Raw genomic sequence first — 57264 nt, 5'->3', positions numbered from 1 at the left:
CCGCCGCGCCGCTCTTACTGAAGTTCGCTGAAGCGTTCGGTTGCTCGGGTGTGTCCGGCGACGATGATCGTGTCGTTCGCTTCTACGATGGTTTCAGGAGTGGCGTAGGTGAAACCTTCGCCGGGGCGTTTGATGGCGACGACGGTGATGCCATAGCGGGACCGGACGGCGCTGTTGGCCAGGGGGAGGCCGATGATGTCAGCGGGCGGAGTGGTTTTGACCATGGCGAAGTCGTCCTCGAATTCGATGTAGTCGAGCATACGGCCGCGCACCAGGTGGGCGACGCGCTGGCCCATGTCGTGTTCGGGGTAGACGACGTGGTGGACGCCGAGCTGGGTGAGGATGCGTCCGTGCGCTTCGCTGGTGGCCTTGGCCCAGACGTTCTCGATGCCGAAGGAGATCAGCAGGGAGGCAGTGAGGATGCTGGCTTCCAGGTCGGTCCCGATGGCTACGACGGCTCGTTCGAACTCGTGGACACCCAGCTGGCGCAGGGCGTCCTCCTTGGTGGAGTCGGCCCGCACTACATGGGTGAGGGAGCCGGAGAGGGCCTGGACGACTTCGGCGTTCTCGTCGATGCCGAGGACTTCGGTTTCCTCGTCGACGAGTTCCAGGGCCAGGGCTCGGCCGAAGCGGCCCAGGCCGATGACGACGACGGAGCTCTGCGGGCCGGTTCGCCGTTTCTTGGGGCTGGTCTTCCTAGCCAATGACAGGTCGCTCCTCTGGAAGGTCGTACAGGCGGACGCGCTGGCGCAGGGCGAGCGCGGAGGCGACGGTGATGGGGCCGAGCCGGCCGATGAACATCAACGCGATCAGCAGCAGCTGCAAGCCGGAAGGCAGGTCCGCGGTGATGCCGGTGGACAGTCCGACGGTGGCGAAGGCGGAGGTGACCTCGAACAGTGACTGGTCCAGGCTGTAGTCGGTGAACACCATGAAGACCACGGTGGAGACGGCGACGGCGGCCACGCTCAGGAGCACCACGGTCAGGGCCTGACGCTGGAGGTCACCGTGCAGGCGGCGGTGGAAGATGTTGACCGCGCCCTCGCCGCGGATCTCGGCGTGAATGACGAAGAACAGCACGGCGAAGGTGGTGACCTTGATACCGCCGGCGGTGCCGGCGCTGGCGCCGCCGATGAACATCAGCACGTCGGTGCCCAGCCAACTGGCGGGGTTCATCTGGGATGTGTCGATGCTGTTGAACCCGGCGGTACGCGGCATGACGCCCTGGAAGAAGCCGGCCAACAGCTTCCCGGGGACGTTCAGAGCGCCCAGGGTGGCGGGGTTGGACCACTCGATGCCCGTGATGAAGGCGCTGCCGCCGAGCAGGAAGATGCCGGAGGCCCACAGCACGATCTTGGTGTGGAGGGACCAGGCCCACGGCCGGTGCCAGCGGCGGCGCAGCTCGAACAGGACGGGGAAGCCCAGTCCGCCGGCGATGACCGCCAGCGCGATGGGCAGGCAGATCCATGGATCGGTGACGAAGCCGATCAGGCTGTCGGAGTAGAGGGCGAAACCGGCGTTGTTGAACGCCGAGACGGCGTGGAAGACGCCCAGCCACAGCGCCCGCGGCCAGGACTCGTCGTAGGCGGTGGCGAACCGCAGGGTGAGTACCAGTGCAGTGATCGCCTCCAGCAGCAGGCTGACCTTGGCCACACCGGTCACGACCGAGCGGACATCGCCCAGCTCCAGGGTCTTGGTCTCCGCGGCGGCCGTCAGGCGCGCTCTGAGGCCGATGCGGTTGGATACCAGCAGAACCAGCAGGGAGGCGAAGGTCATGATTCCGAAGCCGCCCACCTGGATGAGCGCCAGGATCACCGCCTGCCCGAATCCACTCCAGTAGCCGGGGGTGTCCACCACGGCGAGGCCGGTCACACACACCGCGGAGGTGGAGGTGAACAACGCCTCCAGCGCACCCGCAGCGCCCGGCCCCGCCTTGGCCGCCGGCAGCATCAGCAGACCGGTCCCGGCCACGACGGCCGTGGCGAAGCCGGCCACGACCGCTTGCGCCGGATGCCGAAGACGCGGCCACCGCCGACTCACCACAACACGTCCGCTTCACGGACAGGCACCACGATTGTTCGCACCGGGAGACCATAGACAACGGCCGAACCGTCCTCGGCATCGGACCCTGCCGACTGCCCTCTGCCGTGTCTGAGCTTGCGCCATGCGCCCTCGAGCACGCACCCGTCCGCGCGTCCTCGCCGCTCTTCGGCCGTTCTCCAGGGCTGGCGGCCTGGGCCTGAGTACCCGATGCCAAGAAGGTCAGCGGCGTGACCTCTCTGCTTGCCAGCGCTCCACCAGGGCAGGCAGCTCACGGAACATGAAGCCGTAGAAGTCACGCATCTCCGCCAGGCGCCGGGCGGCGGGGGTGTCGGCAACGGCGGCGGCGATGCCCTGGTCGGCGGCCTCGAACATGGCCTGCACCATGCCGTTCTGGGCCGACATCAAGATGGCCCAGGCGCCGTCGCGCAGCCGGTAGTGCTCGCGACGGCTGCCGGAAGCTGGCACCCTTTCGATCAGTCCGACGGTGGACAGCATCTTGATGGCCCCCGATACCGATCCGGAGCTGATGCCCAGCCCCTCAGCCAGCTCCGGAGCGGTGACACTGTCGGTGTCGGCGAACAACAGAGCCGCCAGCACCCGGGCGGTCGCCTTCTGCAGACCCCCCCTGGGCCAGCCACATCATGAGCGAGGTCGAGTCGGTCGCCGACCGCGTGGCCATCATCCGCGACGGCCGCCTGGTCACCACCGACACCGTCGCCGGACTGCGCACCCGCTCACTCCTGCAGGTGCGGATCGACTTCGCCGCACCGGTCACCGCCGAGGAGTTCGCCGCCCTGCCCGGCGTCACCGACCTCGCCGTGACCGGCACGGAGCACGGCGCCATGCTCACCTGCCGCCTGGACGGCAGCCCCGACGCACTGGTCAAGGCCGCCGCCCGGCACACCGTCACCGGGCTGCGCGCCGACAACCAGGACCTGGAAGAGCTGTTTCACGCGTACTACACCGGCGAGCACTTCACCGCCGACGCTCAAGCCGACCGCGTCGCCTGATCTCCTGCTCCCGCCACTCCTCCGAAGGACGTGACATGACGGCCGTTCGAGACAACGCCCTCTCCCGCGCCACCCTGCCCGGCACCTCCGGCCCCTCCCGCGCATTCAGCCGCTCGGCTTACACCAAGACCCTGTTCGACAACCGGCGCATCCTCGCCGTCTGGGCACTGGCCACCGGCCTGCTGGCGATGGCATACGCCGGCTTCTATCCACAGCTCACTGCGGATGCCTCCGACAGCGTGCCCGAGGCGATGCGCGGGTTCGGTTTCGATGACCTGACCTCGGCCGCCGGGTACCTGCAAGGCGCGGTGTTCGGGTTACTGGTGCCATTGCTGGTCACCTTCTACGGGGCCGCCACGGGCGCCCGGATGATCTCGGCCGATGAGGAGTCGGGCTACCTGGACCTGCTGCTGGCCCACCCGGTCAGCCGCACCCGGCTGCTCCTGCACCGCATCGCCGCGCTGGCGACCGGAGCCGTGCTGATCGCCGCCGTGGTGCTGGGCGCCCTGCTGGCCGTCCGCACCAGCGCGGAACTGGACTCGATCTCCGCGGCGGGCTTCACCGCCCAGGCCGTCAACCTGGCGCTCCTGGCGCTGGTGTTCGGGGCGCTGGCCACGGGAATCGGCGCGGCCACCGGCAAGGGCCGGGCCACCGTGTTCGGCGTCACTGCCGGAACAGGCGTACTGGCATACGCGTTCCATGGCTTCGCGCCGCAGATCGGTGCCGACTGGCTGCGCCATCTCACGCCGTTCCACTACTACATCGGCGGCGAACCGCTGAAAAACGGCTTCCAGCTCGCTGACGCGGGCGTTCTGACCGCCACCAGCGCCGTGCTCATCGGGCTGGGAGCCTGGCGATTCGACCGCCGCGACATCGGTCGCTGAAAAGCCGCTCTCCCCTGTCGGCTGGAGCACGCGTACGACCCCGCCGGCATGCATGCGGCCGCTCCAACTCATCGCCACACGCTTCACGCCACCGCCATCGGCGCCCACCTGCCGGACCGGCCCGCAAGAGCCTGCGAAATCGCCGTGCCACCATCGACGCCTGTCGCACAGCGAGAAGGTGTCCGATACACGGATCAAACCGTCCGGATAACGGTCTGATCTCGCTCGCTGGCGATTCCCGAAAACACTTACGGTTACGTGATCTGCGTCACTCATGAACCCGTGAAGATCGTGGTACAACAGCGCAACTCCGCAGGTGGCACCACCCCTCGCCGCACGGTGGAGCGTCGGCTCACAGGCCGGCAGTACGACCAGGGTGATCACGGTCCGAGTCCGCGGACCGCGCGCTCCCGGAGTCGCCGATCGGACAACGGCGTTCGCTCACGTACCGCACATTCTCCCGGCCCAGCCTTCCCTGCGCCGGTACCGCGCCATCGAGGTAACCATCGTGTCACTCGACTCCCTCACCACGTCCGTCGACGAAGCCGTCAGCGGATTCTTCGAGCCCATAGCCACCTGGCTCGGAGAAGTCGTCTTCTACGCCGTCCCGGTCGCCGGTACGGACCTGCCCCTCATCGTGGCGTGGCTGGTGGTCGCCGGTCTGGTCTTCACCGCCTGGTTCGGGCTGATCCAGGTCCGCAAGTTCAAGCTCGCCATCGACGTCGTGCGCGGGAAGTACGACGAGAAGGGGTCGGCCGGCGAGGTCAACCACTTCCAGGCCCTGACCGCCGCCGTCTCCGGCACGGTCGGCCTCGGCAACATCGCCGGTGTGGCCGTCGCCGTCTCCATCGGCGGCCCCGGTGCCACGTTCTGGATGATCCTGTGCGGCCTGCTCGGCATGGCCACCAAGTTCGTCGAGGTCACCCTCGGCGTGAAGTACCGCGAGGTGCACGCCGACGGCACCGTCTCCGGCGGCCCGATGCACTACCTGCCCAAGGGCCTGGCCGAGCGCTTCGGCAAGAACGGCAAGACCCTCGGCAAGGTGCTCGCGGTCCTCGCCTCCGCCATGGTGCTGTTCTTCGGCCTCTTCGGCGGCAACCTCTTCCAGGTCAACCAGTCCTACGCCCAGCTGGTCTCCGTCACCGGCGGCGAGGACGGCGCGATGGGCTCCTCCGCGGGCGCCCTGTTCTTCGGCATCCTGGTCGCGGCCCTCGTCGGCATCGTGCTGCTGGGCGGCATCCGCTCCATCGCCAACGTCACCAGCAGGCTCGTCCCGGCCATGGCGGGCATCTACATCGTCGCCTGCCTGGTCGTCATCCTGGTCAACGTCACGGCCGTCCCGGACGCCGTCGGCACCATCATCGAGGGCGCCTTCAACCCCGAGGGTGTCGCCGGCGGTGTGCTCGGCGCGCTGATCATCGGCTTCAAGCGGGCGGCGTTCTCCAACGAGGCCGGTCTGGGCTCCGCCCCGATCGCCCACTCCGCGGTGAAGACCAAGCACCCCGCGAGCGAGGGCCTGGTCGCCCTGCTGGAGCCGTTCATCGACACCGTCGTCATCTGCACGATGACCGCGCTGACCATCGTCATCGCCAACCCGGCCAGCTGGGCCGACGCCCGCGCGGGTGAGGACATCGGCGGCGTCACGATCACCTCCGACGCCTTCGAGACGGTCCTGCCCTGGTTCCCGTACATCCTCACCGTCGCGGTGCTGCTGTTCGCCCTCTCCACGGTGCTGACCTGGGGCTACTACGGCCTCAAGGCGTGGACGTACCTCTTCGGCCGCAGCCGGGCCAGCGAGCTGGCGTACAAGGTCGTCTACACCGTCTTCGCCGTCGCGGGCTCGCTGCTCACCCTGCAGACGCTGATCGACCTGGCCGACGCCGTGCTCTTCACGCTCGCCGTCATCAACATCATCGGTCTCTACCTCCTCGCCCCCGTCGTCAAGCGCGAACTGAACTCCTTCCTGGAGTTCGTCCGCGCCCGCAACGCCGGTGAGCTCAGCGAGGACGACGACCAGGAGTCGGTGAAGACCACCGTCTGACCGCGCCCCCGCGGCCCGGCTCCTGAGCGGGCCCGTACACACCTCGCGCCTTGGTGTGCACGGGCCCGCTCGTCATGCCCGCGTGTCGGCCGCCCGGTCAGCCGACGTCACCGGCCCAGAACAGCAGGCAGGGGTACAAGGCGGTGCCCACTACCTCCGCCAGGAACACCAGCACGGTGTGGGCGGCGAGACAGCCGGGCCGCCCGGACCCGAGGTAGGCGCGGGCCGCCCTGCTGACTCGGGGCAGCGGGCGCGATTCGTCCGCCACCTGCCGTTTGATCGCCCTCCGCACCATGCGCCGCCCGGCGGCGGAGGTGACACCGAGCTGCACCCCGTGCACGTCACGCACGAGGAGGGCACGCCGCATGTCGCCGTACGACTGCGTCGTCCACAGCCGGACGCTGGTGATGCTGTTCAGGTCGACGGAGCGAACGCCGGTCAGGGTCCGCGCGGTGATCCTGCTCAGCGAGTGGCGTGCGCGGCGACGCTCCAGGCACAGCTCACCGGACAGCACCAGGGCGGGGTAGCCGACCACCAGCCCCAGTGCCGTGCACACCGGACTCCAGCCGGTGATGCCGCCGACGGCGAAAGGGAGAACGGCCAGCCCCACCGCCGTCCCAATGCCCGCGCGTGCCCGTCGCCGGACCTTGGCCGCGCCGGGCTGCTTCCGGGGCAGCGGTGCCGAACGGGTGCAGCGCATCTCAACGGCTCTCGGATCCTGGGGCCGGGCGCGCCGCGAGGCGGGCCCGGGGAACCGCCGTCGTCCGGTGCCGAGGGTCGGCGGCCCGGTCGATCGCCGTCTCGACCGCCGCGATCCGGTCCGCGAGCAGGCCGAGTGCGGCGACCGCGCGGGTCAGGGGGTCGTTCTCGGGGCCGCCGAGGGTATGCATGCGGACGTGCGCCGCCTTCACCTCGGCCCAGCGTCGGGCCTGTTCGTCCGTCAGCGTGCCGCGCAGCTCGGCCAGCTTGAGCAGGTTGGCCTCGGCGTCGGTGGTGAGGGTCTGGGCCTCGGCCGAGTAGTGGTCGTCGACCAGCGCGGACAGTTCGGCGTCGTTCATGACCGGCTGGACGCGCTGGGCGATCTTGTTGAAGTTGCGGTACGAGCCCTGGAGCCGGAAGGGCGGTTCGGTGCGGGTCGTGTCCGACCGGGCCGCCGAGGCGATGTACGCCGCGTTCACCGCCAGGACCGTCTCCCGGGCGGTGAGCAGGTGGCGCAGGACGGACAGGATCCTCTCCAGCTCGACGAGGGCGTACGGGTGCGCCAGGCGGTCGGCGCGGGCCGTCGGGTCCTTCCGCGCGAGGCGGAGCAGCAGATCCAGGTCGGTGCGGTCGCGGCCGGCGAGCGGGGCGAGGACCGGGTTGGCCGTCAGGGCGTTCTCGATGAAGCTGACGGCGAAGGCCTCCTCCTTGCCGGTCAGGACGTCACCGAGGTTCCACACGTCGGCGCGGTTGGCGAGCATGTCCGGCACCTGGAAGCGGCTGCCGGACTCGGTGTAGGGGTTGCCGGCCATGCAGACGGCGAACCGCTTGCCACGCAGGTCGTACGTGCGCGGCTCGCCGTCCCGCACGCCCTCGATACGGCGCGTGGCGTCGCACAGCGGGATGAACTTCTGCAGCAGCTCGGGCGAGGTGTGCTGGATGTCGTCGAGGTAGAGGAGGGTGTTACTGCCCGCCTCCAGCGCGAAGTTGATCTTCTCGACCTCGTGGCGGGCGGTGGCGTTGGGGGCCTCCGCCGGGTCGAGCGAGGTGACGGCGTGCCCGAGCGCCGGGCCGTCCACCTTGACGAGGATGAGGCCGAGGCGGTGGGCGACGTACTCCATGAGCGTCGTCTTGCCGTACCCCGGCGGCGAGATGAGCAGCAGCAGTCCGCCGGTGGCGGTGGGCCGGGACTCCCCCGTGGTGCCGAGCTGCTTGGCGAGGCTGTCGCCGACCAGGGGGAGGTAGACCTCGTCGATGAGCCCGTTCCGTACGAAGGAGGACATCACCCGCGGCCGGTGGTCGTCCAGACGGAGGCGGGCGCGCTCGGCGGCCACCAATTCCGTACGGCGGCGCTGGTAGGCGCGGTGGGCGGGGACCTCGTGGACGCGGAAGTGCCGGGTGCGCGCGAGAAGTTCGTCGACGCGGACGGTGAGCTTGCGGCCGGTGATGCGCGGGTGGGAGCCGAGCAGCCCTTCCACCGTCTCGGACAGTTCCGCGTCCGACTCGTAGCGGACCAGCTCCGGGCAGAGGACGGCCGCCACCGCCTCGGCCAGGTCGTCGGGTGCGACGTCCGCGCCGGTCGAGGTGGCGTACGAGGTCAGCCACGCCTCGACGAGCTGCTTGCGGGCGGACAGGTCGTCGAGCGCGGCGAGGTCGTCGTCGTAGGCGGACGTGCCCACCGTGCGGCGGAACTTGTCGAGCAGCGTGCGGGTGGCCGCGCCGAGGACGAAGCCGTCGGGCGGGGTGGTCAGCTCCTCGAAGAGGTACGCGGCTGCGGTGTCCGCGTGGTCGCCGCCGATGGCCTCCGCGAGTTCCGTCCGCAGGTCGGCGATCGCGGGCGCGAGACCGAACGTGTCCCGCGCCCGTGCCAGCGACCGCGCACGTCGGGTCCAGCTCTCGCGCTTCTCTTCCGTCGTCCCGTGCGCCCAGAAAAGCTGGGCCGCGGCACGGGCTCCCGGCTCGTGCCGCAGCAGCCCCGCGCCCTCGTGCAGGCGCACCAGCGCCCGCAGGACGAGCACGGCGTCGTGGTCGTGGACCCCGCGTTCGTAGCCCTCGTCGTACGCCGCCTGTGCCGCCTCCCCGACGAGCGCGGGCAGGTCGGCCCCGGCGAGGGCGGCCGGACCGTGCTCCTCCAGCATCCGGGCGGCGAGGTGTTCGGCGCGGTAGACCTCCGGTGACTCCGAGGGCAGCGGGCGGTCCCAGTACGGGCGGGTGGCCGCGAAGCCGGGGTCCGTGACCGGAGAGCGGTAGTCGGTGCCGGTCAGGGCGAAGGCGAGGGTGTCGCCGCGCGGGACCAGGGTCAGGTCGAGGGGCTGGGTGTTGACGGCGAAGCGGTGGGTGCCCAGGCGCAGGGTGCGGCCGTCGTCGGCGTACAGGTCGGTGCGGTCGCGCAGGCCGCGCAGCGCCTCCTGGCGGGCCGACCTGAGCCGGCCGTCCAGCTCCTCGGCCCTGACCCGGTCGCCGAGTTCGCGCAGTTCGTCGGCGATGCGGCGGACCTTGGCCGGCATCGGGTCGGAGGTGAAGTAGGTGGTGACGGCGTCCGTGTCGGCGAGCGCGCCGGCGCGGCGGGTGACCGTCCGCAGCACCCGGTCCGCCGACTCGGCCAGGCGCTCCGTGCGGCGGGCGCGGGCGTCGGCGAGGGTCTGCTTGCGGGCGGAGAACGCCTCGTGGATCGTGTCGCGCCGGTCCGCGAGCTCCCCGAGGAAGTCGTCGAACTCGGCGAACCGTGACTCCAGGTTCTCCAGTTGTACGAGCATGCGGGCGAGTTGCTCGTCGCAGGCGTCCGGGCTGTCGGCGGCCGCGAGTGCCCCGGTGACGGCCTGCCCGAGCAGCGTGAGCTCGGCGGCGAACTCCGCGCGCCCCTCGCGGTCGAGGAGCTCGCGACGGCGGCCGTCCAGGGTGGCGCGGGCCCGGTTGACGCCGCCGAGGACCTCGGCGATCCGCTCCAGGACGGACGTACGGACCGTGGCGTCGCCGATGTCGAGCCCGGTGACGGCGTTGGTCACCGTGCGCAGTCCGTCGGCGAGTTCGTCGAGGCGGGCGGTGAGCGGCGCGGCCTCGGCGACCGTCGCGATCGCCCCGGCGTCGGCGACGAGCCGTTCGACGTCGGCCCGGTGGTCGGCGAAGGCGTCCTCGCGGGCCAGGTGGGCGACGGCCCGCTGCCCGAAGGAGGCGAGGTCGGTCTCGGTGGCGGCGGCCAGCTCGTCGATGCGGGCGGTGTCGGCGTACCGCAGGTCCTTGAGGGTGAGCAGATGGCCCTGGGCGTGCCGGAGTTCGGTGAGGCCGTCCACCCAGGCGGCGGCACCGCGCGGGGCCTCGCCGCGCAGCCGCCGGGTGACCGCCGCGACGCGCTCGGCGGCTTCGGTGAGGGCGTCGGCGGCCCGGCGGGTGAGGTCCTGGACCGTTTCGAACTCGGACAGCACCTGTTCGGCCGTGTCCCGTAGCTGTGTGAGCGGCTGGGCCAGGTCGCCGAGCTCCGGCTCGCCCAGCCAGTGGTGGGAGTCGGCGGTCCGGACGCAGGCGGCCGCCAGCTCCCGGTAGACCTCGCTCGTCGGGGTCGTCTCCGTGGCCGCGCGCGCGAGCGACAGGCAGTCGGAGATGCCGCGCACCAGGTCGGCGTTGCCCACGCGGGCCAGCGGCCCGGAGCCGACGGGTTGGGCGGCGGCATGCGTGTCGGAGACGTACGGGGAGTTCCACTGCTGGACCGGGTGCACGCGCCGGGGTTCGTCGCCTTCGGCGTGCAGGACCATGAGGGTGCCGTCGTCGAGGAGGGCCCAGCCCCGGCAGGACAGCGGGGTGGCCACCTCCTTGCGGATGACGTTGTACGGCAGCAGCAGGCTGCGGCCCTCCGCGCGCGCGTGGAAGGCGTACAGGACGTCCTCGCCGTTCGGGGAGCGGACCGTGCGCTCGTACTCCAGGTCCGCGGTGTCGACCCCGTCGAACGTCTTGTGCTCGCCGGTCGCGAGGCAGTAGCCGCCGGGGAAGACGATGCCCTGGTCCCCGGGCAGGCGGCGGCAAGCCCGGCCGATGCCGTCGAGGCGGACGACAGCCTTGGTGAGGGTGTTGAAGACCAGGTGGCGGTGGTCGTCCTCCTTGTAGGGGCGGACGCGCAGCAGAACGAGGGCACCCACGCGCGCGTACGCGATGTCCGCGTCGGCGAGGGACTGGAGCGGCTCGTCGACCGGCTCGGCGTGAATGCCCTCACCGGTCTCGGTGTCGTCCTCGGTCTTGACCGTCAGGGTTCCGCCGACCGTGCTGACGAAGACCTCGCCCCCGACGGAGACGTGCGGGTGACGGCCGAGCACGTGGTGCTCGCGGGTGGTCCGCGTCCACGCGAAGTCGTGGGACGGCGGGGGGACGAGGTCGCGGTCGCCCCGCGCGTCCAGGAAGACCACCTCACCGTCGTCGGCGACCGCCCAGCGCAGGACACGGATGTCGCCGGCCTTCTCGCCGGTCCGGAAGACGGCCAGCAGCTTGCCGTCGGTCCTGCGGAGCTCCAGCAGGCGGGCCTGGCGGTAGTAGCGGTGGAGGGCCGCGAACTCTCGGACGAAGGCCGGGTCGTCGAGCAGGCCGGGGACGGCGTCGTCGGGCAGCCGGTTCAGGTCGCGGTCGTGCAGCGCGAAGACGTCACCGACACTCGTCGCGGACTCGGGGCCGGGGTGGGCACTGTGCCCGAAGAGCAGCACGTCGCCGACGGCGACGAGATCGCGGGGCACGCAGGCGTGCTCGGTGTGCAGCCGCTCCGTGCCGGCGAGTTCGAGCCGGGCGGAGCCGAACTCCTCGGTGCGGCGGGCATTGAGCGCCTCCGCGCGGCGGGCGAGTTCGGCGGCCTGCGCGGTCAGGCGGTCGCGCAGCACCTCGTACGTGCCGGTGTCCAGGCCGGTGGTCATGGGTTCCCTTCCAGGAAGTGGGGCTGGACGCGGTCCGGACCCGCCGTCCCCTGTGCGGCAGGTCCGGACCGCGAGCCGGTCAGGACGTGGCGCTGCCGTTGAGCGAGGCCAGTGATGCGTCGGCCAGGCCCAGCTCGCCCGCTCTGTCGAGCAGTTGCTTCAGCTGCCCGGTGCTGGCGCCGCCGTTGTGCATCAGTTTCATCAGCAGCGCGGAGACGGTCAGGTTCTGCACGTCGGCCGTGGAGACCGAGCCGAGGATGCGGCCGAGGTCGTCGGTGAAGCTGGCGGTGCCGTCCAGCCAGGGCCCCGCGAGCGCCTGGGCCGTCTCGGAGTGCTGCACGAACCCGTCGACGCCCTTGCCGAGGGAGATCGAGGAAACCAGCCGGTCGAGGAAGACCGACTCGCCGCCGACGATGCTGATGTCGGCGCTCTCCAGGCCGGTGGCGAGCACCGTCGCCTGGGCCTCGGCGACCTGCCGCTGCACGTCGAGCCCGGCGAGTCGGATGTCCTTCTCGGCCGCCAGCCGCAGCCGGTACTCCTCGTGACCGCGGGACGCGTCGTCGAGCGCGGCCATCGCTGCGGCCTTCTCGGTGAGACCGGCGGCCTCCGCCTTGAGCTTCTCGCCGATGGCGTCCGCCTCGGCGCGTGCCTTGGCCTTTGCGCCCTCGGCCTCCGCCAGCATGCGCGCCCGGTTCGCCTCGGCCTCCGCGCGGCCGGCCTTCTCGATGACCTCGGCCTCCTTGTCGCGGACCTGGACCGCCGCGAGTCCCTCGGCGGCGCTCTCGGCCTGGATGCCCTCGGCGAGCCGCACCTTGGCCTGCGCGTCGAGGTCGGCGCTCTTCAACCGGGCCTCGGCGAGGGTGAGTTCCTCGGCGGCGCGGTGGACGGCGGCCTGCTCGGCGGCCTCGGCGGCCTTGATGTCCTTGACGAGCCTCTCCTGCGCCTCGGCCTCGGCGGCGATGACGACCGCCTGGCGCTCCCGCTCGGCCTCCTCCACGGCGCGCAGCTTCTTGATGGACTCCTCCTGCTCGGCGACCGTACGGTCCACGGCGACCCGTTCGCGGACGACCTCGGCGATCTCCCGCTTCTCCGCCTCCACTTCCTTCTCGGCGGCGATCCGCGTCAGCTGGGTCTCCCGGTCGCGGGCGATGACCTCCAGGAGGCGGTCCTTCTCGATGCGCTCGTTCTCGACGGCGATGACCCGCTCGCGGTTCTTCGCGGCGACGGCGACCTCACGGGCCTGGTTCTCGCGCTGCACGCCGAGCTGCTCCTCGGTCCGCAGGAACGCGGACTGGGCCCGCAGCCGCTCCTCCTCGACGACCCGCGCGGTCTCGGCCTCCTCCCGCGCCCGTACGGTCTCGATCTCCCGCCGCTGCTTGATCTCGGCGTCGGCCTGACGGCGCTCCAGCTCCAGGACGGCCTCGCGGGCGTCGACGTTCTGCCGCGTGATCTCCTTCTCCTCGGTGCGCTGCGCCTCGTTGGTCCGCACGTGCTCGATCGCCGTCAGCTCGGTGATCTTGCGGATGCCCTGGGCGTCGAGGACGTTGGCCGGGTCGAGCTGGGTGACCGGCGTCTGCTCCAGGTAGTCGATCGCCGCGTCCTCGAGGTGGTAGCCGTTGAGGTCGACGCCGATGACTTCGATGATCCGGTACCGCAGCTCCTCGCGCTTGGTGTACAGGTCGGTGAAGTCCAGCTGCTTGCCGACGGTCTTCAGCGCCTCGGAGAACTTCGCGTGGAACAGCTCCTGCAGCGTGTTCCGGTCGCTGGCCCGGGCCGTGCCGACGGCCTGGGCGACCTTGATGACGTCCTCGACGGTCTTGTTGACCTTCACGAAGAACGAGATCCGGATGTCCGCGCGGATGTTGTCCCGGCAGATCAGCCCCTCCTTGCCGGCCCGCGTGATCTCGATGGTCTTCACCGAGATGTCCATCACCTCGGCCTTGTGCAGCACCGGCAGCACGACCTGCCCGGTGAAGGTCACGTCGACCTTGCGCATCTTGGAGACGATCAGCGCCTTGCCCTGCTCCACCTTGCGGAACAACCGGGCGACGAGGAACACGGCAAGTACGGCGAGGAGGCAGGCAGCGACGAGCGCGCCGATGCCGACGATCATGGCATCCATGACATACGTCCTTCAGGCATGAGTGAGTTGAGCAAGAGGAGTCGAGCGACAGCAGGAGAGGCGGGTAGCGATACGCGGCACCGGCACGCGGCTCAGGCGGCGCGGTCCCACGGTTGATGCACGGCGTCGTGGGCATCCTGGCAGCCCACCCCCGGCAGCGCGGCGACGCCCGTGCGAGCCGCGCCTGGCGGCACGGACGGGCCGGGTTCGTCGGGGAAGAGGCGGTGCAGCGGCCGTACGATCAGGCCGGTCGCGCCCCAGGCCACGAACAGCGCCGCCACGGGTACGACCAGACGCAACAGCCCGGTGACGGGTCCCGCGGGGGCGAACACCGCGAGCAGGACCTCTGCCCCGACGCTCAGGGACCAGGCGAACACCGTCAGCAGGGACAGGGCGACCGCCACGGGCACCCCGCCCATGCGCCACGCCCGCAGATCCACATCCGCGTCGAAGTCGGCGACGCCGACCACGCCCACGGCGGCAAGAAGCCAGAAGCAGACGGCCACGACGAGGGCCGCGGTCAGCAGGATGGTGGGCAGCCCCGCGGCGGCCATGAGGAATGTCTGCATCTCCCGGTTCCCCCCTCTCCGGCTGCGGCGCGCAGCGGTCGTGTCCGGCGGGTGCACGGCTCTCCTCCGGGTCCTGGTGCGGACACCTGCCGGTGTCCGGCACCGGAACCATCCGCCGTGCTCCCCGCGAGCCATGCTGCACGACCAGATCCCGCCCCCGCATTGCCGGTTCCCGGCAGTGTTCTTTACTGTCTGCATGCCGGTGGCCGTTAAGAAAGCGTCAGCGGTACGTACAGACATGCAGGAAGGCGGGGGGACGACATGACGGACCGGGAGGGGCCCGAGCAGTATCTCGAGGGCTACGACCGCATCCTGGCCGAGGTCGCGGCCACCGGCCGGCGCCTGACCCGGGACGAGATCTCCTCCCGTCGTGCCCTCGGCGAGCAGGCCGCGGAGGCCGGTCACGCACTGCGTGCCCTGGTGAGCACGCACCTCACCGCCGCCTGCACGGCCTGGCCCGGCACCGCCGGCTCGGCCGCGGCCGCGCTGGCCGCCGTACAGCAGGTCATCGACGCCTTCGCCGAGGGCTTCGAGCGCGCCCAGCGCCTCGCCGTGCGTCAGGAGGAGGCCGCCCGCCGCGAGTTCATCGACGACCTCCTGTACGGCCGCAGCGATCTCGGCCGCCTCGCCGAACGCGCCGAACGCTTCGGCCTGCGACTCTCCCACGCACACGCCGTCGCCGTCGCCGAGGGCCCGACCGCCTACGACGAGGGCGCCCCGGTGCTCCGCCAGGTGGAACGGTCCCTCATAGCCAGATTCGGCGACCGCAGCATCCTGCTCACCACCAAGGACGGCCGTCTGCTGTGCATCGCCCCCGGCCACCAGGACGAGGTACTCACCTACTTCGCCAAGCAGGCGCACGCCGCCACCGACGGCGGCCGGGTCGCCATCGGCCGCCCCCAGCCCGGCCCCGGCGGTGTCGTCCAGTCCTACGAAGAGGCGCTCAACGCCCTCGACCTCGCCGAGCGCCTCGCCTTCGACGACCCCGTGCTGCGCGCCGCCGACCTGCTGGTCTACCCCGTCCTCACCCGCGACCGCCAAGCCATGGCCGACCTCGTCCGCGGCACTCTGGGCCCTCTCACGACGGCCCGCGGCGGTGCCCAACCCCTCCTCGACACCCTCGCCGCCTACTTCGACTCCGGCTGCGTCGCCGCCGAGGCCGCCCGCCGCCTGTCCCTCAGCGTGCGTGCCCTGACGTACCGCCTGGATCGCATCCACCAACTCACCGGCGCCCATCCCTCCGACCCGGCCCACCGCTACATGCTGCAGACGGCGGTCATCGGCGCGCGGCTTTTGGACTGGCCCGCCAAGGATGTCTGATCTTGTCCTGCCGTTCTGAGCGGGCGTATCTCGAAGTTCGATCGAGAAGACTGCGGCCGTACTGGCCGACTCTCTCGGCTGAACGCCCGTCCACATGCACCCTGACGGCGGGCCGGATCGCCGAAGAGGCGCAGTTCTTCTCCTTCGGCACCAATGACCTCACCCAGACCACCTGGGGCTTCTCCCGCGACGACGTCGAGGCGGAGTTCTTCTCCGCCTACCTCGACCGGGGTGTCTTCCCCGTCTCCCCGTTCGAGACGCTCGACATCGACGGCGTGGGCCGCCTGGTCCGGATCGCCGTCGCCGAGGGCCGCGCCGCCCGGCCGGACCTGACGATCGGCGTATGCGGCGAACACGGCGGCGACCCCGGCTCGGTGCACTTCTTCCACACCGCCAGCCTGGACTACATCTTACGATCCGCCACCGGAACGATGAGGAGGTGTGGCATGTGACTTTCAGGGACATCGATGCAGGGGGTGTCACCACGGCCGTACGGGTGCGAGCCGAGGACGACGTGGGCGAGGAATCGCATGCGTACCTATGGGGCTGATCGCAAGGGAGGAGCCCATGAGGCGGAAGGGACCACCCGCTTCTCGCAGGTCCCGATTGCGCGGTGCGTGATCGCCGATCACTTCTCCGCGTCTGTTCCGAGTCCCTTCCGTCCCATTCCATGGAAGCAGCGCAGGCGCGTTCCCGCGAGGTCCGAAGGGGGCTTGCAGCTCGTCCGTCCGGCCCCTTCCGGCTCCAGCCACACGTGGTCAAGTTCCGGGCTGAGAGCCAGATAGCCACGCACGTCCGGGGTCGCGGAGTCTTGAATCGAGAGCCTTGCCGTGGCGGGAAGCCGTTCCCGACGCACGGCCCGCCGACGCCGGTACTCGTCCCCTTCGACTCCGATCTCCCCGCCGGCGGACCGCTCGGCGAATGCCCGGGCGGCGGTCGATCGAGTGACAGGGCGGTGCTGAGACCGCAGAGTCCGAGAGGCACGGACCTCCTTGTGTCGGCGGGCCCTGCGGACGGGCAGTGCCCGGGGATCGCGCCGCCATCAGTCGTGCGGCACCAGCATGACCGGGCAGCGGACGTGATGGATCAGGGCGTGGGCGACCGGACCGGTGTGCGAGCCGACCGCCGCATGCCTCCTGCGACGGCCCACCACCAGCAGGCCCGCCCCGCCCGCCGCGCGGACCAGGACATGAGCCGGGCGGCCCTCGTGCAGGTGCTCCCGGACGAACACGGTGGGGAACTTCTGTCGCCAGGGCTCCAGGAGTGCCTCGAGCTCCTGTTCCGCCTGATGCCGGATCGGGGCCCGCTCCTCGGCACCGGGGATGCCGTGCATGACCGGCACATGCCAGGCGTGCACGGCGCGCAGCGGCGCATGGCGCAGCTGCGCGGCATGGAAGGCGGACTCCAGTACGTCGTCGCACGGTCCGCCGATGTCGACGGCGACCGCGACGTCACGGTAGGGGGTGTCTGTCGACGGCTTCCCCGTGCCGTCCGGCAGGTGCTCGTCCTCCGCGGTCTCGTGGGCCCGTACGAGGACGATCGGGCGCTCGGCATGGGCCACGGTTGCCATGGCCACCGACCCGGCGGCGAATCCGCCGAGCGAGCTGAGCCCCTGGCTGCCGACGACCAGCAGCTCGGCGTTCTCCGCCTCGGCCAGCAGCGCGGGTCCGGGCCGCCTGCGCACCTGTTCGGCGGCGATGTACAGCTGTGGATACCGTTCGCTGATCCGGTCGACCGTGTCGCGAAGTATCCGGCGTGCGTAGTACTGCGGCGCACGCAGCTCGGGCAGGTTCGTTGCGGTGCCGTCCTCGGGCAGGCCCTCCCAGGCATGCACGAGCCGGAGCGGCAGTCCTCGGCGCAGGGCTTCCCTGGCCGCCCAGTGAGCCGCCGCGCGACTCTCGCTCGAGCCGTCCAGGCCGGCCACGACTGGCCTCTGCATGAGGTCACCTCCTGCGGTTCCTCCGTGCTCTCGTCGGTCCGGGGGTCCGGCCGACGGGTGTGTGTCCGTCCGCGCTGGGCCGGTCCCGTTCAGAAGTGGGGTACGACGGCCACGGGGCAGTCGGCATGGTGGATCAGGGCGTGGGTGACGGGGCCCGTACGCTGCGGAACCGGTCGCCCGGCAAGCCGGTGACCGACGACCACGAGTCCGGCTCCGGTCGCCGCCCTCAGCAGGGCGTGGGAGGGTTTGTCCTCCACGACCGTCTCCGAGACCTCGACGTCGGGGTACTTGTCGCGCCACGGCCGCAGCACGGCGGAGAGGAAGTCCAGCCACTCCTCGGCCCGCTCCGGCTCGCTCATGAGGCCGGTCTCGCCGGGCCCCAGGGTGAGCGGGCCAGGCGCCTGCCAGGCGTGCACAACGCGCAACCGTGCCCGGCGCAGAAGGGCGCCTTCGAAAGCGAACTCGAGGACCTCGTCGCACGGGTCGTCGACGTCTACACCGAGCACCACGTCCCGGTAGCCGGTGGCCACCGAGGAATCACCGTCGTCCGCCGGCAGGTGTTCGTCCTCCGCTTCCTCGCCGGCCCGCACGAGGACAACGGGGCACGTGGCCTCCGTCACCACGCCGAGGGCGACCGAGCCCACGAGGAAACCGGTGAATCCGCTCAGTCCGCGTGAGCCCAGTACCAGCAGGCCGGCGTCCTCGGCGGCCTTCAGCAGGGCCGCGGTCGCCGGTCCCTCGGTCTGCTCGTCGTGCACATGAACGGCTGGGCAGGTCGCGCGGACGCGCACCTCCGCCTGTCGCAGGACGCGCCGGGCCGCGTCCGTGACCTCGCCGGCCTCCTGGCGCGGGTGCCGGTTCCCGGCATGCAGCAGCCGCAGCGGGCGCTCGCGGCGGACGGCCTCGCGCGCTGCCCACTCGGCGGCAGCCAGGCTTTCGGCGGAGCCGTCGACACCGGCGACAACAGGCGGGAGCATGGCGTACACCTCCGGAAACCGGGCCTTCTTCCCGGTCTCAGCGTCGCGCCGATGCCGACGCGTGGACAGGGGCCGACAGGCCCTCTCCGCAAGCCGTCCGGGCTCCTGTCCGCCAATCCGAGCTCTCCCCGGAACGGGGTACGGCAACGCGGGAAGCGAGGAGCCGTTGCCGCGAAACTCCGCCCACCGCCGTCCCCGGACGACGGTCGGCCCTGCGGCATGAGGCGGAAGAGACCCGGCCGGTCGTCGTCTTCGAAAGCCGGAACACGGCGGGCGAGGGCGGCACCGTCCGCCCAGGCGGTCCGTACCTCCTTCGGTCGGGGCCTTCCGGCCCCTGGCGCGCCTGGCCGGGGGCGGCCACCGTAGGAGGCATGCGGACGCATGCGCGGATCGCCGTCGTCGGTGTCGGGAACGAGTTCCGGCGGGACGACGGTGTGGGGTGGGCGGTCGTCGCCCGGCTCCGGCAGCGGGCCGAGAGCCGGCCCCTGCCGCCCGGTACCGTGCTGGCCACCTGCGACGGCGACCCCGGGCGTCTGATCGGGCTGTGGGAGGGGGCCGGTCTCGCCGTCGTCGTGGACGCGGCACATGCGCATCCCGGCAGTCCTGGCCGGGTCCATCGCATCGAGCTCGACGCCGAGCGTCTCGACCGGCCGCCGACGACCAGTTCGCACGGGCTCGGACTCGGTGAGGCCGTCGAACTCGCCCGCGTGCTGGGCCGTCTGCCCGGGCATCTTGTCATCTACGCGGTGGAGGGTGCCGACAGTTCTCTGGGCACCGGTCTCTCGCCCGCCGTCGCCGGCGTCGTGAACCCCCTCGCCGATTCGGTCGAGGAGGAGATCGTCCGGCACCGCGTCGCTGCGGCCCGGGGGGAGCGATGAGCGTACGGCGCTTCCAGGTGTACGGGACCGTGCAGGGCGTCGGTTTCCGGCCCTTCGTGTACCGCACCGCGAAGGCGCTCGGCCTGGACGGCTGGGTGGCGAACGTGGACGGACACGTGGAAGGTGAGGTGGCCGGTGACCCGGACGCCATCGACGAGTTCGCCGCCCGCCTCGCCACCGGGGGCCCAGTGCTGGCCCGGGTCCGGCGCGTCCGCCTGACCGAGGGACACTCCCCCATGGGCCAAGGCTTCTGCGTACGAGCCGGGCCGGCCCGCCTCACCAGAACAACACCCCGTGAGATTCCACCCGATGCCGCGATCTGCGCCACGTGTCTGCGAGAGCTGTACGACCCCGCGGACCGGCGCCATCGCTACCCGTTCATCAACTGCACCGACTGCGGGCCGCGCGCCACCATCATCGAGGACCACCATGCGCATGTGGCGGCGGTCGCGGCCGAGCACGCGGTGCGCGGCCCCTTCCTCGGCGTGGCGTACGACGGGCTGGGCCTCGGGGACGACGGCACCCTGTGGGGCGGGGAGATCCTCGTCGCCGATCTGTGCGGCTACCGCCGTGTGGGCAGGTTCGCGACCTCGCCCCTGCCCGGCGGCGACGCGGCGGTACGCCACCCCTCCCGCACGGCGCTCGGCCATCTCCTGGACTCCGAGCCACTGGGCGCACCGCGCCCCCGTCCCCGGCTGTATCAAGGCCTCACCAACCGCCTTGATCCGGCCGGGGTCCGTGCCGTGCGCGCGATGGTGGCCCGCGGGATCAACTGCCCGCGAGCCTCCAGCGCGGGACGGCTGTTCGACACGGTCGCCTCCCTGCTCGGCCTCGCGGACACCGTCTGCTACGAGGGCGAGGCGGCCGTGCTTCTGGAGGCCGCGGCGGGCACCGTGTCCGCGGTGCCCCTGGCCCACCGGATCGTGCGGACGGACGGTCTGTGGGTCTACGACTCGACGCCGACCGTGACCGATCTGCTGGACCGGCGGACGAGCGGCGAGTCCGTGGCGCAGCTGGCGGCCGCCTTCCACCTCGCGCTCGCCCGCGCCACCGCCGATCTCGTCGCACGAGCCGTCGAGGACGGCGCCCCGCGCACCGTCTGCCTGGGCGGCGGCTGCTTCGTCAACGCCCGTCTGCTGACGGAGGTACGGCGACTGCTGCGCGCCCAGGGGCTGCGAGTGCTGGTGGGCGGCGAGGCACCGGTCGGGGACGGCGGCATCAGTTACGGCCAGGCCGCGGTGGCCGCCGCCCGGCTGGCCGAGGAGGAGAGGTGACGCGTATGTGCCTGGGCATTCCCGGTGAGGTCCTGGAGGTCCACGACGACGCCGGACTGCGCATGGCCACCGTCGACTTCGGGGGCGTACGGCGGGAGGTCTGCCTCGACTACACGCCCGGGGCGGGCGTCGGGACGTACGTCGTCGTGCACGTCGGGTTCGCGATCACCGAGGTCGACGAGGCCGAGGCACAGCGCACGCTCGACGTCCTGCGGGCGATGGCGGACGCCGTCGAGACGGAACTGGGCGAACCACTGCCGTGAGGTCCGGCGTCGGGGCCGTCCGGCCCTGTGCCCTGCCCTACCGGCCTCTCGGGTCCGGAGCTCCCGAAGCGGATGCTGACACTGTCAACCTGCCGACAGCCGACGAAAGGCACGCGATGAGCGCCCTTCCTGCCTCCGGTGACGGCGAGCGGGTGCACGCCCTCCTCACCGACGGCACGACCATGTGCATACGGCCCGCAGGACCGGACGACCAGGAGGCCGTCCTCCGGCTGTACCGGGGTATGTCGGACGCGAACCTGCGCCTACGGTTCTTCACCGTCAGCCGGCGCTCCGGCGAGCAGGCCGCCGCCCGGATCGCCGAGCCCGCGCCCCCCGGCCACCGGGCGCTCGTCGCCACGCACGGCGGCCGGATCATCGGCATCACCGAGTACGAGACGTCCGGGGAGGGCGTCGGCACCGCGGAGATCGCCCTCGCGGTCGACGACGGCTGGCACCACCGCGGAGTGGGCACGCTGCTGCTGGAGCATCTGGTGTCCGCCGCCCGCGCGCACGGCATCAGGGCCTTCACGGCCGACGCGCTCGCCGAGAACCACGAGGTGCTCAAGGTCTTCGCCGACCTGGGCCTGCGGACCGCGCGCCACTTCGAGGGGCCGGAGGTCCACTGCACCATCCCGCTGGAGGAGACGGAGGACTACCTGACGTCCGTCGAAGGGCGCGGGCAGGCCGCGGACCTGGCCAGTCTGACACCGCTGTTGCGGCCCAGGTCCGCGGTCGTCGTCGGGGCGGGCCGCAGGCCGGGCTCGGTGGGCCGGGCGGTGCTGCGCAAGCTGTCCACCGGTGGGTTCACGGGCCGGCTCTTCGCGGTCAACCCGAACGTCTCGACGATCCTGGGCGTGCACGCCTACCCGTCCGTCGGCGCTCTGCCGCTGGTTCCCGATCTCGCGGTGATCGCCGTGCCGGCCGGCGACGTCCCGCAGGTCGCCGAGGAATGCGGGAAGCACGGCGTGCGGGCGCTGCTGGTGGTCTCCGCCGGACTCGATGCCCGGCAGGCCGCGGCTCTCCTGGCGGTCTGCCGCAGCCACGACATGCGGCTGGTCGGGCCCAACTGCCTGGGCCTGGCGAACACCGAGGAGACGGTGCGCCTGGACGCCACCTTCGCCGCCGCCCACCCCGAACCGGGCACCGCGGGAGTCGCCGTGCAGTCCGGCGGGGTCGGCATCGCCCTGCTCGGCGGGCTCGAGCGGCTCGGCATCGGCGTGTCCAGCTTCGTCTCGCTCGGCGACAAGTACGACGTCAGCGGCAACGACCTGCTGCAGTGGTGGGAGTCCGACGGCCGCACCGATCTGGCCCTGCTGCACCTGGAGTCCTTCGGCAACCCGCGCGCGTTCTCCCGTACGGCGCGCCGCGTCACCCGGCGCATGCCGATCCTGACCGTCGACGCCGGCCGCACCGAGGCGGGCCGGCGCGCCGCCGCCTCGCACACCGCGGCCGCCGCCACCACGACCATCACCCGGCGCGCACTGTTCGCCCAGGCCGGGATCACCGCCACGCGCACCGTCCCCGAACTTCTCGAAGCGGCGGCCCTGCTGCACTCCCAGCCGCTGCCCACGGGCGGTCGGGTCGCCGTGGTCACCAACGCCGGCGGTGTCGGCGTGCTCACGGCCGACGCCTGCGCGGAGGCCGGCCTCAGCCTTCCCCCGCTCGCTCCCGGCCTGGTCGACGACCTGCGCGGCGTGCTGCCGCCGGGCGCCTCGCCCGGCAACCCCGTCGACGCGACGGCCGCGGTCTCCGAGGAGCAGCTGCGCGCCTGTGTGGACCGCCTCGCGGCCCATGACGGCATCGACGCGGTACTGGTCACGCTGGTGCCGACCGCGGTCGCCGCGGCGACCGGCGACGTCCTGGTCACAGCCCTGACCCGTGCCCCCGGTCGTCGCTCCCGGACGGTCGCCGCGGTCCTCCTCGACCAGGAGGCGCCCGTACGGCTGCTGCCGTCGGACACCGGCCAGGTGCCCGCCTACGCGGATCCGCAGGCCGCCGCCCGCGCCCTCGGCCACGCCGTCGAGCGCGCCCGCCGGCTCGCCCGGCCGCCCGGCACCGTGCCCGATCTCGACGGCGTCGACACCCCGCGCGCCCATGCAGTCGTCGCCCGCTACCTGGAGCACACCCCGGACGGCGGCTGGCTCGATCCGCGCACCTGCGCCGAGCTCCTCGGCTGCTACGGCATTCCGCAACTGCCGTGGGTCTGGGCGCAGACGGAGGACGAGGCGGTGCTGGCCGCCCAGCGGCTGCGGGGACCCGGCGGGCTGGTCGTCCTCAAGGCGTACTGGCCCGGCCTGATCCACAAGACCATCGAGCACGCGATCCACCTCGACCTGCGCGGCGACGCGCAAGTGCGCGCCGCCTTCCGCGACTTCGACGTCCGCTTCGGCCACCTGATGACCGGTGCGGTGGTGCAGCCGCTCGCCCGGCGCGGCACCGAGTTGCTGGCCGGTGTGGTGCAGGACGAGGTGTTCGGGCCGCTGGTGCTGTTCGGGCTCGGCGGCACGGCCACCGAGGTCCTCGCGGACCAGGCCGCACGGCTGGCCCCACTCACCGACCACGACGTGCACGACCTGGTCACCTCCCCGCGCTGCGCCCCGCTGCTCTTCGGGGGCGACGGCACCGGTCCGGTGGATCTGCCAGGACTGGAGCAACTGCTGCTGCGTCTGTCCCAAATGGCGAGCGATCTGCCGCAGCTCGCGGAGGCCGACCTCAACCCGGTACTCGCCCGGCCCGAGAGCGTCACCACGCTCGACGCACGGGTCCGGCTGCTCCCTCGCCGGGCCCACGACCCCTATCTGCGCAGGCTCCGCTGAGCCCGCCCGGCTCCGCGTACTCCTGGCACTGCCGAGGAAAGGCAGAAGGCGATGAAACACAGCAAGGTCGGCACGGTCATGACGAGCGACGTCGTCCGCGTCGCCTACGGCACGCCGTTCAAGGAGGTGGCCCGGCTGCTCGCCGAGCACCGGATCAGCGGCCTGCCGGTGGTGGACGACGACGAGCAGGTCATCGGAGTGATCTCCGAGACCGACCTGATGGTCCGGCAGGCCGAGGCGGCCGGCCCTCCCGGGTCCCGTCGCCGCCTCCGCCGGCTGCGGATGACCTCGGATGCCCGGACCCGCCGTGCCAAGGCGCGGGCCCGGACGGCCGGACAGCTCATGTCCCACCCGGCCGTCACCGTCCACAGCGACGCGACCATCGCCGAGGCGGCCCGCGCCATGGCACACCACCGGGTGGAACGGCTGCCCGTCGTGGACGAGGAGGAGCGACTCGTCGGCATCGTCACCCGCCGTGACCTGCTCCAGGTCTTCCTGCGCCCCGACGCCGAGATCCGGAAGGCGATCGTGGACGAGGTGCTGGTACAGGCCCTGTGGCTGACGCCGCGGGCCGTCGGCGTGGACGTGCACGAAGGCGTGGTGACGCTGACCGGCCGGCTGGAGCGGCGCAGCGACGTCACCGCGGCCGTGCACATGTGCCGCGAGACGGACGGCGTGGTCGCGGTCGTCGACCACCTCACGTACCGCTTCGACGACTCCCGTCTGCGGCCCGAGGAACCGCACGTGCACGGCGTCACCGACGACTGGCTGCGCAAGCTGTGAGTGTGAGTGAGGAGGTGCGTCGGTCATGACGGGAACGGTCCTGATCGCCTACGGATCGAAGTACGGATCGACCGCGGACATCGCGCAACGCATCGCGGAAGTGCTGACCAAGGAGGGAATGACCGTGGACGTCCGCTCGGCGGCGGACGTCACCGACCTCGGCCGGTACGACGCGGTGGTCCTCGGAGCCGGTCTGTACGCCGGCCGCTGGCACCGCGACGCCCGCCGTTTCGCCCACCGGAACCGCCGAGCCCTGGCACGGCGTCCGGTGTGGCTTTTCAGCAGTGGGCCGCTGGACGCCTCCGCGTCCGAACGGGACATCCCGCCGGCACCCGGTGTCCGGCGCCTCGCCCGCCGCATCGGGGCGCGCGGCCATGTCACCTTCGGCGGACGCCTGGAGGGAGACGTCGAGGGGCGCGTGGCCCGCATGATCATCAAGTCCGGCAAGGGCGGCGACTTCCGTGACTTCGAGCAGATCGCCGCCTGGGCGACGACGGTGGCCCAGGACCTGATGAGCGACCCCTGACCGGTGCCCGACACACCCGCCCCCCCCCGAGACCCGCAGGTCGTCCATATACCTGGGGAGACCGTGATGCCTGACGCTCCGCGCATCGTGAGCGATGTGATGTCCCACAACGTCATCGCCGTCGGCCGTAACGCCCGCTTCAAGGAGATCGTGCAGCTGATCAACCAGTGGAAAGTGAGCGCTCTGCCGGTCCTGGCGGGCGAGGGCCGGGTGATCGGAGTGGTCTCGGAAGCGGATCTGCTGCTGAAGGAGGAACTACGGGACGCCGCAGGAGAGACGGACGGACGGACCGAACGGTCCAAGGCAGCCGCGTTGACCGCGGGGGAACTGATGAGCACTCCGGCCGTCACGGTGCATGCGGACGCCACGATCGCCGAGGCGGCCCGCATCATGGCGCGCCGCCGCGTCAAGCGGCTGCCGGTCGTCGACTCCGTGGGCATACTCGAAGGCGTGGTCAGCCGCAGTGATCTCCTCAAGGTGTTCCTGCGCCCGGACGAGGAGATCGCCGACGAGATCCGCCGCACCGTCGTCGCCCCGATACCGGCCGCCTCGCAGGTGACCGTCAGCGTGACCGAGGGAGTGGTGACCCTGGGCGGCGCGTTCCCCGACAGGACACTGGTGCCGTTGCTGGCACGGGCGGTGCGCGCGGTGGAGGGCGTCGTCGACACCCGCATCCGGCTGACACGCCCCTGACGTCCGGCGGGCCGCGCCGGGCCGCCCGGCACCCCTGGGACAGCACGGCCCGTGAGACTCAGATCCGTTGGGGCACGATCACCACCGGGCACTGGGCGTGGTGCAGCAGCGTGTGTCCCACGCGGCCCAGCTGAAGGCCGTAGTGGCGGTGCCTGCGCCGGGCCCCGATGATCACAAGGTCCGCTGCGGCGGTACGGTGCCGCAGCACCTTGCGCGCTGGTCCTTCGGCCGTGCTGCGATGCACTCGGACCTGGGGATGGTCGGCCACCGCGTCATGGAGCAGGATGTCGAGGTGGGCGGACGCCTGCTGTTCGTGCTGGTGAGCCGGTTCTCCGGCCAGCAGGGGGTGATCAGCGGTCTCGTGCGCGGGACAGCGCCAGGCGCGTACGACGTCGAGGGTGCACGCGCGCGCCTCGGCCTCGCGGAAGGCGAAGCGCACCGCGTCACCGCTCGTCTCGACCTCCCCCGCGCCGAGCGTGATGCGTTCATGCGTACCGGCCAGGCCGGCCTTGTCGCCACGGACCACGAACACCGGGCAGTGGGCACGGGCTGCCACGGCCAGGCCGACCGAGCCGAGCAGCAGCCCTTTCAGCTCTCCGCGGCCGCGGGATCCGGTGACCAGAGCCGAGGCGTTGTCGGCTTCGCGCAGCAGGGCGGAGACCGCTTCCTCCGCCAGTACCTCGCCGGTCACCTTCACCTCCGGATTGCACCGTCGGGCGCGCTCCGTCGCCGATCCGACGATGTTCTCCATCATCACGCGCTGAGGTGGACGCTCGAGGCTTCCTGGCGATGCGATTCCTTCATAGCGTTCCCACCTGGAGGCGTACACCAGCCGCAGCGGCCATCCCATCCCCTCCGGGCGGCCTCGTCCACCGCCCAGTCGACCGCCACGAGACTGGAATCCGATCCGTCGACGCCCACGACCAGGGGCAGCTCCATCGTCCCCACCGCCTTCCGTCGGGCTGCTGCGCGCCGCGCAGCGGAGGACTCCACCCTCACCGTCGCACCCCTCACCGGGCGGGACGAGGGTCGATCAGGCCCTCGTGGGTGACTTCCGGCCCATATTCGTCAGCACCGGAATCGATGGGCACCCGTGGGACGCCGAGCCGGGGCCTGATGGCCCATGGCCTCCGCGCCGGTGACAGCCGATGCTGGTATCAGCGCCCTCACGGCATGTGGAGGGAACCATGGCAGGAAGCACCGTGACCGCCGTCCTGGACCGGAACGGACTCGACGCACTGGTCGAGGAACTGACCGCACAGGGCCGTACGGTCGTCGGCCCGACCGTACGGGACGGTGCCGTGGTGCTGGCGGAGCTGGCCTCGGCCGACCAGTTGCCCTGGGGATGGCGGACCCGGGTGGAGGCCGGCCGCTACCGCCTCGTTCCCCGGGACAACGGCGCGGTCTTCGCCCACACCGCGGGCCCCCAGTCGTGGAAGGCGTTCCTGCACCCGCAGCGCGAGAAGCTCTGGAGCGCCGACCGCGGGCCCGACGGATCCCTGTCGATCGTCGAGGAGCGTGCCGATCCGGCCTCGTACGCCTTCCTCGGGGTGCGTCCCTGCGATCTGCGCGCCATCGCCGTACAGGACCGGGTCCTGACCGGCGGCCGTTTCGAGAACAGCGGTTACGCGGCGCGCCGCACGGGGGCCTTCCTGATCGCCGCCGAGTGCACCGAGCCGGGCGCGACCTGCTTCTGCGTGTCCATGGACAGCGGCCCGGCCGCCGACACGGGCTTCGACCTGGCGCTGACCGAGGTCGTGGACGATGCGGGTCACCGCTTCTTCGCCCGTGCCGGCAGCGCGGCCGGCACGAAGGTGCTGTCCGGTCTGCCGCACCGTCCGCCCGATCCGGGCACGGAGGCGGCGGCGCACGACGCGGTCGAGGCCGCCCGGGACCGTATGGGCCGCGCCATGCCACCGGTGAGCCTGCGCGACCTCATGGGCGAGAGCCTGGAGGCGAGCCGCTGGGACGATGTCGCCGCCCGCTGTCTGACCTGCGGCAACTGCACCATGGTGTGCCCCACCTGCTTCTGCACCACCACCGAGGACGTCACCGACCTCACCGGCGACCACGCCGAGCGGTGGCAGCGCTGGGACTCCTGCTTCGACCTCGACTTCTCGCACCTCCACGGCGGCCCGGTGCGCGCCACGCCGCGCAGCCGCTACCGGCAGTGGCTCACCCACAAGCTGTCCACCTGGTACGAGCAGTTCGGCAGCTCCGGCTGCGTGGGCTGCGGACGCTGCATCACCTGGTGCCCGGTCGGCATCGACATCACGGAGGAGGCCGCGGCCCTGCACGACGAACTGGCCGCCCGGCTGCGGCAGGACGAACAGAACGACGAGGGCGGCGGGGACGACCGGAAGGAGCCGGAGCGATGACCTCCACCACCACCCTGGCCGCGGCCCTCCCGGCGGAGCACCGGGCCCGGCTGATGCGGCAGGCCCGCGAGGTCTCCTTCCCGGCGGGCACCCGCCTGTTCGAGGAGGGCCGGCGCGCCGACCGGTTCTGGATCGTGCGGACCGGGACGGTCGTCCTCGACGTGCACGTCCCCGGCCGCCGGGCGCCCGTCGTCGAGTCCCTGGGCCACGGCGAACTCGTCGGCTGGTCCTGGCACTTCACGCCGTACGTGTGGCAGCTGGGCGCCGAGGCCACGAGTCCGGTTCGGGCCTGGGAGTTCGACGCGGCAGAGGTGCGGGACTTGTGCGCCGCCGACGCGGAGTTCGGCCGCGCCGTCGCCACCTGGGTCGGCCGCGTGGTCGCCCACCGGCTGCACGCGACCCGGATCCGGTTGCTCGACCTGTACGCTCCCTACGGCAGCGGCAGCTAGCCATGACCGATGTGCCCCTGCCGTACCGGGTGATCCGGGTGAACCGCGAGACGGCCGACACGGTGACCCTCGTCCTCGCGCCGACGGGCCCGGCGACGCTGGCGCCGTTCGCTCCCGGTCAGTTCGCCATGGTGTACGCCTTCGGGGTCGGTGAGATCCCCGTCTCGGTGTCCCGCATCGACCGCCACGCGCTCCGTCACACGATCCGCTCGGTCGGCGCGGTGTCGGCCGCGCTGTGCGCTCTCCGGCCGGGGAGCCGGGTCGGGCTGCGCGGGCCCTTCGGCACCGGCTGGGAGCTCGGCCGGGCGGCCGGGCAGGACCTCCTGGTCGTCGCGGGCGGCATCGGCCTGGCCCCGCTGCGGCCGTTGGTGCTGGACGCGCTCGCCGCCCGGCACCGCTACGGGCGGCTGAACCTGCTGGTCGGCGCCCGGTCCCCCGGCGACCTGCTCTACGCCCAGCAACTCCGCTTCTGGACGGCGCATCGCGGTCTGCGGCACTGCGCGGTGACCGTCGACCGCTCCGCCGACGGCTGGTGGGGCCACGTGGGCCTGGTCACCACGCTGCTGAACCACGCCGAATTCGCGCCGGACAGCACCACGGCGTATCTCTGCGGTCCCGAGGTGATGATCCGGGCGACCGCCCGCGACCTGGTGCACCGCGGACTGTCCGCACAGCACATCCGGGTCTCGCTGGAGCGCAACATGCGCTGCGCCACCGGCCACTGCGGCCACTGCCAGCTCGGCGGTGTCCTGCTGTGCCGCGACGGTCCGGTGATCGGCTGGGACCGGGCCGACCCCCTGTTGTCCGTGAGGGAGTTGTGACATGGACCGCCCCACGCTCGCGGTGTTCAAGCTGGCGTCCTGCGACGGCTGCCAGCTCACCCTGCTGGACTGCGAGGACGCGCTCCTGGCCCTCGCCGGACGGATCGAGATCGCCCACTTCATGGAGGCCTCCAGCACCGTCACGCCCGGCCCGTACGATCTCGCGCTCGTCGAGGGATCGGTCACCACACCGGCCGACGCGGAACGCGTCCGGGAGATCCGCGCGCAGTCCCGCTTCCTGGTCACCATCGGCGCCTGCGCCACCTCCGGGGGCACCGACCGCCGCCCGATGGCGGGTGCCGGTCGTGGTCACCGGGTTCGAGCCGCTCGACCTGCTGGAGGGCATCCTCATGGCGGTGACACAACTGGAGCGGGGCCGCTTCGAGGTCGAGAACCAGTACGTGCGCGCGGTACGCCGGCAGGGCAACACCGAGGCGCAGGACGCGGTCCGCACGGTCTTCCGGGTCACCGACCGGGCCTGGCGTGGTCTCGGGACGCTGCCCGCCGGCGGCCTGGAACTCACCGAAGCGTACGAGCGGTTCGACGCCGCGCACCGCTTCGACGTGGGCGGCCTGCGTCCCGCCGAGGACCCCGAGTGCATCGCCGGCGCCGTCCTCACCGGCGCCCGGCTGCCCACCGACTGCACGGCCTACGGCACCCGCTGCACCCCCCGCCGACCGCTCGGCGCGCCGATGGTCTCCGCCGAGGGCACCTGCGCCGCCTTCCATGCCGCCGGCCGCACGAAGGAGGCCTCACTGCCATGACGATGGAATGCCCGGCTCCTCATCACGAGGACGGGTGTCGTCCTCCTGGGCCACGGTGCCGGAGGGCGCCTGACCGCCGAACTCCTCGAGACCTTGGTCCTGCCGTCCCTGGCCGGCCAGGAGGGCCCACTGGAGGACGCCGCGCTGCTGCCCGGCCATCCCGACCTGGTGGTCAGCACCGACAGCTTCGTCGTCCACCCGCTGTTCTTCCCCGGCGGGGACATCGGCTCCCTGGCGGTGCACGGCACGGTCAACGACCTCGCGATGCGCGGCGCCTGGCCACTGGCCCTGTCCGTCGCCCTCATCGTCGAGGAGGGCCTGCCCCTGCCGGAACTCCGCTCGGTCCTCCAGTCTCTGGGCAAGGCCGCACGCGAGGCCGAAGTGCCCGTGATCACCGGTGACACCAAGGTCGTGGAGCGGGGCGCGGTGGACAAGGTGTTCGTCAACACCACGGGCATAGGGCGGCGGCACCCGGCGCTGCGTCTGTCCGCCGCCCTTGCCCGCCCGGGGGATGCCGTCCTGCTCTCCGGCCCGATCGGGCTGCACGGCATCACCGTGCTGTCCACGCGTGAGGGACTCGGCTTCAACACCGGCATCGCCTCCGACAGCCGTCCCCTGCACCGTCTCGTCCACGCCCTGGCCCCCTCGGCGCACACGTCCACACGTTGCGCGACCCGGCCCGTGGCGGCCTCACCGCGGCGCTCAACGAGATCGCCCGCGATGCGCGTACCGCCGTCGAGATCGACGAGAGCGCCCTGCCCGTGCCCGAGGCGGTCGCCTCCGCCTGCGACCTGCTCGGCCTCGATCCCCTGACCGTCGCCAACGAGGGCTGCCTGGTCGCCTTCGTCGGCTCCGCTGCGGCGGACCGGGCGCTGTCCGCCCTGCGCACGCTGCCCGAGGGACGGAGCGCGGCACGCATCGGAGAGGTACTGCCGCAGGGGCCCGGCGGCCGGGTGACCGTGCGCACCCTGGTCGGTGCCCGACGCGTGGTGGACATGCCGTTGGGGGAACAGCTTCCGCGTATCTGCTGATCCATCCGGCCGCTTCCGGTCACTTTCTCATTCGTGCTCACTCGGTCACTCGGTCACTCACTGTCGGCACATCATGCCGCTCTCAGACGGCACGCTCGGCGACGAGGCGGGCGCTGCCGTCGAGAGTGACGAGACGGGGATAGTCGTCCTCGTCCAGGCGGCAGCCGCCGAGTTCGGCGAGGGTCTCCACGAACTGCAGGAAGTCGAGTGAGTCGAGTTCCAGACGGTCGCGGAACTTGTCCGTCGGCCCGAGGGCCGTGAAGTCGGCGTCCGGCACGATCCGGGTGAGTGATGTCTTGACCAGGTCCAGTGCCTGTTCGTACGTCATAGCTCCTCCGGGTGCTGCAGCAGGCGGTTCAGCGTGGTGAGGTAGCGGGCGCCCACGGCGCCGTCCGAGGCGCGGTGGTCCGCGGCGAGGGTGGCGGTGACCATGGGGCGCACGCCCAGCAGGCCGTTCACCGCACACGGGCGGTCGGTGACCGCGCCGAACCCGACCAGGGCCACCTGAGGCGGATGGATCACCCCGAAGACCGTCTCGACGCCCTGCTCCCCGAGGCTGGTGACGGTGAGCGTGGCGCCGGTCAGCTCGCTGCCGCGCAGCCGTCCCGTGCGGGCACGGACCGCGAGGTCCTTCAGGGCCGCCATGAGCGCGGGAAGTCCGAGGGTGTCGGCACCGTGGAGCACCGGGGTGAGCAGACCGCCGCCGCGGAGGGAGACGGCCACCCCGAGGTGGACACCGTCGCCTGGCTCGAAGTGGCCGTCGGTCCAGAAGCCGTTCAGCTCGGGGACCTGGCGGGCGGCGAGGGCCGCGGCCTTCAGCAGCGGTGCCGCGGGCAGCAGGCGCTCGGCGACGGGGCAGGCGTTGTTGTGGGTGTGCAGCCAGGTCAGTGCCGTGTCCAGGTCGACGGTGGTGGAGAGGTAGTAGTGCGGGATCTCCCGCTTGGAGCGGGCCATCAGGGCGGCGATGGCCTTGCGCATGGCCGCGGTCCGGTCCTCGGCGGCAGATGTCGGGGACGCCGTCGCGGGCCGGGTGCGGAAGGGCTCCGGCCTCGGCAGCGCCGCGTGTGCCGCGGCGGCCGGTGCCCGGGTCGGCGAGGGCGGGGCCGCTGCCGCGGGTGGGCCGGGCGCGGGCAGGACCGTAGGACCGGTACGCGCAGCCGTGCGTACGTCCGCGGCGCGTACGGCGCCGAGTTCGCCGCTGCCTCGCACCTGGGCGAGGTCCACGTGCAGTTCGCCGGCCAGGCGGCGGGCGTACGGCGTGGCCCGTACCCGCGGGTGTGTCACGGTGGCCCGCTCGACGTCGCGGCGGGTGACGCGCCCGCCGCGTCCGGTGCCCCGTATCCCGGCCAGGTCGAGGTGCTTCTGTTCGGCGAGGTGCCGCACCAGCGGCCCGACCACGACGGCCTCGCGGGGCGGCGCGGTGCCCACGGGCAGCGGCCGGTGGGCGGGCGCCGGCTCGGCAGGCGGCTGCCGTCCGTCCGCCTCCGGTGCGCCGGAGACCCCCGCCTTCGTACCCGTCTCCGCCACCGCAACCGGTGCCGATGCCGGTGCCAGCGCCGGCGCGACGCCCGTCTCGATGACGGCGAGCGACGTCCCCACCGGCACCCGTGTGCCCGGCTCCACCAGGAGCCGGCCCACCGTCCCGTCCTCGAAGCACTCGACCTCGATGGCGGCCTTGTCCGTCTCGACGACGGCGATCGCATCCCCCTTGCGCACCTGATCGCCGACCGCCACGAGCCACTCCTGCAGCAGGCCCTCGTCCATGTCGGCGCCCAGGGACGGCATCGTGAACTCGGCCATCTCAGCTCACCCTCCCGTCACCGTCGCTCGGCGACCGGCCTCCGTCGGCGGCGCTCCACGTCGGCCCGGCCACTCGGCGTGCGGCCGCCACGATGCCGGCGGTCCCCGGCAGCGCGGCCTCCTCCAGCTGCCGGGCGTACGGAATGGGCACTTCCGCGCTGCACACCCGCTCGACGGGCGCGTCGAGGTCGTAGAAAGCCTGCTCGGTGATGCGGGCGGAGACCTCGGCGGCGAGGCTGCCGCTGCGCCAGGCCTCGTCGACCACGACCGCTCGATGGGTCCGGGCCACGGACTCCATGACCGTGGTGTCGTCGAGCGGGCGCAGGGTACGCAGGTCCACGACCTCCGCCGAGACGCCCGCCACGGCCAGTTCGTCCGCGGCGGCCAGTGTCTTCGGCAGTGAACCGCCGTACGTGATCAGTGTGATGTCCGTGCCGGCGCGGCGGACCACGGCCCGGTCCAGGCCCGGTATCCGGGCGTCCGGGTGGAGTTCGCCCGAGGCGTTGTACAGCGCTCCGTGCTCGAAGATCAGTACCGGGTCGGGGTCGGCGAGGGCGGCGGCCAGCATGTGGCGGGCGTCCTCGATGGTCGCCGGTGCCAGGACACGGATGCCGGGGATGTGCGCGTACCAGCCCTCCAGGCTGTGCGAGTGCTGGGCGGCGAGCTGCCGTCCGGCGCCCGTGGTCATGCGGATGACGAGCGGTACGGGCAGTTGCCCGCCGGACATGTGCAGCAGGGTGGCGGCGTTGTTCAGGATCTGGTCGAGGGCGAGCAGGCTGAAATTGACGGTCATGATCTCGACGATCGGCCGCATCCCGGCCAGCGCCGCCCCGATCCCCGCACCCACGAACGCGGACTCGGAGAGCGGGGTGTCACGGATGCGTTCCGGACCGAACTCCTCCAGCAGACCGAGACTGACGCCGAAGCAGCCCCCGTACCGGCCCACGTCCTCACCCATGAGGAACACGCGGTCGTCCGCGCGCAGGGCGTCCCGCAGGGCCTCGCGCAAGGCCTCCCGGTAGGTGGTCTTGTGCTCCGTGCCGTACTCCGTGCTCTGTTCCGTCTCGTGCTTCGCGGAGGCTTCGGCGGTCATGGCGTCCTCACTCCTTCGTCCCTCTCCTGCCGCGGCGGGTCGCTGGTGACGTGGTGCAGGAGGTGCTCGACGGGTTCGGCGGGAGCCCGGTCGGCGGCCTGGACCGCGTGCTCGATCTCCTCGGCGACACGGCCTTCCAGCTCCTCCCACCGCGCGTCGGACAGCTCCGCCGCCGCGCGCATCCGGTCGGCGAGGAGGCTGATCGGGTCCCGTTCCTTCCACCGTTCGATCTCCGCCTTGTCGCGGTAGCGGTCCGGGTCGTACATGGAGTGCGCGCGGAAGCGATAGGTCCGCATCTCCAGGAAGTGCGGCCCGGTACCGGCGCGGATGCCCTCGACCGCACGGCGTGCGGCGCTCTCCACCGCTTCGACGTCCATGCCGTCGACGGACCAGGCGACCATCCCGTACGAGGACGCGCGCATCGCCAGATCGGTCTGGGCCTGGGCCCGCTCCAGAGCGGTGCCCATCGCGTACAGGTTGTTCTCGCACACCAGCAGCAGCGGCAGCCCCCACAGGGCGGCCAGGTTGGCGGTCTCGTGGAACTCCCCCTCGGCGACCGCGCCGTCGCCGAAGAAGCAGCAGGTGACGCGGGAACGGCCGGTCATGCGGTCGGCGAGGGCGAGCCCGGCGGCGAGCGGCAGTCCGCCGCCGACGATCGCGTTGCCGCCGTAGAAGCGGCGCTCCGCGTCGAAGAGGTGCATGGAGCCGCCGCGGCCGTGGCTGCAGCCGGTGGCCTTGCCGAACATCTCGGCCATGACCGCGTCGGCGGGGATGCCGCGGGCGAGCGCGTGGCCGTGTTCGCGGTACGTCGACACGACCGCGTCCTCGTCGGTGAGCGCCTCGTTGACGCCGACGGCCACCGCCTCCTCGCCGATGTAGAGGTGGACGAAGCCCCGTATCCGCGCCGCGCTGTACAGCTCCACGCACCGCTCCTCGAACCGGCGGATGCGCAGCATGGCGTGGAGCAGGTCCTGGCGGTGCGCGGCCTGGCGGCCGGCTTTCGTCCTGCGGTCCGGCCCGTGCTGCCGGGCGGTGCGCGTGCTGCTCATGCCGGTCCCTCCAGAGTCGAGGTGTCGCCTTCGGGCAGGCCGAGTTCGCGGGCGCGCAGCAGCCTTCGCATGACCTTGCCGCTGCGGGTCTTGGGCAGGTGCTGGTCGAAGGTGATCTCGCGCGGGGCGACGGCGGGGCCGAGCCTGCGCCGGGCGAAGGCGATCAGTTCGCGCTTCAGTACGGGGCCGGGCTCGTGCCCGGGGTGCAGGGAGACGAAGGCCTTGATGATGGTGCCGGCGACGGGGTCCGGTTTGCCGATCACGCCGGCCTCCGCCACCGCCGGGTGCTCCATCAGCGCGCTCTCCACCTCGAACGGGCCGACGAGGTGGCCCGCCGACTTGATCACGTCGTCCGCGCGCCCCAGGAACCAGTACCAGCCGTCCGCGTCCCGGCGCACCACGTCACCGGTCAGGTACCAGCCACCGGCGAACGCCTCCGCGTAACGGGCCTTGTCGTGCAGATAGCCGCGGAACATCGACGGCCAGCCGGGCCGCAGCGCCAGCTCGCCCTCCGTGTCCGGCTCTTCCAGCACGTGCACGTGCCCGTCGGAGGTGACCTTCGCCCGGCCGTCCTCGCCCCGCTCCAGCACCGCCGCCGTCACCCCCGGCAGTGGGCGGCCCATCGAGCCGGGCCGGATCTCGCAGGCGGCGAAGTTCGCGATCATGATGGCGCCGGTCTCGGTCTGCCACCAGTTGTCGTGCACTGGCAGACCGAGCACCTCCTGCCCCCACACCACGGCCTCGGGGTTCAGCGGTTCACCGACCGAGGCGATGAACCGCAGGGCACTCAGGTCGTACTGGCGCGGCAGGTCGTGCGTGCCGCGGCGCGGGGTGGTGCGCATCAGCATGCGCAGCGCGGTGGGCGCGGTGTACCAGACGGTGACCCGCTGCTCCGCGAGGATGCGGTACCAGCGGCGCGCGTCGTAGTCGCCCTCGTCGACGACGACGGTCAGACCATGGGTGAGCGGCGCGATGATCCCGTACGACATGCCCGTGACCCAGCCCGGGTCGGCCGTGCACCAGAAGACGTCGCCGGGGTGCAGGTCGAGCGCGTACGCGGCGCTGACGTGGTGCGCCACGACGGCCTCGTGGACGTGGACCGCTCCCTTCGGCGTGGCGGTGGTCCCGCTGGTGAAGTGCAGCAGCGCCATGTCCTCGGGGGAGGTCGGCGGAATGGTGAACTCGTCGGACACCTCGGCCAGCAGCGCGGCACAGTCGTGGGTGCCGGGCAGGTCCGCCGCCCCCTCCCTCACGACAAGGACGTGCTCCAGGCCCGGCAGCTCCGCACGGTGCGGCGCCACCTTGCGGCGGTACAGCTCCGCCGTCGTGACCAGCACCCGGGCGTCACCGAGCCGCAGGCGCTGCCGCACGGGGTCGGGTCCGAAGGCCGGGAAGAGCGGGCACAGCACGCTCGTGTTCTTCAAGGTGCCCAGGACCACGGTGAACAGCTCGGGGCCGCGGCCGAGCAGGGTGAAGACCCGGTCGCCCCGGCCCACGCCCAGCGCCCGCAGCACGTTCGCGAACCGGGCCGTGCGGCGGGCCAGATCGGCGTACGTCACCGAGGTGACCCGCTCGTCACGGCCGACGCAGCGCAGGGCGACCGCGGCACCGTGCCCGTGGTCGACGTGCCGGTCCACGGCCTCGTACGCGATGTTCAGCCCCCGCCCGCCGGGCAGCCCCAGGAGCTGGCCACGGGCGTTCGACCAGGCGAACCACCGCTGCTCCCGTCCGTAGTCGGCCAGATTCGGCGGGACACGCGGTGCGGTGTCCTTGACGATGGTTTCCCACGGCATGACGCCTTCCTTCCGTCCGGTCCGCCCGGTCGTCCGGCTACTTCGACCATGCGCCCGCGCGCGGGGCGCGAGAAGGGGCCGGAAGACCCTTGCGGGAGGTCCGGCGGCACCTGCTCCCGTCCGCGGCCTGGCAGCGGCTGATGCGGCGGCGCCATGACCTCGATCACCGCGCGACCGTCTTCCTCCAGCTCGGCGCGGAGCCGGCGAACGCGCGTGCAACGCGGAGTGCGGTACTTGGGCGCGACCTTGCCGCCGCGGGTGCGCCAGGTATCTGAAACGGGGGGGCTGTGAAAACAGACTGCGGACCGCGCGCTGCTCGGGCCCGGGGCGATCAAGCCCGCCCGGGCCCGGAGTGGTGGTCGTGCCTGTGCATGGGCTCTCCCCTGCTCGAAGAGCTCGGGGAAGGGGCCTCGTCGTGATCCGCGGGGCGCAGGTCGTCGTGGCCGCCGTGCATGCCGCGCATCATGAAGAACATCATCAGCGGGCAGGCGGCAACGAGGGCGAGCCAGATGAGGCTGCCCAGCGGCGCGCCGACGGACAGGGCGCCGACGACGACGATCGCGGCGGCCAGTGCGTACATCCCGTGGTTGCGCTTGTCGTTCATCCTGTGCCTCCCTGCAGCGGAGGGCTGAGGCCGCGTTCGTGGACGGCCGACCGGTTTCAGGACTTGCTGAACGGACCGGCGTGCAGCGTGTTCAGGCGGCGCCGGTACTCGTCCTCGTCGATCTCCCCGCGGGCCAGCCGCCGGCGGAGGATGTCCTCCGGCGCAGGAGCGACGGGCGTGTGGGTGTGCTCCTGAGGGTGGTTGAGCGCGCGGACGAGCAGCACGACGGCTGCGATGATCACCACCCAGAACAGGATCATGCCGGCCGACATCGCGAACCAGCCCCATCCGCTGACGTCGTGGTCGTACCAGAACATCATCGCCACTCACCTGCTTCGACCGTTACCGGAGACCGGGATACGGACGGGCACCCGGGAGCTCTCGGCCTTGCATGTGCATCGTCCCGCTGCGGACCGTGACGGCAAGGGGTCCGGATGGGCCAGGACCGTGGGCCCTTCAGCCCTTACCCGGTAGGGGTCACCGGGCGCAGGCTGAAGGCTGGACCGACGAGGGAGGCGAGCGCTCATGGGCGCCCTCGATGTCGTGACCGTCCTGGCCGCCGTGCTGTTGGTCGCCGCGCTGAGCCGGTACTTCTTCGGCCCGCGCCGTGCCGGCGCCGCCCGGCTGGAGGGCGGGGTGCAGCGGGTGGAGGTGACGGTGCGGGGCGGCTACCGCCCCGATGTGATCAGGGTGCGTCAGGGCACGCCGGTGGAGCTGGTCTTCGACCGGCAGGAGGCCGGCGAGTGCACCTCCCGGGTGGTCTTCCCCGACCTGAAGGCCGGCGCGGGCCTGCCCGCCCACACCCGCACCACCGTGCGGCTGAACCCGGACCGGCCCGGCTCCTTCGGCTTCTCCTGCGGCATGAACATGGTCCACGGCACGCTGCTGGTCGAACCCGCGGACGGGTCCGCACCACCAGGCCCGGACGGCCACGCTGCCGCCGCACCTCCCGCCGCCCGCGCCCTGGCCGGCGGGCCGCCGCCGGGTGAGGAGCGGACGGCGGCCGAGGCGGAGGCCGCGGACGCCGCCGAGCGGCAGGCGGAGATCGAAGACCTGACCCGTCGGGTGCTGGTCGGCGCGGTGCTCACGGCGCCGGTGCTGTTCGCGGTGATGGCGCACGAGTTGTCCGGCGCCGCCTGGGTGCCGGCCTGGATGCTGAACCGCTGGCTGCAGCTGGCTTTGATCACGCCGGTGATGTTCTACACCGGGTGGCCGGTCCATGTGACGGGCTGGCTGACCTTGCGTCACCGGGCCGCCGACATGAACTCCCTGATCACCCTCGGCACGTCCGCCGCCTACGGCTACAGCCTGCTGGTCGTCCTCGCCCCCGGCCTGCTCCCCGAGGACGTGCGGGAGGTGTACTTCGAGGCCGTCGGCGTCATCCTGACCCTGATCCTGCTCGGGCGGCTGCTGGAGGCGAGGGCGAAAGCGGGCACCGGCGAGGCCATCCGTGCCCTGCTGGGCCTGCAGGCCCGCACCGCCCGCGTCGTACGGGACGGTACCGAGAGCGAGATCCCCCTTGGGGACGTCGTGGTCGGCGACGCGCTCGTCATCCGGCCGGGGGAGAAGATCCCTGTCGACGCCGAGGTTTTCTCCGGCTCCTCCGCGGTGGACGAGTCGATGGTCACCGGCGAGCCGATGCCCGTCGCCAAGCACACCGGGGACACGGTCATCGGGGCCACCGTCAACACCACCGGGTCGCTGCGGGTGCGGGCGGCCAGGGTCGGCGCGGACACGATGCTCGCCCAGATCATCCGCCTGGTGCAGCAGGCCCAGGCGTCCAAGGCCCCCATCCAGCGGCTCGCGGACGCGGTGTCGGCGTACTTCGTGCCCGCGGTCATCGCCGTCGCGATCGGCACCTTCGCCCTCTGGTTCACCCTGGGCCCGTCCCCCGCCCTCACCCTGGCGCTGGTCTCCGCGGTCGCGGTGCTGATCATCGCCTGCCCGTGTGCGCTGGGCCTGGCCACGCCGCTGTCGGTGATGGTCGGCACCGGCAAGGGCGCCCGTGCCGGCATCCTGATCCGCTCCGCGGAAGCCCTGGAGCGGGCGCACCAACTGGACACCGTGGTGCTGGACAAGACCGGCACCGTCACCGCGGGCAGGCCCGCTCTCACCGACGTCCGCCCGGTCGGCGGGGTCGACGAGACGGCGCTGCTGCGGCTGGTCGCCGGGGCCGAGGCCGACAGTGAACATCCGCTCGCGCGGGCCATCGTCGCCGGCGTCCGTGACCGCGGCCTTCGCCCTTCGACGGCGACGAGTTTCGGCTCGGTCACCGGCGCGGGCGTGCTGGCCACCGTGGACGGGCGTCCCGTCCTGGCCGGCACCGCCCGGCTGCTGGGCGACGCCGGTATCGACACCTCCGCCCTGGCCCCCGTCGCGGCCGCTCTGTCGGCCCAGGGCAAGACGCCCGTGATGGCCGCGGTGGACGGACATCCCGCCGGCGTGCTCGCCGTCGCCGACACCGTCAAGGACGACTCCGCCGCCGCCGTCGCCGCCCTGAAGCGGCTCGGCATCGACGTCGTCCTGCTCACCGGTGACAACGCCCGCACCGCCGCCGCGATCGCCGCCCAGGTGGGCATCGGCCGGGTGCTGGCCGAGGTGCTGCCCGAGCACAAGGCCGCCGAGATCCGCCGCCTGCAGGGCGGGGGCCGCACCGTCGGCATGGTCGGCGACGGCATCAACGACGCCCCCGCCCTGGCCGCCGCCGACGTGGGGTTTGCCATCGGCACCGGCACCGACGTGGCCATCGAGGCCGCCGACATCACCCTGATCTCCGGCTCGCTCGGCGGGGTCGTCACCGCGATCCGGCTGTCGCGGGCGACGATGCGCAACATCCGGCAGAACCTGTTCTTCGCCCTGGCCTACAACGCCGTCGGCGTCCCCCTCGCCGCCGGCGCCCTGTATCCCCTGTGGGGCATCCGGCTCAGTCCGGTCATCGCCGCCGCGGCCATGGCACTCAGCTCGCTGTCGGTCGTCACCAACGCCTCCCGGCTGCGCCACTGGCGCCCCCGGCCGCTGCCCGGCGCCGGGCCCGCCCCGGGGCGGGACGGTGGTCACCGACGGCGGCAGCACGGCCACCCCGGCGGGCCGGACACACCCCCACCCGGCCCCCAGGACGAGGGCGGCGCCACGGTGGTGGACCCGGTGTGCGGCATGCATGTGGACCAGGAGACCGCCGCTGAGCACCGGCACACCGAGAACGCCATCTACTCCTTCTGCTCCGCCCGCTGCGCCGCCGCCTTCGACACCGACCCCGACCGCTGCACCGGCCCCACGACCGGCGATCCGCCGCAGGGAGGCAAAGGGCGATGACCACCCCCACCATCCGACGCGACGCCCACAAGCCCGCCTCAGCATCCGGATACGCCGACCGCAAGGCCGACCACCTGGCCCGTCTGAGCAAGATCGATGGCCAGATCCGCGGGATTTCCCGCATGGTCACCGAGGACCGCTACTGCATCGACGTCCTCACCCAGATCAGCGCTGCCACCCGTGCCCTGCAGGAAGTCGCCGTCGGCCTCCTGGAGGACCACGTACGCGGCTGCGTCACCCGCGCCGCCCGCACCGGGCCCGTACACGCCGAGGAGAAGTTCACCGAACTCGCCGACACCCTGCGCCGCGTCCTGCGCCTGTGACCAGGCGTCAGGCGGCGGGGGTCACCGCGCCGGCCCGGCACGGCTGCCGCACCACCGGGCCCGCCCAGCGCGGCACCACGGCGCTTCCCGGGCGGGCCGGTGCGTTCTCCGGGGTTCGGTCAGGGCACCTGGCGGGCAGGGCGGGCGCCGGCGAGGCGCCCGCCCTTCCGGATGACGGCTACTTGCCGAGCATCTGGTTCATCTCGGTGATCTCGGCCGACTGCGAGCTGACGATCGACTTCGCCATCGTCATGCAGGGCCCGTAGGCGCCCTTGGCCTGCTCGGTGTGCGCCATCTCGATGGCGCCCTGGTGATGACGGATCATCATCTGCAGGAACGCCGTGTCGAAGGCCTCACCGGACAGGCCCATCATCTTCTGCATGTCGGCGTGCGACATCATGCCGGGCATCGCCAGGTGGTCCTTGCCCATGCCCGGCATGCCCTCCATGCCGGACGGGCTGTCGTCCGGGACCTGCTCGCCCCAGGACTCCAGCCAGCCGGACATGGTGGCGATCTCCGGCCCCTGCGCTTGCTTGATCTTTTCGGCCAGGTCCTTCACCTGCGGGGACTGTGCGCGCGACGCGGCCAGGTCGGCCATGGCCACGGCCTGCCGGTGGTGCGGGATCATCTGCTGGGTGAACGACACGTCCTGGGTGTTGTGGCTGCCGTGTGCGGCGGAGCCGGTGGCCGAGGGGTCGGCGGAGCCCATCGCCCCCGTGTCGTGGCCGGAGCGCCCCGACGAGGACGACGGAGACGGGGAGGAGGATTCGCTGCTACTGCCGCAGGCGGCCAGCGCCACCGCTGCGGTCGCGGCAGTGGCCAGCGCGGCGGCCCGGCGGATGAGGAAACGGCGAGATGCCATGAGACGTACAACTCCTTTGAGTACCCGCGCGGTGCGCGGGAGCGAATGCAGGCAGGCCGGAGCGCGCCACCCCTGGTGAAGGGGTGCCGTGTGGGCCTCTCTAGATCCGCAGAAGCTGCAACTCGGACAGGTCCGGCGGTGCCCGGCCGTCAGCCGTCCGGGCGGCCGGGCCGCGGCACGCGGCCGCCGCAGGCGCGACGTGGGCGACCAGGGCGGGCGGCAACGCGGGCGGGACGTAAGCGGTCGAGACTCCGCCCGCCGCGCACGTCCCGCCGGCATGATCCAGGACCATGCCATCGCTGCCCGCATCCGACAGGTGCCGGCAGTCCCCGCCGGCACCGGGGGCGAGCGTGGAGTGATGCCCTGCGGGCTCCACCGACATCATCACGTCGTGCCGACCCGCCGCCGGCATGCCGGCGGGTGACAGGGCATGCATCCCCAGCACCCCCGCCACCACGGCCAGGGCCAGCCACACCCAGCGCACAGCGCTCGTCTCCGAGCCGGTACGCGCGCGGGACATCATGGGCTCATCGTAGGGGGCCTGCCGCCCCCCGGGAGGGCAATTCCTGCCAAGTGCCCCATTCCGCACCGCCCCTCCTCCCCATCAGCGCGATCCCGTCGTCGGGCGCGTGGGCGATCGTGCTGCTGGACGGACCGCGCACGTCGGTCGTCGAGGCGATGGCAGGCTCGGTCACGCAGGGCAGGCAGGCAGGCCGCAACGAACTCCGTTCAGCTCGCGGCGGGGTCTCACCTGCTTACTTCGCCGCAGGGCCGCTGTGCGCATCGGTGAAATGGCATTCGACGCCGACCACGCCCTCGACGGCCCGTACCAGGCGCGCGGCCACCGGTGCCAGTGAGGTGTCCGGTATCTGTCCGGTGAGGGTGACGACGCCGTCCTCCACCTTCACCCTGATGGGCTCGATGGGCTCGGGGAAGAGATAGGCCACCACTTCACGCCGTACTTCCTCCTCGATGTCCTCGTCGGGTCGCAGGAAGACCTTCAGCAGGTCCACGCGGCTGACGACGCCCTGCAGAACGCCTTCCGCGTCGACGACCGGAAGCCGTTTGACATGGCTGCGTGCCATGACGCGGGCAGCCTGAGCGAGCGTGGCGTCGGCTCGGATGGTCACGGCCGGTGCAGTCATCAGTTCTCCGGCTGTGACAGCGCCCGCCTTGGCGAGGTCGGCCAGGCGGCGCAGTTGGGTGATGGGGGTCCCCCCGGTCGAGCGGAGCCGAGACTGGGAGAGGTCCGGATCGCTGTCGCGGAATTCTTCCTTGGGCAGCAGATCGGCCTCCGAGACGACTCCGACCACCCGCTTCTCCCCCTCCAGCACGGGCAGGGCGCTGACCTTCCACTGTTCGAGCGTCTTGACGATCTCCTTGAAGGTCGCCCCCCGCCGGACAGCGACGACGGTGCGCGTCATCACGTCACTGACGATGTGCGGACTGCTGTGCATGGCTTCCTCCTGGTCAGGACTGCCGCAGTCGGGTACGTGAACGAGCGCACGCAATGAGCCAGTCAACACCCGGCGCTGTTGCGCCCCTTTCCGCCGGCGGTGGATCGGCGTACGGGGAAGGCCGTGCTCCTTGCGCGAAGGGGGATCGGTGCCGCTGCACACGGTCGGTGGCCTGGTGCTGTCCATCAAGCACTCTCCGAAGGACACATGTCTTCACCACCATGCTCCGGCGACGGCGCGCACGCGACCATGGGCCTCCCGGCCTTTGCCGAGGACCGGGAGGCCCGACCAAGCGAAAGCAGGGACCGCCCCGGCAGCGCGACCGTGACAGCTGCCGACCAGTCACCGCCAGGACATGCTCTTGCGCGACCGCGCCGTTCGGCCGACCGCCACAAGTCAGCGTCCGGCATCGTGACAGGCGCTGCGTCTGGACGCCCAAGCCATGCGTCTCAGCGCTGACCGCGAAGTCAACCTCCGGTCGTTCGTCTTGGATATGACCATCCGAGAAACAGCCGACCGCAATAAATAGCCGACACTGATGACACCACCCGGGACAGTATCTTCGCCGAGAAGATCAGCGCCCGGGTGCGGTTCCGTCCGCAGTTCGAGACCGCGTTGGCCGTTGCCGGGGGCGGCCGGTTGCGTTCCCGCACACTCCCGGCCGCAGCCACGGTGCACCGACCCACCGTGGCCTCCCCGGCGGGCCGGTGCACCGTGACCGAACGGAGGGAGCCGCCACGGCGCCTCACCCGCCGTCCTGGGGCGGGGGCCTTCGTCCACTTCCATCGTCACGCCCCCATGGCATGACCGGGCCGGGCCGACCGGTCCACACACGGGGACGAAAGTACTGTTTACGGCACATCTTCCCTTTCGCCTGCTACTGCTCCCCGAGGGCGCTGAACCGACGCCGCCCCGCTCGCTTCGAAAGTCACCTGCCACAAGCCTCGGCATCGCCACCACACCGATGCCGCTTCGCGGCAACGCCTGTCCCGGTCGCGACAACGCCCGCTTCACCGGCGACGGTCTACAGGTCCGTGAGAAGAGCAACACTCGTTCGTACCAGGGCCGACTCCGCTCACTCCGAGGAGGCGCCGGTCAGCCGGCCCAACGGCCACGGCCCGGGCGCTTCCGGGCAACCGGACAATGTCAGCCCTCGAGGCTTCTCACGCGAGCAGTTCCGCGAGATCTCGTACGACGATGTCGGCACCGTGCCGCAGCAGTCGTTGCCCGGCTTCCGGACCCGGTTCGCGGGCCACGCCGACGACGAGGGCGAAGCCACCGTTCCGGCCCGCCTCCACGCCCGCGACCGCGTCCTCGACGACGGCGGCACGGCCGGCGGGCACGCCGAGCCTGCGGGCCGCATCGAGGAAGAGATCGGGCCGCGGCTTGCCCGGCAGGCCCAGCCGCGCCGCCTCCACCCCGTCGACCAGCACGTCGAAGAGGCCGAGGACGGCCGCCCGGTCGAGGAGTTCCCGGGCGTGGCGGGAGGCGGAGGCCGCCGCGCACCGGATGCCCGCCCGGCGCAGGGCGTGCACCAGCCGCACGGTGCCCGGATAGGCGTCCATGCCCTGCTCGCGCAGCCGCGCGGAGAAGAGCTCCTCCTTGGCCTCGGCGACGGCCCGCACCGTCTCGGGCGGTGGGTGCAGGCCGCGCGAGGCGAGGAAGGCGGCGGCGCCGTCGAGCCGGGACCGGCCGTCCACGTGCCGCAGGTAGTCGTCCCGGACGTCGAAGGGGCGGCGCTGTTCGGGTGCCGGGGGCGGATGCTCGGCCAGGTAGGAGTCGAAGGCGGTCTTCCACGCGGCGGCGTGCACCCGGGCCGAGTCCGTGATCACCCCGTCGGTGTCGAACACGACGGCCCGCAGGTTCCGCAGCACCGGAACGGGCATCGCGTCAGACCGGTCGTTCATGCGTGCTCTCCTCCGGCAGCAGACGGATGCGGCGGCCATTCCACTGGACTGCTGGGGCGTTCCCGCCGCCGACGCCTTCGTCCGTACGCACGGTGACTCCCCGCCGGGGCTCCACTTCCACGGTGTCACCGGCGGACCGCCGGCAGAAAGGCCTCTTCAGCCCTCGTCGGCCGCACCGCCGACGTCCGACCGCCCGCCCAGGGGCCGGACGGGAGCCGACGACGTGTCGTCCGGCTCTGGCTCGGGGGCCGCGCGGCCGCAAGTCTGGAGAGAGACGAGGGTTGGCACGCGCCCGGCCCCTTGCCGGGCCCCGCACTGCTGCCCCTGCTCAAGGGGAAGGCCACGGCCGGATCCGCCGCCGGGCCGCACTGCCCGGGCTCGGGCGACGGTCGCGTCGGAGGTGGAGGATGCCATGAACGGCGTCACCCGGAACGACCCGGTCCGCCGCAGGCCCGGCATGCGGGTCCCGTCGCCCGGACTGGAGCCGGCACTCTTGATCGTCACGGCGTCTGCCGTGGCCGTCGGCGGTGTCCTGTGGGCGGTGGGATCCGCCCGGTTCGCCGGCCTGTGCTGGGCCCTGGGTGCCCTCGCGGCCGTCGGTCCCGCGGTCGGCTGGGTGCTGGCCGCACTGCGCCGCGGGCAGGCGGGCGTGGACCTGATCGCTGTCCTGGCGCTGGTGGGGACACTGACGGTGCGCGAGTACCTGGCCGGAGCCCTCATCGCCCTGATGCTGGCCACCGGCCGCACCATCGAGGCCGCGGCACGGCGGCGGGCCTCGCACGACCTGACGGCGCTGCTGGAGCACGCACCGCGCACCGCCCGCCGACGCATCGGCACCGAAGTGCGCACGGTGCCGCTCGCCGAGGTGGCCGTCGGCGACCTGCTCGTCGTCGGAGCCGGCGAGGTCGTCCCGGTCGACGGCGAGGTGATCGGCGCCACCGCCGTTCTGGACGAATCTGTGCTCACCGGGGAGTCCGTGCCGGTGGAACGGGAGGACGGCCGACCGGTGCGCAGCGGTGTGGTCAACGCGGGCAGCTCCTTCGAGCTGCGGGCCACGGCGACCGAGCGGGACAGCACGTACGCCGGAATCGTACGGCTGGCCCGGCAGGCGGGCGCGGCGTCGGCGCCCGTCGTCCGGCTGGCCGACCGGTACGCGGCCTGGTTCCTGCCGCTGTCCGTCGCGGCCGCGGGGCTGGCCTGGCTGGTCAGCGGCTCGGCGGTGCGGGCGGTGGCGGTCCTCGTCGTCGCCACGCCGTGTCCGCTGCTGCTCGCGGCGCCAGTGGCGATCGTCTCCGGGCTGTCCCGGGCGTCCCGCCTGGGCGTGGTGGTCCGCGACGGCGGCGCCCTGGAAAACCTGGGCCGCGCCCGCACGCTGCTGCTCGACAAGACCGGCACCCTCACCGGCGGCCGCCCGCGCGTGCTGGAAGTGATCGCGGCCCCCGGCCGGCAGCCCGCCGAGGTACTGCGCCTGGCCGCCACCCTCGACCAGTACTCCCCGCACGTCCTGGCCCGGGCCATCGTCGACGCGGCCCGCGAGCGCGGCTCGAAGCCGTCCGCGGCCACGGACGTATCGGAGGAACCCGGCCGGGGAGCCCACGGCCTCGTGGCGGGCCACCGCATGACGATCGGCCGTCCGGACCCCGGCATGCCGATGCCCGACTGGGCCCGTGCGGCCGACAACCGTGCCGTGCTGGACGGTGCGGCCGTCGCCTGGCTCTGCGCCGACGGACGGCCCGTCGGCGCCGTGCTCCTGCGCGATCCGCTGCGTCAGGACGCTCCCCGGACCCTGCGCCGGCTGCGCGCGGCGGGCATCGAGCGGATCGTGATGCTCACCGGCGACCGGCCCGAGCCCGCCCGCGAGGTCGCCGCCGTCCTCGGAGTCGACGGGGTGTGCGCCGACCTCTCCCCCGCCGGCAAGGTGGCCGCCGTACGCGCGGAGCGGGACCGCGCGGTCACGGTGATGGTCGGCGACGGCGTCAACGACGCGCCCGCCCTCGCCGCCGCGGACGTCGGCGTGGCGATGGGAGCGCACGGTTCCACCGCCGCCTCCGAGGCCGCCGACATCGTCCTGACCACCGACCGGGTGGACCGCCTGGCCGACGCGGTGACCGTCGCCGTGCGCGCCCGGCGCATCGCCGTGCAGAGCGCGCTCGGCGGCATGCTGATGTCCCTGGTCGCCATGGCGGCGGCCGCGGTGGGGCTGCTGCCGCCGGCCGTCGGCGCCCTGCTGCAGGAAGCGATCGACGTCGCCGTCATCCTCAACGCGCTGCGCGCCCTGCGCACCGACCGGGCGGCCCGGCCGCCCCTGAAGCCCGCCGCCGAAGCCCTCGTCCACCGCTTCGCCGCCGAGCACGACGACCTGCAGGACGTCCTGGAAGCCATACGGGACGCCGCGGCCCGGCTGACCGAAGGTGCCGACGCGCAGGCCCTGGCGGCGGTACGCGAGGTGCACCGGCTGCTGGCCGAACGGCTGCTGCCACACGAGGACGCCGAGGAGCACCAGTTGTATCCGGCGCTGGCGTCCGCGCTCGGCGGCCCGGAGGCGACCGCCATGATGAGCCGCGCCCACGCCGAGATCGAACGGCTCGCCCGGCGGATCGCCACCCACCTGACGCTCGCCGGGGCCGGGGCCGAGGCCGACGGCGTGCCGGCGCCGGAACAGCTTGAGGACCTGCGGGCCTGCCTCTACGGGCTGCACACGGTACTGCGGCTGCACTTCACACAGGAGGAGGAGAGCTACTTCAGCCTGGCCCCGTGAGCTGGGGAGTTGCGAGAGGTCGCGGAGCGGGACGAGTGATGCCGTCCGAAGGGCCTCGCGCCGGATTCTCCAGCGGCGTCGCTGGGGACCGTTCGGCTCTGGCGCGGGCGCGGGGGTCGGGCGCAGGGTAAGGACGACGGACACATTCCCCGTACGCCCGTACGAAGGTGATCGCTATGGAAACCAAGCAGTGGACTGTGCAGATCTATCTCACCGAGGACGGGGACGAAACGCACGCACGTGCCGTACTCACCACCCGCGACACTTCGACCCTCACCGGCAGGGGCACGGCCCGGCGCAACCCCGTCGACCGGCCCATCCCCGAGATCGGCGACGAACTCGCCGCCAGCCGCGCACTGGAGGATCTCGCCATCCGGCTGCACGACGTGGCCGCCGACGACATCATCCAGCTGGCGGGGCCGGCCCGGACGTGACCGTACTGTTCCGCTCGTCCCATGGCGTAACGGGGTGTCGTCGCGGCCGGGCAGCCAGGGCGACCACATGTCCCGTCGGTCCGGCCCGGACCGACGGGCGGTGAGGACCGCTCGGCCCGCCCTCGTGTCCCGGTCAGCCCATGGGCCCGCGGGGCGGTCCACCCGATGCTGAAAACGAAGGCTTCTCGAAGGGAGGCCGCCGTGACCACCACTCAGGAACCGCCGGGACGGATCGTGTCGGACATCGGCACCGCCGTACGTATCCGGTGGGCCGGTCCCGGCGGCCATGACGGGGAGGAGCGCCTGTCACCGCCAGGAGATGTCCCGGCGGATCAGCGGCCGCGCTTCTTCTTCCTCAGCCGTCCGCCCTCCCGTCCGGCCTCCGGGTGCGGCTCGCGCCGCAGCATCCACACGGCCCGTGTCCGCGCGGACCGGGTCGGCCGGGTCTTCGTGCTCCGCACGGCACAGGGAAGGAGGCAGTCATGATTCCCATGATGCTGATCGGCGCGATAGTGCTGGGCGCCAGTCTGATATTCGGCTTCACCTCGTTCATCGTCGGCTTCATCCTCATGCTGGCGGGGGTCCTCGGACTCTTCGCCTTCATGGCCACGCCGGGCGCTGTGCTGCGTCCCGGTGAACGCGAGTTCGTCGAGGAACGGCACTACATGGGCAAGCACGACGACGAGGACTACCGCTACCACCGGTAGTGAACGTCACCCGACACCGACCGGAAGAACCAGCCGCATGAGTACACATGTGACCCTCGCGGCCCACCCACCCCGGGGTGGGCCGCTGCGCTCGGCCGACGCGTTCAGCGGGCCGACCGCCCGGCCAGGGCCACCTCGACGAGGAGGACGGTGGAGGCCACACCGAGGCACACGGCCCACTGCGACAGGTCGAGCGGCACGGTCCCGAAGACGGTCTGCGCCCAGGGAACCTGGACGGCGACGATCTGCACGGCCAGCACTCCGGCCAGGCACAGCCACAGAGTCCGATTGCGGAACTGGTACCGGCCCAGCGGAGGCCCGCCGTCCGCACGGGCGTTGAGCGCGTTGAAAAGCTGGAACAGCACGAAGGTGGTGAACGCCATTGTCACCGCGGTGTCCGTGCCGACGCGAGGCCGGGCCAGGGCCAGCAGGGTCAACGTACCGACGGCCATGACGGCGCCGGCCCGGCCGATGGCGAGCAGGCGGCGGGCGTTCAGGATGCGTTCGCCCGGATCGCGGGGCGGGCGGCGCATCACGTCGTCGCGGGCGGGATCGACGGCCAGGGCCATGGCGGGCGGCCCGTCCATGATGATGTTGATCCAGAGCAGCTGGGCCGCGGTGAGCGGAGCGGGCAGGCCGGCCAGTGAGGAGCCCAGCAGGGTCAGGATGGCGCCGGCGTTGGTGGCGAGCTGGAAGCGGACGAACTTGACGATGTTGCCGTAGATCGCGCGCCCTTCGCGCACCGCCCGGACGATGGTGGAGAAGTCGTCGTCGGTGAGGACCATGTCGGCGGCTTCCTTGGCCACGTCCGTGCCGGTGATGCCCATGGCCACGCCGATGTGGGCGGCCCGCAGCGCGGGGGCGTCGTTGACGCCGTCGCCGGTCATGGCGACGATGTGGCCCCGGCCCGACAGCGCCCGTACGATCGCGACCTTGTGCTCCGGAGCGACGCGCGCGAACACGCCTATCTCGTCGATGCGGGCGGCGAGCTGTTCCTCCGTCATACGGTCCAGCTCGGCACCGGCGACGACATCGCCCCGGATGCCTATTTCCCGTGCGACGGCCGCCGCGGTGTCCGCGTGGTCACCGGTGATCATCTTGACGGTCACCCCCGCCGTGCGGCACAGCGCCAGCGCCTGCCGGGCCTGCGGACGCGGCGGGTCGGCGAGCCCGGCGACCGCCGACAGCGTCAGTCCCGGCAGCGAGCCCGGTACGTACCCGGCCGGGGTGTCGTCCAGGTCGTCCAGGACGGCGGTGGCCGCGCCCAGGACCCGCAGGCCCGACCCGGCCAGGCGTCCGGTCACGGCGAGGACGTCGTTCCTGCCCCGGTCGTCGAGGCAGCGGACACCGTCCTCGGTGAGGACGTCGGCGCACAGGTCCAGCAGGACGTCCACCGCTCCCTTGACGTACACCCGGACCCGGCCGCCGGGTTCGCTGTGGAAGGTGGCCATGTACTTGGCGGCGGAATCGAAGGGGATCTCACCGACCCGGGGCCGCTCGGCCCGCAGCCGGTCCGCGTCCAGGCCGGCTTTGACCGCAAGCACCACCAGGGCGGCCTCGGTGGGATCTCCGACGAAGCCAATGTCGCCGCCGACACTTTGGTCGCCGTCATCGCCGCCGTTCAGGCGCGCGTCGTTGCACAGCGCGAAGGGCAGCAGCGCCTCCCGCAACGCACGATCGTCCCCAGCCTGCCGGGCTTCGACCGCACAGGACGCACGCGATGCACGGATGGCGCCCGTCGTCCCGTACCCCTCACCCGTCACGTCGTACAGCCGCCCGGCGACCCACACCGACCGCGCGGTCATCTGGTCCAGGGTGAGCGTGCCGGTCTTGTCGCTGCAGACGACCGTCGCCGAGCCGAGCGACTCCACCGCGGCCAGGCGTTTGACGACGGCTCCCCGGCGGGCCATGCGGTACACCCCGAGTGCCAGGGTCACGGCGAGCACGGCGGGCAGCCCCTCGGGGATCGCCGCCACGGCCAGGGCCACGGCCCGCAGCGCGATGTCCGGCAGCGACTCGCCGCGGACCAGCGCGACCAGGGCGTACGCCACGACCGCGATGCCACTCACCGCCGCCAGCCGCCGCCCCAGGCTGTCCAGCTGGATCTGGAGCGGGCTCGCCGGTTCCACCCCGGTACGCAGCGCCTCGGCGATGGTCCCGAGTTCGGTGCGCATGCCGGTGGCCGTGACGACCATCTCGGCACGGCCCCGGGTCAGGGCGGTGTTCATGAACAGCATGCTGGTGCGTTCGGCCAGCGGCACCGGGGCGGCCCCGTCGCGGTCGACCGGGGCCGTGCTCTTGGCGACGGGCTGGGACTCGCCCGTCAGCGCCGCCTCGGCCACCTCGACCGACTCCGCGACGACCAGCCGTCCGTCGGCCGGTACGCGGTCGCCCGCCTCCAGCAGCACCACGTCCCCCGGGACCAGAGCCTCCGCCTCGACGGCCTGCTCGACGCCGCCGCGGCGCACCCTCGTGGTGGGCACCAGCATCCGCCGCAGCGCCTCCAGGCTGCGTTCCGCCCGCCGCTCCTGCAGGTAGCCGAGGACGGCGTTGATCTGCAGCACCACGGTGATCACGACGGCGTCCTTGACATCGCCGAGCGCGCCCGCGACGACGGCGGCCAGCAGCAGGATGCCGATGAGCCAGTTACGGAACTGGTCCAAAAACTTCAGCCATTCCGGCCGCCGGGCCGGTTCGGCCATGCGGTTCGGTCCGTGGGCCGCGAGCCGTTCGGAGACCTGGCGCTCGGTCAGCCCGACGCCCGGGGCGACACCGAACCGGTCCGCCACGCGCTCCGGGGGCATCCGGCAGGCGTCGGGGAGCTCTACGGACCGCTGCCCCGCCGGCCGCTCCGTACGGGGACCCGTCGGCGCACCATCTGCCCCCCACAGGACCGGACCGCTCATGACGGCTCCTCTCCGGACACGTTCGGACGTACCGGCAGGTCCGCGGTGGGCGGCGGCGAGGCTCTCGGGCCGGTCGGTGGCAGAAGTCCTCGCGCGGCCGGACGCGCGGCCCGGCGGCCACGTCCCGCTCCTGCGGCCAGACTACGAGCCGGACGGGAACCGGCAAGGTGCCATCAGGCCCTTGCGCGCGCACGCCGGAACGGCCGAGGTTTCCTTCACCCGTCGAATCAGTGATGTGGACCTTCGGCGTCACGGGCACCCGGCCCGCCACCCTCCCGGCCTCCCCGTTCCGGACGGGACACCGGACGGTCACGCCATCGGCACTTGGGACTCCGTGTGCACGCACCGTCGGCCGCCGTCGCGGTGCTCCTGATGGTCCAGCAGATCGCGCGCAGCCGGTCGATCCCAGGGCGGCGTCCGGACCGCCACCGCCGTCCTTCACTGGAAGGCCGCATGAATTTCCTGCTCGCCGGCGCTGTGCGAGACGAGCAGAAGTTCGTCGCCCGGTTCCAGCCGCATCGACGGGTCGGGCACGGTGGGCGTGCCCGAACGTACGACCGTGGCCACGAGCGTGCCCTCGGGCAGTCCGATGTCGCCGAGCCGGCGGCCCGCCGCCTTCGACTGCTCGGTGATGGCGGTCTCGATGATGCCGACTCCGGCGGTGCTCAGCCGCAGCAGGGCGACGGTGTCCGTGGCCGATGTCGCCTCCTCGATGAGCGAGACGAGCGGGGCGGCCGCCGGGACGGCGACGTCCACACCCCAACGCCGGTCGAACAGCCAGGCGTTGTCGTCGTCGTTGACCCGCGCGACGACCCGCGGCACGGCGAAGCGCCGCTTGGCCAGGTAGCTGATGACCAGGTTGTCCTCGTCCCGGCCGGTGACCGCGACCAGCAGGTCGGCCCGGGCCGCGCCGGCCCGTTCCTGGACGGCGGCCTCCGCCGCGTCGCCCACGACGAGCCGGGCGTCGCACCGCCCGCGCAATGCGGCGAGACGCTCCTCGTCGGCGTCGACCAGGGTGACGTCGCTGCCCGAGGCCGCCAGTACGCGGGCGACCCGCGTGCCCAGCCTTCCCGCCCCGGCGATCAGCACGTTCACGTCCCCAGCTCCTTGTCCAGGAAGCCGCGCAGTGTGCGCAGCGCTGTGGCGGCGACGGCGAAGGTGACCATGTCGTCCGGTGCGGCGGTGGTGGTGTGCCGGGGCAGCAGGGACCGCCCGTGACGGGTCACCTCCACCACCCGTATCTCGCCCTCGACCTCGAACTCCGCCAGCTTCCGTCCGGCGAGCCAGCGGGGCAGGGCGGAGCGGACCAGCAGCGTCTCGCCGTTGCCGAAGCCGCCCTCGGACGCGAGGTCGCGGTGGAGCAGCAACTGGTGGATGCGGTGCACCGACCAGGTGACGGGGCAGACGGTCCGGATGCCGAGGCCCTCGTACAGGCTCGCGTGCCGTGGATCGTGCACGCCGGCGAGGACGATGGGAACGCGGAAGGTCTCCTTGGCGGTCCGGGCGATGACCAGGTTGCTGTTGTCACCGGACGTGACGGCGACCAGCGCGTCGCTGTGCGCGGTCCCCGCCTGTTCCAGCACGGTCCGGCTGAAGCCGTTGCCGACGCCGAACCGGCCGGTGAAGCCCGGCGGGAGGCGACGTCGGGCGGCCGGGGCGCGGTCGATCACCCGCACGTCGTGGCTCTCCCTCGCCAACTGGACGGCCAGGACGGAGCCGACCCGTCCGCATCCGGCGATGACGATCCTCATCGCACGTCTCCCTTCCCTCCCGGTCCCGATGCGCGCCGGCGCAGCCGCAGCTTGCGCGCCTCGTCGGCGGCCAGCGGCAGGACCCCGACGGCGGCGAGGAGCGCCCAGTCGCCGGCCGTCAGGGCGGCGGTGTTGAACACGCCCTGGAGCAGCGGGACGTAGCTGATCGCGGCCATCAGGGCGAGCCCGAAGAGCCCGGCGGCGATCAGCGGCGGATTGCCGAACAGGCCGACCGTGAGCACGCTTTCGCGCTCGGTGCGCACCGCCAGGGCGTTGAAGAACTGGCTGACCACGATGCCCGCCTGGACCAGCGTGATGGCCTCCCGATAGACAGGGTCGTCGGCGGTGAAGTCGGCGTACGGGATGCCCGAGGCGTGGATGTGCCAGAAGAACACCGCGCACACGCCCACCGCCTGGATGCCGCCGAGGAACAGGATCCGGCGCACCACGGCACGGGAGAAGAGGCGCTCGTGGCGGGGCCGCGGCGGCCGGTCCATGACACCGCTCTCGGGCGGCTCGGCTCCCAGGGCGAGGGCGGGCAGCACGTCCGAGCCCAGGTCGATCGCCAGGACCTGGACCGCGGTGATCGGGACCAGCGGGAACCCGGCGAAGGTGGCGGCGAGGATGGGCACCAGTTCCCCGATGTTGTGGCTGAACAGGTAGACGAGGAACTTGCGGATGTTCTGGTACACGGAACGGCCCAGCCGTACCGCCACGGCGACGGAGGCGAAGGAGTCGTCCAGCAGCACCATCTCCGCGGCCTCGCGCGCCACATCGGTGCCGGAGGCGCCCATGGCCACGCCGATGTCGGCGTGTTTGAGAGCCGGGGCGTCGTTGGCGCCGTCGCCCGTAACGGCGACGACCTCTCCCCGCCGCTGGAAGGCGGTGACGACCCGCATCTTGTGCTCGGGGCTGACACGGCACAGCAGCAGTTCCCCGGCGTCGGCGACGAGCCGGTCCAGCGCGGCGTCCGCCAGGGCGTCCAGCTTCGCTCCGGTCACCACCAGGGGCGTGGCCGTACGGACGATACCGACGCGACGGGCCACGGCCTCCGCCGTCAGGGGGTGGTCACCCGTGACCATGACGATGCGGATGCCCGCCCGCCGGCAGGCGTCGACGGCCGCGCGGACCTCCTGCCGGGGCGGGTCCATCATGCCGACGAGGCCGAGCAGCGTCAGGTCCGACTCGTCCCGGTCACGTTCGCCGGACGGTCCCGTCGCCTCCCGCCGGGCGACCGCGAGTACCCGCAAGCCCTGAGCGGCCATCCGGTCGGCCACAGCGCCGATCCGTGCACGCTGCGCCCCGCTCAGCTCCACGACCGCGCCCTCGCGCTCCAGCCGCAAGCAGCGGTCCAGCACCTCCATCGGCGCGCCCTTCACCCGCACCCGCCGGGTGCCGCCCTCCTCGTGCACCGTGCTCATCAGCTTGCGTACGGAGTCGAAGGGATGCTCTGCGACCCGGGGCGCCGCGGCCTCCTCCGCCGCCATGTCGAGGCCGGCCTTGACGGCGGCCACCAGCAGTGCCCCCTCGGTGGTGTCCCCCAGCACCCGCCACCGTCCACCGCCGGCGGGAGGCGGCAGGAGGCGCGCGTCGCAGCACAGCGCGGCCGAGCGGAGCAGCTCCCGGACCGGCTCCGGGTCACTGACCTGACCGGACGGTTCGTATCCCACTCCCGTGACGGTGTGCTCCTCGTCCCACCCCCAGATCCGTACGACCGTCATCTCGGCCTGGGTCAGCGTCCCGGTCTTGTCCGTGCACACGACCGTCGTCGACCCCAGCGCCTCGACGGCCACCAGTTTCTTGACCAGGGCCTGGTGACGGGCCATGCGCCGGACGCCCAGGGCCAGGGACACCGACAGGGTGGCCGGCAGGCCCTCGGGCACGAGCGCCACCATCACACCGAGCGCGAACACGAACGAGGACACGAAGCCCTGACCGGTGGGCAGCCGGACGGCGAACAGCACCAGGCCCACCGCCAGGGCGGTGCCTGCGACCCGGCGGGCCATCCACGCGACCTCGCGCTGCAGCGGGGTCTTCTGCCGGGGTGCCGCCGCCGTGAGGCGGAAGATCCGCCCGAACTCGGTGGCCTGGCCGGTGGCGAGAACGACCGCCCTCGTGGTCCCGGTGATCACGTCGGTGCCCATGAAGAGACGGTTGTGCGCCTGGAGGACTTCGCTCGTCGCGTCGGCCTCGGCCGTGCGGGGCACCGGCTCGCTCTCCCCGGTGACGGCCGCGTTGCTGACGGTCAGGTCGTGGGCCTCCACCACCCGGCAGTCCGCGGGCACGGTGTCCCCCGCCTCCAGCGCGACCACGTCGCCCGGCACCAGCTCACGGACCGGCACCTGATCGGGCCGTGCGTCGCGCAGCACCCGGCAGCGGTGCGGGACCATCGCCTGCAGGGTCTGGGCGGTGCGTTCCGCGGAGTACTCCTGGACGAAGCCGATGACGGCGTTCAGCACCACCACGCACACGATCGCCACGGCGAGCTGCGCGGTGCCCGGCTCGCGCGGGCGCTGCAGGGCGTAGGCGAGGAAGGTGATGCCCGAGGCCACGAGCAGGACGACCGCGAACAGGTCGGTGAACTGGGCCGCCAGTTGCCGCCACAGCGGCCGGCGGCGGACGGCGGGCAGTTCGTTGGGCCCCGCCACCGCCAGGCGGTCGCGGGCGGCGGCCGACGTCAATCCACGCGCAGAGGTGCGCAAGGCCGGGAAGACGTCCGCGGCGGCGAGGGCGTGCACCTCTGCCCCGGCGCCCGGCGGGGGCCGGCAGCCCGGCGACGGCGGACCAGGGGCGGCCCGCCCGGACGCGGATGCGGCCGGCCCCCGGCCGTCCGGTGACCGGAACGCCTTGACCGGCCCTGACGACTTCATGGTCGTGTCGCGTTCATTCTCGGCTCCCTGCGGTCGAACACGCCACGACGGCCGGGCACTGCCCAGTCCACCGTCGCCCCGCCGGTGGGCGTCCGGGGCCGAACGGCCCCATCCGGTGGCGAAGGTCCTCCGGTGACGCTGCGGGGAGGGCGACTGTGAAGGAACACAAGTCGTACTCCCGCGGCCGGGGCCCGTCACCGGGTACCGGCCGAACGGTCACGGGCACCAGAAACACCGAGCACCTCACGCCGCGCGCGGCCGGTGACGTGCCGCCACCGGCCCTGGGCCGGTCGGTCCGCCCACGGCAGACGGCAGTGCCCGAACGGCCCCTGCCGCGTCGGCCGCTACCGCCGGAAGGTGGAGATGACAGCCGGGAGGTGAGCACCATGCGGCCGAACTCACGCGTCCGGCGGTCGCTGTGGCGCTGGCGTCGCAACCCGCTGCGCCGCCGCGAGGACGTCGTCGAGGGCTG

At 72.4% G+C, this 57264-nt stretch carries 45 protein-coding genes and 5 pseudogenes (1 of these 50 cut by a window edge); 25 read left to right on the top strand and 25 right to left on the bottom strand.

Going from position 1 to position 57264, the window contains the following annotated elements:
- Positions 1-14: 14 nt before the first annotated feature.
- From IE242_RS22230 to IE242_RS22220, 3 genes are all read right to left on the bottom strand, one after another.
- A complete protein-coding gene (locus tag IE242_RS22230; protein WP_189861959.1) occupies positions 15-704 on the bottom strand; it encodes a potassium channel family protein in 690 nt (229 codons plus the stop codon).
- On the bottom strand, positions 697-2037 hold the full coding sequence (locus tag IE242_RS22225) for a TrkH family potassium uptake protein (RefSeq protein WP_189861957.1): 1341 nt from the start codon (positions 2035-2037) through the stop codon (positions 697-699). Before IE242_RS22225 ends, IE242_RS22230 begins: the two co-directional genes overlap by 8 nt.
- 222 nt (positions 2038-2259) lie before the next feature.
- Positions 2260-2658: a GbsR/MarR family transcriptional regulator gene (locus IE242_RS22220; RefSeq protein WP_189862177.1), complete on the bottom strand. Its 399-nt coding sequence runs from the start codon at positions 2656-2658 to the stop codon at positions 2260-2262.
- Between the two features lie 23 nt (positions 2659-2681).
- Here IE242_RS22220 and IE242_RS22215 point away from each other — a divergent pair, with 23 nt between their 5' ends.
- From IE242_RS22215 to IE242_RS22205, 3 genes are all read left to right on the top strand, one after another.
- The gene (locus IE242_RS22215) at positions 2682-3050 is read left to right on the top strand and encodes a hypothetical protein (RefSeq protein WP_189861955.1); all 369 of its coding nucleotides are present in this window, start codon (positions 2682-2684) and stop codon (positions 3048-3050) included.
- 35 nt (positions 3051-3085) lie between these two features.
- Positions 3086-3934 (top strand): efflux permease Rv1217c-related protein, encoded by an 849-nt coding sequence (locus IE242_RS22210; RefSeq protein ID WP_189861953.1) that lies wholly within the window; start codon positions 3086-3088, stop codon positions 3932-3934.
- A gap of 508 nt (positions 3935-4442) precedes the next feature.
- The gene (locus tag IE242_RS22205; RefSeq protein WP_189861951.1) at positions 4443-5975 is read left to right on the top strand and encodes an alanine/glycine:cation symporter family protein; all 1533 of its coding nucleotides are present in this window, start codon (positions 4443-4445) and stop codon (positions 5973-5975) included.
- Between the two features lie 97 nt (positions 5976-6072).
- Here the strand turns inward: IE242_RS22205 and IE242_RS22200 are convergent, their stop codons facing one another.
- The 4 genes from IE242_RS22200 to IE242_RS22185 form a co-directional block, all read right to left on the bottom strand.
- Complete coding sequence (locus IE242_RS22200) at positions 6073-6675, bottom strand: hypothetical protein (protein ID WP_229859271.1); 603 nt, start codon at positions 6673-6675, stop codon at positions 6073-6075.
- A 1-nt stretch (position 6676) separates the two neighbouring features.
- Positions 6677-11563, bottom strand: coding sequence for a DNA repair ATPase (locus IE242_RS22195; protein WP_189861949.1), 4887 nt, complete (start codon positions 11561-11563; stop codon positions 6677-6679).
- Between the two features lie 79 nt (positions 11564-11642).
- Positions 11643-13685, bottom strand: a complete 2043-nt coding sequence (locus IE242_RS22190; RefSeq protein ID WP_189861947.1) for a flotillin family protein — start codon at positions 13683-13685, stop codon at positions 11643-11645.
- 92 nt (positions 13686-13777) lie between these two features.
- Positions 13778-14254: a hypothetical protein gene (locus tag IE242_RS22185; protein WP_189861945.1), complete on the bottom strand. Its 477-nt coding sequence runs from the start codon at positions 14252-14254 to the stop codon at positions 13778-13780.
- Between the two features lie 261 nt (positions 14255-14515).
- Between IE242_RS22185 and IE242_RS22180 the strand changes: the two genes are divergently transcribed.
- Together IE242_RS22180 and IE242_RS22175 are read left to right on the top strand one after the other, a co-directional pair.
- Positions 14516-15574 (top strand): PucR family transcriptional regulator, encoded by a 1059-nt coding sequence (locus IE242_RS22180; RefSeq protein ID WP_189861943.1) that lies wholly within the window; start codon positions 14516-14518, stop codon positions 15572-15574.
- 101 nt (positions 15575-15675) lie between these two features.
- Positions 15676-15984 (top strand): annotated as a pseudogene (locus IE242_RS22175) (putative PEP-binding protein); the annotation flags it as partial.
- 632 nt (positions 15985-16616) lie between these two features.
- Here IE242_RS22175 and IE242_RS22170 read toward each other — a convergent pair.
- Together IE242_RS22170 and IE242_RS22165 are read right to left on the bottom strand one after the other, a co-directional pair.
- Positions 16617-17513, bottom strand: coding sequence for a universal stress protein (locus tag IE242_RS22170; RefSeq protein WP_189861942.1), 897 nt, complete (start codon positions 17511-17513; stop codon positions 16617-16619).
- 89 nt (positions 17514-17602) lie between these two features.
- On the bottom strand, positions 17603-18490 hold the full coding sequence (locus tag IE242_RS22165) for a universal stress protein (RefSeq protein ID WP_189861940.1): 888 nt from the start codon (positions 18488-18490) through the stop codon (positions 17603-17605).
- A gap of 371 nt (positions 18491-18861) precedes the next feature.
- Here IE242_RS22165 and IE242_RS22160 point away from each other — a divergent pair, with 371 nt between their 5' ends.
- The 7 genes from IE242_RS22160 (at position 18862) to IE242_RS22130 (ending at position 25723) form a co-directional block, all read left to right on the top strand.
- Positions 18862-19368, top strand: coding sequence for a hydrogenase maturation protease (locus tag IE242_RS22160; RefSeq protein ID WP_030584493.1), 507 nt, complete (start codon positions 18862-18864; stop codon positions 19366-19368).
- A complete protein-coding gene (locus tag IE242_RS22155; RefSeq protein ID WP_189861938.1) occupies positions 19365-20642 on the top strand; it encodes a Kae1-like domain-containing protein in 1278 nt (425 codons plus the stop codon). Before IE242_RS22160 ends, IE242_RS22155 begins: the two co-directional genes overlap by 4 nt.
- Before the next feature lie 5 nt (positions 20643-20647).
- On the top strand, positions 20648-20905 hold the full coding sequence (locus IE242_RS22150) for a HypC/HybG/HupF family hydrogenase formation chaperone (protein ID WP_189862173.1): 258 nt from the start codon (positions 20648-20650) through the stop codon (positions 20903-20905).
- A 116-nt stretch (positions 20906-21021) separates the two neighbouring features.
- Entirely contained in the window at positions 21022-23721 is a 2700-nt protein-coding gene (locus tag IE242_RS22145; protein ID WP_189861936.1) for a bifunctional acetate--CoA ligase family protein/GNAT family N-acetyltransferase, read from the top strand.
- Between the two features lie 51 nt (positions 23722-23772).
- Positions 23773-24504, top strand: a complete 732-nt coding sequence (locus tag IE242_RS22140; protein ID WP_189861933.1) for a CBS domain-containing protein — start codon at positions 23773-23775, stop codon at positions 24502-24504.
- 25 nt (positions 24505-24529) lie between these two features.
- Entirely contained in the window at positions 24530-25030 is a 501-nt protein-coding gene (locus tag IE242_RS22135) for a flavodoxin domain-containing protein (RefSeq protein WP_189861931.1), read from the top strand.
- 66 nt (positions 25031-25096) lie between these two features.
- Entirely contained in the window at positions 25097-25723 is a 627-nt protein-coding gene (locus IE242_RS22130) for a CBS domain-containing protein (protein WP_189861929.1), read from the top strand.
- Positions 25724-25781: 58 nt separating this feature from the next.
- Here IE242_RS22130 and IE242_RS22125 read toward each other — a convergent pair.
- A pseudogene (locus IE242_RS22125) lies at positions 25782-26662 on the bottom strand (universal stress protein).
- Between the two features lie 248 nt (positions 26663-26910).
- Here IE242_RS22125 and IE242_RS22120 point away from each other — a divergent pair.
- The 6 genes and pseudogenes from IE242_RS22120 (at position 26911) to hypE (ending at position 31166) form a co-directional block, all read left to right on the top strand.
- Positions 26911-28101: a 4Fe-4S dicluster domain-containing protein gene (locus IE242_RS22120; RefSeq protein WP_189861927.1), complete on the top strand. Its 1191-nt coding sequence runs from the start codon at positions 26911-26913 to the stop codon at positions 28099-28101.
- Positions 28098-28550 (top strand): Crp/Fnr family transcriptional regulator, encoded by a 453-nt coding sequence (locus IE242_RS22115; RefSeq protein WP_189861925.1) that lies wholly within the window; start codon positions 28098-28100, stop codon positions 28548-28550. Before IE242_RS22120 ends, IE242_RS22115 begins: the two co-directional genes overlap by 4 nt.
- Positions 28551-28552: 2 nt before the next feature.
- A complete protein-coding gene (locus IE242_RS22110) occupies positions 28553-29371 on the top strand; it encodes an FAD/NAD(P)-binding protein (protein WP_189861923.1) in 819 nt (272 codons plus the stop codon).
- A 1-nt stretch (position 29372) separates the two neighbouring features.
- Positions 29373-29705, top strand: a pseudogene (locus IE242_RS39240) (NADH-quinone oxidoreductase subunit B family protein); the annotation flags it as partial.
- Positions 29647-30135: pseudogene (locus tag IE242_RS39235) on the top strand (HypD family hydrogenase formation protein); the annotation flags it as partial. The pseudogenes IE242_RS39240 and IE242_RS39235, both read left to right, overlap by 59 nt.
- Positions 30132-31166 (top strand): annotated as a pseudogene (gene hypE / locus IE242_RS22095) (hydrogenase expression/formation protein HypE). The pseudogenes IE242_RS39235 and hypE, both read left to right, overlap by 4 nt.
- A gap of 82 nt (positions 31167-31248) precedes the next feature.
- Here hypE and IE242_RS22090 read toward each other — a convergent pair.
- The 7 genes from IE242_RS22090 to IE242_RS22060 form a co-directional block, all read right to left on the bottom strand.
- Positions 31249-31494, bottom strand: a complete 246-nt coding sequence (locus IE242_RS22090; protein ID WP_189861921.1) for an acyl carrier protein — start codon at positions 31492-31494, stop codon at positions 31249-31251.
- The gene (locus IE242_RS22085; protein ID WP_189861919.1) at positions 31491-32966 is read right to left on the bottom strand and encodes a dihydrolipoamide acetyltransferase family protein; all 1476 of its coding nucleotides are present in this window, start codon (positions 32964-32966) and stop codon (positions 31491-31493) included. Before IE242_RS22085 ends, IE242_RS22090 begins: the two co-directional genes overlap by 4 nt.
- A gap of 1 nt (position 32967) precedes the next feature.
- Positions 32968-34059, bottom strand: coding sequence for an alpha-ketoacid dehydrogenase subunit beta (locus IE242_RS22080; RefSeq protein WP_189861917.1), 1092 nt, complete (start codon positions 34057-34059; stop codon positions 32968-32970).
- Positions 34056-35108, bottom strand: a complete 1053-nt coding sequence (gene pdhA, locus IE242_RS22075) for a pyruvate dehydrogenase (acetyl-transferring) E1 component subunit alpha (RefSeq protein WP_189861916.1) — start codon at positions 35106-35108, stop codon at positions 34056-34058. Before pdhA ends, IE242_RS22080 begins: the two co-directional genes overlap by 4 nt.
- The gene (gene acsA / locus IE242_RS22070; RefSeq protein WP_189861915.1) at positions 35105-36901 is read right to left on the bottom strand and encodes an acetate--CoA ligase; all 1797 of its coding nucleotides are present in this window, start codon (positions 36899-36901) and stop codon (positions 35105-35107) included. The genes pdhA and acsA overlap by 4 nt, the downstream gene beginning before the upstream one ends.
- Positions 36902-37232: 331 nt before the next feature.
- Positions 37233-37505 carry a DUF2933 domain-containing protein gene (locus IE242_RS22065; RefSeq protein ID WP_229859269.1) on the bottom strand — a complete coding sequence of 91 codons (273 nt, stop codon included), beginning with the start codon at positions 37503-37505 and terminating at the stop codon, positions 37233-37235.
- A 56-nt stretch (positions 37506-37561) separates the two neighbouring features.
- Entirely contained in the window at positions 37562-37825 is a 264-nt protein-coding gene (locus tag IE242_RS22060) for an SHOCT domain-containing protein (RefSeq protein ID WP_189861914.1), read from the bottom strand.
- A 205-nt stretch (positions 37826-38030) separates the two neighbouring features.
- On the opposite strand from IE242_RS22060, the gene IE242_RS22055 reads away from it, so the two are divergent.
- Both IE242_RS22055 and IE242_RS22050 read left to right on the top strand, forming a co-directional pair.
- Entirely contained in the window at positions 38031-40817 is a 2787-nt protein-coding gene (locus tag IE242_RS22055; protein ID WP_189861913.1) for a heavy metal translocating P-type ATPase, read from the top strand.
- Entirely contained in the window at positions 40814-41140 is a 327-nt protein-coding gene (locus IE242_RS22050; RefSeq protein WP_189861912.1) for a metal-sensitive transcriptional regulator, read from the top strand. The genes IE242_RS22055 and IE242_RS22050 overlap by 4 nt, the downstream gene beginning before the upstream one ends.
- A gap of 178 nt (positions 41141-41318) precedes the next feature.
- Here the strand turns inward: IE242_RS22050 and IE242_RS22045 are convergent, their stop codons facing one another.
- The 4 genes from IE242_RS22045 to IE242_RS22030 form a co-directional block, all read right to left on the bottom strand.
- A complete protein-coding gene (locus IE242_RS22045; RefSeq protein ID WP_189861911.1) occupies positions 41319-42002 on the bottom strand; it encodes a DUF305 domain-containing protein in 684 nt (227 codons plus the stop codon).
- A gap of 100 nt (positions 42003-42102) precedes the next feature.
- Positions 42103-42525, bottom strand: a complete 423-nt coding sequence (locus tag IE242_RS22040) for a DUF6153 family protein (protein WP_373299557.1) — start codon at positions 42523-42525, stop codon at positions 42103-42105.
- Between the two features lie 232 nt (positions 42526-42757).
- Positions 42758-43459: a CBS domain-containing protein gene (locus IE242_RS22035; RefSeq protein ID WP_189862167.1), complete on the bottom strand. Its 702-nt coding sequence runs from the start codon at positions 43457-43459 to the stop codon at positions 42758-42760.
- Positions 43460-44622: 1163 nt separating this feature from the next.
- The gene (locus IE242_RS22030; protein ID WP_189861910.1) at positions 44623-45366 is read right to left on the bottom strand and encodes an HAD family hydrolase; all 744 of its coding nucleotides are present in this window, start codon (positions 45364-45366) and stop codon (positions 44623-44625) included.
- Between the two features lie 412 nt (positions 45367-45778).
- Here IE242_RS22030 and IE242_RS22025 point away from each other — a divergent pair, with 412 nt between their 5' ends.
- From IE242_RS22025 to IE242_RS22010, 4 genes are all read left to right on the top strand, one after another.
- Positions 45779-48124 carry a heavy metal translocating P-type ATPase gene (locus IE242_RS22025; protein ID WP_229859267.1) on the top strand — a complete coding sequence of 782 codons (2346 nt, stop codon included), beginning with the start codon at positions 45779-45781 and terminating at the stop codon, positions 48122-48124.
- Positions 48125-48300: 176 nt separating this feature from the next.
- On the top strand, positions 48301-48558 hold the full coding sequence (locus tag IE242_RS22020) for a DUF1876 domain-containing protein (RefSeq protein WP_189861908.1): 258 nt from the start codon (positions 48301-48303) through the stop codon (positions 48556-48558).
- Between the two features lie 201 nt (positions 48559-48759).
- Positions 48760-49044, top strand: a complete 285-nt coding sequence (locus tag IE242_RS22015; RefSeq protein ID WP_189861906.1) for a hypothetical protein — start codon at positions 48760-48762, stop codon at positions 49042-49044.
- Positions 49041-49265 (top strand): hypothetical protein, encoded by a 225-nt coding sequence (locus IE242_RS22010; protein WP_189861904.1) that lies wholly within the window; start codon positions 49041-49043, stop codon positions 49263-49265. Before IE242_RS22015 ends, IE242_RS22010 begins: the two co-directional genes overlap by 4 nt.
- A 104-nt stretch (positions 49266-49369) precedes the next feature.
- Here IE242_RS22010 and IE242_RS22005 read toward each other — a convergent pair whose 3' ends face one another.
- The 4 genes from IE242_RS22005 to IE242_RS21990 form a co-directional block, all read right to left on the bottom strand.
- Positions 49370-52171 carry a cation-translocating P-type ATPase gene (locus IE242_RS22005; RefSeq protein WP_229859265.1) on the bottom strand — a complete coding sequence of 934 codons (2802 nt, stop codon included), beginning with the start codon at positions 52169-52171 and terminating at the stop codon, positions 49370-49372.
- A 438-nt stretch (positions 52172-52609) separates the two neighbouring features.
- Positions 52610-53266 carry a potassium channel family protein gene (locus tag IE242_RS22000; RefSeq protein ID WP_189861902.1) on the bottom strand — a complete coding sequence of 219 codons (657 nt, stop codon included), beginning with the start codon at positions 53264-53266 and terminating at the stop codon, positions 52610-52612.
- Positions 53263-53922, bottom strand: coding sequence for a potassium channel family protein (locus IE242_RS21995; protein WP_189861901.1), 660 nt, complete (start codon positions 53920-53922; stop codon positions 53263-53265). The genes IE242_RS22000 and IE242_RS21995 overlap by 4 nt, the downstream gene beginning before the upstream one ends.
- The gene (locus tag IE242_RS21990) at positions 53919-56792 is read right to left on the bottom strand and encodes a cation-translocating P-type ATPase (RefSeq protein ID WP_189861899.1); all 2874 of its coding nucleotides are present in this window, start codon (positions 56790-56792) and stop codon (positions 53919-53921) included. The genes IE242_RS21995 and IE242_RS21990 overlap by 4 nt, the downstream gene beginning before the upstream one ends.
- Positions 56793-57178: 386 nt before the next feature.
- On the opposite strand from IE242_RS21990, the gene IE242_RS21985 reads away from it, so the two are divergent.
- Positions 57179-57264 carry the 5' portion of an Rv1733c family protein gene (locus IE242_RS21985; RefSeq protein ID WP_189861897.1) on the top strand. Its footprint extends 499 nt past the window's final position, so only the first 86 of its 585 coding nucleotides appear in the window; its start codon is at positions 57179-57181; the stop codon falls past the right edge of the window.

This window comes from Streptomyces poonensis (assembly GCF_014650915.1).
Taxonomy (GTDB): domain Bacteria; phylum Actinomycetota; class Actinomycetes; order Streptomycetales; family Streptomycetaceae; genus Streptomyces; species Streptomyces poonensis.
The sequence above is the reverse complement of the archived record's forward strand: the minus strand, read 5'-3'. Positions and strand labels throughout refer to the sequence as shown.

Bases quoted from the DNA above. Each gene is read 5' to 3' on its own strand.
- IE242_RS22080 (WP_189861917.1), bottom strand. From the start codon at position 34,059: ATGACCGCCGAAGCCTCCGCGAAGCACGAGACGGAACAGAGCACGGAG.
- IE242_RS22035 (WP_189862167.1), bottom strand. From the start codon at position 43,459: ATGCACAGCAGTCCGCACATCGTCAGTGACGTGATGACGCGCACCGTC.
- IE242_RS21995 (WP_189861901.1), bottom strand. From the start codon at position 53,922: ATGAGGATCGTCATCGCCGGATGCGGACGGGTCGGCTCCGTCCTGGCC.
- IE242_RS22180 (WP_189861943.1), top strand. From the start codon at position 14,516: ATGACGGACCGGGAGGGGCCCGAGCAGTATCTCGAGGGCTACGACCGC.
- IE242_RS22030 (WP_189861910.1), bottom strand. From the start codon at position 45,366: ATGAACGACCGGTCTGACGCGATGCCCGTTCCGGTGCTGCGGAACCTG.
- IE242_RS22130 (WP_189861929.1), top strand. From the start codon at position 25,097: ATGCCTGACGCTCCGCGCATCGTGAGCGATGTGATGTCCCACAACGTC.
- IE242_RS22085 (WP_189861919.1), bottom strand. From the start codon at position 32,966: ATGGCCGAGTTCACGATGCCGTCCCTGGGCGCCGACATGGACGAGGGC.
- IE242_RS22010 (WP_189861904.1), top strand. From the start codon at position 49,041: ATGATTCCCATGATGCTGATCGGCGCGATAGTGCTGGGCGCCAGTCTG.
- IE242_RS22155 (WP_189861938.1), top strand. From the start codon at position 19,365: ATGAGCGTACGGCGCTTCCAGGTGTACGGGACCGTGCAGGGCGTCGGT.
- IE242_RS22195 (WP_189861949.1), bottom strand. From the start codon at position 11,563: ATGACCACCGGCCTGGACACCGGCACGTACGAGGTGCTGCGCGACCGC.
- IE242_RS22115 (WP_189861925.1), top strand. From the start codon at position 28,098: ATGACCTCCACCACCACCCTGGCCGCGGCCCTCCCGGCGGAGCACCGG.
- IE242_RS22140 (WP_189861933.1), top strand. From the start codon at position 23,773: ATGAAACACAGCAAGGTCGGCACGGTCATGACGAGCGACGTCGTCCGC.
- pdhA (WP_189861916.1), bottom strand. From the start codon at position 35,108: ATGAGCAGCACGCGCACCGCCCGGCAGCACGGGCCGGACCGCAGGACG.
- IE242_RS22170 (WP_189861942.1), bottom strand. From the start codon at position 17,513: ATGCAGAGGCCAGTCGTGGCCGGCCTGGACGGCTCGAGCGAGAGTCGC.
- IE242_RS22145 (WP_189861936.1), top strand. From the start codon at position 21,022: ATGAGCGCCCTTCCTGCCTCCGGTGACGGCGAGCGGGTGCACGCCCTC.
- IE242_RS22165 (WP_189861940.1), bottom strand. From the start codon at position 18,490: ATGCTCCCGCCTGTTGTCGCCGGTGTCGACGGCTCCGCCGAAAGCCTG.
- IE242_RS22060 (WP_189861914.1), bottom strand. From the start codon at position 37,825: ATGATGTTCTGGTACGACCACGACGTCAGCGGATGGGGCTGGTTCGCG.
- IE242_RS22065 (WP_229859269.1), bottom strand. From the start codon at position 37,505: ATGAACGACAAGCGCAACCACGGGATGTACGCACTGGCCGCCGCGATC.
- IE242_RS22210 (WP_189861953.1), top strand. From the start codon at position 3,086: ATGACGGCCGTTCGAGACAACGCCCTCTCCCGCGCCACCCTGCCCGGC.
- IE242_RS22045 (WP_189861911.1), bottom strand. From the start codon at position 42,002: ATGGCATCTCGCCGTTTCCTCATCCGCCGGGCCGCCGCGCTGGCCACT.
- IE242_RS22025 (WP_229859267.1), top strand. From the start codon at position 45,779: ATGAACGGCGTCACCCGGAACGACCCGGTCCGCCGCAGGCCCGGCATG.
- IE242_RS22215 (WP_189861955.1), top strand. From the start codon at position 2,682: ATGAGCGAGGTCGAGTCGGTCGCCGACCGCGTGGCCATCATCCGCGAC.
- IE242_RS22090 (WP_189861921.1), bottom strand. From the start codon at position 31,494: ATGACGTACGAACAGGCACTGGACCTGGTCAAGACATCACTCACCCGG.
- IE242_RS22160 (WP_030584493.1), top strand. From the start codon at position 18,862: ATGCGGACGCATGCGCGGATCGCCGTCGTCGGTGTCGGGAACGAGTTC.
- IE242_RS22150 (WP_189862173.1), top strand. From the start codon at position 20,648: ATGTGCCTGGGCATTCCCGGTGAGGTCCTGGAGGTCCACGACGACGCC.
- IE242_RS22110 (WP_189861923.1), top strand. From the start codon at position 28,553: ATGACCGATGTGCCCCTGCCGTACCGGGTGATCCGGGTGAACCGCGAG.
- IE242_RS22050 (WP_189861912.1), top strand. From the start codon at position 40,814: ATGACCACCCCCACCATCCGACGCGACGCCCACAAGCCCGCCTCAGCA.
- IE242_RS22005 (WP_229859265.1), bottom strand. From the start codon at position 52,171: ATGAGCGGTCCGGTCCTGTGGGGGGCAGATGGTGCGCCGACGGGTCCC.
- IE242_RS22185 (WP_189861945.1), bottom strand. From the start codon at position 14,254: ATGCAGACATTCCTCATGGCCGCCGCGGGGCTGCCCACCATCCTGCTG.
- IE242_RS22190 (WP_189861947.1), bottom strand. From the start codon at position 13,685: ATGGATGCCATGATCGTCGGCATCGGCGCGCTCGTCGCTGCCTGCCTC.
- acsA (WP_189861915.1), bottom strand. From the start codon at position 36,901: ATGCCGTGGGAAACCATCGTCAAGGACACCGCACCGCGTGTCCCGCCG.
- IE242_RS22200 (WP_229859271.1), bottom strand. From the start codon at position 6,675: ATGCGCTGCACCCGTTCGGCACCGCTGCCCCGGAAGCAGCCCGGCGCG.
- IE242_RS22040 (WP_373299557.1), bottom strand. From the start codon at position 42,525: ATGATGTCCCGCGCGCGTACCGGCTCGGAGACGAGCGCTGTGCGCTGG.
- IE242_RS22020 (WP_189861908.1), top strand. From the start codon at position 48,301: ATGGAAACCAAGCAGTGGACTGTGCAGATCTATCTCACCGAGGACGGG.
- IE242_RS22055 (WP_189861913.1), top strand. From the start codon at position 38,031: ATGGGCGCCCTCGATGTCGTGACCGTCCTGGCCGCCGTGCTGTTGGTC.
- IE242_RS21990 (WP_189861899.1), bottom strand. From the start codon at position 56,792: ATGAAGTCGTCAGGGCCGGTCAAGGCGTTCCGGTCACCGGACGGCCGG.
- IE242_RS22120 (WP_189861927.1), top strand. From the start codon at position 26,911: ATGGCAGGAAGCACCGTGACCGCCGTCCTGGACCGGAACGGACTCGAC.
- IE242_RS22135 (WP_189861931.1), top strand. From the start codon at position 24,530: ATGACGGGAACGGTCCTGATCGCCTACGGATCGAAGTACGGATCGACC.